This window comes from Stenotrophomonas mori (assembly GCF_023556335.1).
GTDB lineage: Bacteria > Pseudomonadota > Gammaproteobacteria > Xanthomonadales > Xanthomonadaceae > Stenotrophomonas > Stenotrophomonas mori.
In genome coordinates this window covers 1-57671 of the sequence record NZ_JAIKTS010000005.1, presented here as the reverse complement: position 1 = coordinate 57671, position 57671 = coordinate 1, and the positions used below count along the sequence as shown (strand labels likewise).

43 protein-coding genes, 1 rRNA gene and 2 pseudogenes (1 of these 46 running past the window's edge) are annotated in these 57671 nt (G+C 71.4%); 15 read left to right on the top strand and 31 right to left on the bottom strand.

The features are described from left to right. Nucleotides 1-124, top strand: the 3' end of a protein-coding gene (locus K5L01_RS13195; RefSeq protein ID WP_250065063.1) for an NCS2 family permease. It extends 1193 nt beyond the left edge of the window; only the last 124 of its 1317 coding nucleotides appear in the window; the start codon falls outside the window, past its left edge; its stop codon occupies nucleotides 122-124. A 20-nt stretch (nucleotides 125-144) separates the two neighbouring features. Here K5L01_RS13195 and K5L01_RS13190 read toward each other — a convergent pair whose 3' ends face one another. From K5L01_RS13190 to K5L01_RS13090, 21 genes are all read right to left on the bottom strand, one after another. Continuing rightward, complete coding sequence (locus tag K5L01_RS13190; protein WP_250065061.1) at nucleotides 145-1179, bottom strand: fimbrial protein; 1035 nt, start codon at nucleotides 1177-1179, stop codon at nucleotides 145-147. Then, entirely contained in the window at nucleotides 1170-3734 is a 2565-nt protein-coding gene (locus tag K5L01_RS13185; RefSeq protein ID WP_250065059.1) for a fimbria/pilus outer membrane usher protein, read from the bottom strand. The genes K5L01_RS13190 and K5L01_RS13185 overlap by 10 nt, the downstream gene beginning before the upstream one ends. 92 nt (nucleotides 3735-3826) lie before the next feature. Next, nucleotides 3827-4555, bottom strand: coding sequence for a fimbrial biogenesis chaperone (locus K5L01_RS13180; protein ID WP_250065057.1), 729 nt, complete (start codon nucleotides 4553-4555; stop codon nucleotides 3827-3829). Between the two features lie 83 nt (nucleotides 4556-4638). Further along, entirely contained in the window at nucleotides 4639-5178 is a 540-nt protein-coding gene (locus K5L01_RS13175; RefSeq protein WP_250065054.1) for a fimbrial protein, read from the bottom strand. A 479-nt stretch (nucleotides 5179-5657) separates the two neighbouring features. Beyond that, nucleotides 5658-7097: a lipid II flippase MurJ gene (locus K5L01_RS13170; RefSeq protein ID WP_250065053.1), complete on the bottom strand. Its 1440-nt coding sequence runs from the start codon at nucleotides 7095-7097 to the stop codon at nucleotides 5658-5660. A 4-nt stretch (nucleotides 7098-7101) separates the two neighbouring features. Beyond that, a complete protein-coding gene (locus K5L01_RS13165; RefSeq protein WP_250065050.1) occupies nucleotides 7102-7923 on the bottom strand; it encodes an acyltransferase in 822 nt (273 codons plus the stop codon). Then, on the bottom strand, nucleotides 7920-9317 hold the full coding sequence (locus tag K5L01_RS13160) for an O-antigen ligase family protein (RefSeq protein WP_250065048.1): 1398 nt from the start codon (nucleotides 9315-9317) through the stop codon (nucleotides 7920-7922). Before K5L01_RS13160 ends, K5L01_RS13165 begins: the two co-directional genes overlap by 4 nt. Further along, nucleotides 9314-10420 carry a glycosyltransferase family 4 protein gene (locus tag K5L01_RS13155; RefSeq protein WP_250065047.1) on the bottom strand — a complete coding sequence of 369 codons (1107 nt, stop codon included), beginning with the start codon at nucleotides 10418-10420 and terminating at the stop codon, nucleotides 9314-9316. The genes K5L01_RS13160 and K5L01_RS13155 overlap by 4 nt, the downstream gene beginning before the upstream one ends. Further along, nucleotides 10411-11613, bottom strand: a complete 1203-nt coding sequence (locus K5L01_RS13150; protein ID WP_250065045.1) for a glycosyltransferase family 4 protein — start codon at nucleotides 11611-11613, stop codon at nucleotides 10411-10413. The genes K5L01_RS13155 and K5L01_RS13150 overlap by 10 nt, the downstream gene beginning before the upstream one ends. After that, nucleotides 11613-12971: a beta-galactosidase gene (locus tag K5L01_RS13145; RefSeq protein WP_250065043.1), complete on the bottom strand. Its 1359-nt coding sequence runs from the start codon at nucleotides 12969-12971 to the stop codon at nucleotides 11613-11615. The genes K5L01_RS13150 and K5L01_RS13145 overlap by 1 nt, the downstream gene beginning before the upstream one ends. Beyond that, a complete protein-coding gene (locus K5L01_RS13140; RefSeq protein ID WP_250065041.1) occupies nucleotides 12968-14131 on the bottom strand; it encodes a glycosyltransferase in 1164 nt (387 codons plus the stop codon). Before K5L01_RS13140 ends, K5L01_RS13145 begins: the two co-directional genes overlap by 4 nt. Next, a complete protein-coding gene (locus K5L01_RS13135) occupies nucleotides 14132-16114 on the bottom strand; it encodes a GumC domain-containing protein (protein ID WP_250065040.1) in 1983 nt (660 codons plus the stop codon). Further along, a complete protein-coding gene (locus K5L01_RS13130; protein ID WP_250065038.1) occupies nucleotides 16111-16896 on the bottom strand; it encodes a polysaccharide biosynthesis/export family protein in 786 nt (261 codons plus the stop codon). Before K5L01_RS13130 ends, K5L01_RS13135 begins: the two co-directional genes overlap by 4 nt. Next, on the bottom strand, nucleotides 16893-17819 hold the full coding sequence (locus tag K5L01_RS13125) for a glycosyltransferase family 2 protein (RefSeq protein WP_250065036.1): 927 nt from the start codon (nucleotides 17817-17819) through the stop codon (nucleotides 16893-16895). The genes K5L01_RS13130 and K5L01_RS13125 overlap by 4 nt, the downstream gene beginning before the upstream one ends. Next, nucleotides 17819-19258, bottom strand: coding sequence for an undecaprenyl-phosphate glucose phosphotransferase (locus tag K5L01_RS13120; protein ID WP_250065034.1), 1440 nt, complete (start codon nucleotides 19256-19258; stop codon nucleotides 17819-17821). Before K5L01_RS13120 ends, K5L01_RS13125 begins: the two co-directional genes overlap by 1 nt. Before the next feature lie 289 nt (nucleotides 19259-19547). Beyond that, entirely contained in the window at nucleotides 19548-20714 is a 1167-nt protein-coding gene (gene pncB, locus K5L01_RS13115; RefSeq protein WP_250065032.1) for a nicotinate phosphoribosyltransferase, read from the bottom strand. Between the two features lie 54 nt (nucleotides 20715-20768). Then, nucleotides 20769-21599, bottom strand: a complete 831-nt coding sequence (locus tag K5L01_RS13110; protein WP_250065031.1) for a glycosyltransferase family 2 protein — start codon at nucleotides 21597-21599, stop codon at nucleotides 20769-20771. Continuing rightward, on the bottom strand, nucleotides 21596-22450 hold the full coding sequence (locus K5L01_RS13105) for a glycosyltransferase family 2 protein (RefSeq protein WP_250065029.1): 855 nt from the start codon (nucleotides 22448-22450) through the stop codon (nucleotides 21596-21598). Before K5L01_RS13105 ends, K5L01_RS13110 begins: the two co-directional genes overlap by 4 nt. 181 nt (nucleotides 22451-22631) lie before the next feature. Continuing rightward, nucleotides 22632-25349: a fimbria/pilus outer membrane usher protein gene (locus K5L01_RS13100; RefSeq protein ID WP_250065026.1), complete on the bottom strand. Its 2718-nt coding sequence runs from the start codon at nucleotides 25347-25349 to the stop codon at nucleotides 22632-22634. A 124-nt stretch (nucleotides 25350-25473) separates the two neighbouring features. Continuing rightward, nucleotides 25474-26229 (bottom strand): fimbrial biogenesis chaperone, encoded by a 756-nt coding sequence (locus K5L01_RS13095; RefSeq protein WP_250065024.1) that lies wholly within the window; start codon nucleotides 26227-26229, stop codon nucleotides 25474-25476. A gap of 71 nt (nucleotides 26230-26300) precedes the next feature. Continuing rightward, entirely contained in the window at nucleotides 26301-26858 is a 558-nt protein-coding gene (locus K5L01_RS13090) for a fimbrial protein (protein ID WP_250065023.1), read from the bottom strand. Between the two features lie 223 nt (nucleotides 26859-27081). Here K5L01_RS13090 and K5L01_RS13085 point away from each other — a divergent pair, with 223 nt between their 5' ends. The 4 genes from K5L01_RS13085 to K5L01_RS13070 are packed head-to-tail and all read left to right on the top strand — an operon-like array spanning nucleotide 27082 to nucleotide 34966. After that, a complete protein-coding gene (locus K5L01_RS13085; protein ID WP_250065021.1) occupies nucleotides 27082-29883 on the top strand; it encodes an ATP-binding protein in 2802 nt (933 codons plus the stop codon). Nucleotides 29884-29886: 3 nt separating this feature from the next. After that, on the top strand, nucleotides 29887-31080 hold the full coding sequence (locus K5L01_RS13080; RefSeq protein WP_250065019.1) for an EAL domain-containing response regulator: 1194 nt from the start codon (nucleotides 29887-29889) through the stop codon (nucleotides 31078-31080). A gap of 30 nt (nucleotides 31081-31110) precedes the next feature. After that, nucleotides 31111-34269 (top strand): hybrid sensor histidine kinase/response regulator, encoded by a 3159-nt coding sequence (locus K5L01_RS13075; protein ID WP_250065018.1) that lies wholly within the window; start codon nucleotides 31111-31113, stop codon nucleotides 34267-34269. 46 nt (nucleotides 34270-34315) lie between these two features. Beyond that, nucleotides 34316-34966 (top strand): response regulator, encoded by a 651-nt coding sequence (locus tag K5L01_RS13070; RefSeq protein ID WP_250065016.1) that lies wholly within the window; start codon nucleotides 34316-34318, stop codon nucleotides 34964-34966. Nucleotides 34967-34996: 30 nt separating this feature from the next. Here the strand turns inward: K5L01_RS13070 and K5L01_RS13065 are convergent, their stop codons facing one another. The 4 genes from K5L01_RS13065 to xerD form a co-directional block, all read right to left on the bottom strand. Continuing rightward, nucleotides 34997-36163 carry a fimbrial protein gene (locus K5L01_RS13065; RefSeq protein WP_250065014.1) on the bottom strand — a complete coding sequence of 389 codons (1167 nt, stop codon included), beginning with the start codon at nucleotides 36161-36163 and terminating at the stop codon, nucleotides 34997-34999. 239 nt (nucleotides 36164-36402) lie between these two features. Next, a complete protein-coding gene (gene purL, locus K5L01_RS13060) occupies nucleotides 36403-40284 on the bottom strand; it encodes a phosphoribosylformylglycinamidine synthase (RefSeq protein ID WP_250065013.1) in 3882 nt (1293 codons plus the stop codon). 166 nt (nucleotides 40285-40450) lie between these two features. After that, nucleotides 40451-41218 (bottom strand): DsbC family protein, encoded by a 768-nt coding sequence (locus K5L01_RS13055; protein ID WP_250065011.1) that lies wholly within the window; start codon nucleotides 41216-41218, stop codon nucleotides 40451-40453. A gap of 427 nt (nucleotides 41219-41645) precedes the next feature. After that, entirely contained in the window at nucleotides 41646-42632 is a 987-nt protein-coding gene (gene xerD, locus K5L01_RS13050) for a site-specific tyrosine recombinase XerD (RefSeq protein ID WP_250065010.1), read from the bottom strand. A 71-nt stretch (nucleotides 42633-42703) separates the two neighbouring features. Here xerD and K5L01_RS13045 point away from each other — a divergent pair, with 71 nt between their 5' ends. Continuing rightward, the gene (locus tag K5L01_RS13045) at nucleotides 42704-43192 is read left to right on the top strand and encodes an RDD family protein (RefSeq protein ID WP_250065009.1); all 489 of its coding nucleotides are present in this window, start codon (nucleotides 42704-42706) and stop codon (nucleotides 43190-43192) included. On the opposite strand, the gene lptG is transcribed toward K5L01_RS13045, so the two are convergent. Both lptG and lptF read right to left on the bottom strand, forming a co-directional pair. After that, a complete protein-coding gene (lptG, locus tag K5L01_RS13040; RefSeq protein ID WP_250065007.1) occupies nucleotides 43173-44279 on the bottom strand; it encodes an LPS export ABC transporter permease LptG in 1107 nt (368 codons plus the stop codon). The two genes, K5L01_RS13045 and lptG, sit on opposite strands and share 20 nt — an antisense overlap. Next, nucleotides 44276-45358, bottom strand: coding sequence for an LPS export ABC transporter permease LptF (gene lptF / locus K5L01_RS13035; RefSeq protein WP_250065006.1), 1083 nt, complete (start codon nucleotides 45356-45358; stop codon nucleotides 44276-44278). Before lptF ends, lptG begins: the two co-directional genes overlap by 4 nt. 105 nt (nucleotides 45359-45463) lie before the next feature. On the opposite strand from lptF, the gene K5L01_RS13030 reads away from it, so the two are divergent. The 5 genes from K5L01_RS13030 (at nucleotide 45464) to K5L01_RS13010 (ending at nucleotide 51525) form a co-directional block, all read left to right on the top strand. Then, nucleotides 45464-46951 (top strand): leucyl aminopeptidase, encoded by a 1488-nt coding sequence (locus K5L01_RS13030; protein WP_250065005.1) that lies wholly within the window; start codon nucleotides 45464-45466, stop codon nucleotides 46949-46951. A 91-nt stretch (nucleotides 46952-47042) separates the two neighbouring features. Then, a complete protein-coding gene (locus K5L01_RS13025) occupies nucleotides 47043-47465 on the top strand; it encodes a DNA polymerase III subunit chi (protein WP_250065212.1) in 423 nt (140 codons plus the stop codon). Nucleotides 47466-47475: 10 nt separating this feature from the next. Next, nucleotides 47476-47664 (top strand): YqaE/Pmp3 family membrane protein, encoded by a 189-nt coding sequence (locus tag K5L01_RS13020; protein WP_250065003.1) that lies wholly within the window; start codon nucleotides 47476-47478, stop codon nucleotides 47662-47664. A gap of 31 nt (nucleotides 47665-47695) precedes the next feature. Next, nucleotides 47696-50611: a valine--tRNA ligase gene (locus K5L01_RS13015; RefSeq protein ID WP_250065001.1), complete on the top strand. Its 2916-nt coding sequence runs from the start codon at nucleotides 47696-47698 to the stop codon at nucleotides 50609-50611. Nucleotides 50612-50703: 92 nt separating this feature from the next. After that, on the top strand, nucleotides 50704-51525 hold the full coding sequence (locus tag K5L01_RS13010; RefSeq protein ID WP_250065211.1) for an EamA family transporter: 822 nt from the start codon (nucleotides 50704-50706) through the stop codon (nucleotides 51523-51525). A gap of 42 nt (nucleotides 51526-51567) precedes the next feature. On the opposite strand, the gene rimI is transcribed toward K5L01_RS13010, so the two are convergent. The 3 genes from rimI to pssA are packed head-to-tail and all read right to left on the bottom strand — an operon-like array spanning nucleotide 51568 to nucleotide 53311. After that, nucleotides 51568-52065, bottom strand: a complete 498-nt coding sequence (gene rimI / locus K5L01_RS13005; protein WP_425603897.1) for a ribosomal protein S18-alanine N-acetyltransferase — start codon at nucleotides 52063-52065, stop codon at nucleotides 51568-51570. Next, nucleotides 52062-52475 carry an alanine acetyltransferase gene (locus K5L01_RS13000; RefSeq protein ID WP_250065210.1) on the bottom strand — a complete coding sequence of 138 codons (414 nt, stop codon included), beginning with the start codon at nucleotides 52473-52475 and terminating at the stop codon, nucleotides 52062-52064. The genes rimI and K5L01_RS13000 overlap by 4 nt, the downstream gene beginning before the upstream one ends. Nucleotides 52476-52531: 56 nt before the next feature. After that, nucleotides 52532-53311 carry a CDP-diacylglycerol--serine O-phosphatidyltransferase gene (gene pssA / locus K5L01_RS12995; protein ID WP_250064998.1) on the bottom strand — a complete coding sequence of 260 codons (780 nt, stop codon included), beginning with the start codon at nucleotides 53309-53311 and terminating at the stop codon, nucleotides 52532-52534. A gap of 81 nt (nucleotides 53312-53392) precedes the next feature. Here pssA and K5L01_RS12990 point away from each other — a divergent pair, with 81 nt between their 5' ends. The 4 genes and pseudogenes from K5L01_RS12990 to K5L01_RS12975 form a co-directional block, all read left to right on the top strand. Beyond that, complete coding sequence (locus tag K5L01_RS12990) at nucleotides 53393-53773, top strand: DUF4124 domain-containing protein (protein ID WP_250064996.1); 381 nt, start codon at nucleotides 53393-53395, stop codon at nucleotides 53771-53773. A 76-nt stretch (nucleotides 53774-53849) separates the two neighbouring features. Beyond that, the gene (locus K5L01_RS12985; protein ID WP_250064994.1) at nucleotides 53850-55541 is read left to right on the top strand and encodes a proline--tRNA ligase; all 1692 of its coding nucleotides are present in this window, start codon (nucleotides 53850-53852) and stop codon (nucleotides 55539-55541) included. Between the two features lie 302 nt (nucleotides 55542-55843). Continuing rightward, a pseudogene (locus K5L01_RS12980) lies at nucleotides 55844-56215 on the top strand (H-NS histone family protein); the annotation flags it as partial. A 1115-nt stretch (nucleotides 56216-57330) separates the two neighbouring features. Next, nucleotides 57331-57510 (top strand): annotated as a pseudogene (locus K5L01_RS12975) (methylglyoxal synthase); the annotation flags it as partial. A 66-nt stretch (nucleotides 57511-57576) separates the two neighbouring features. On the opposite strand, the gene rrf reads toward K5L01_RS12975, so the two are convergent. Then, a 5S ribosomal RNA gene (rrf, locus tag K5L01_RS12970) occupies nucleotides 57577-57671 on the bottom strand; the annotation flags it as partial.

Below are 57671 nucleotides of genomic sequence, written 5' to 3'. Positions count from 1 at the left end.
CGGCCTGGCGTTCGGCTTCATCGCCCATGCGGTGCTCAAGGCCGGTACCGGCCGCTGGCGCGAGGCGCGCCCGGCGCTCTGGCTGGTCGCCGGGCTGTTCGTGGTCCGCTACGCGCTGGGCTGAACCCGGCGCACGGGGCGCCGTCAGTTGTACTGGATGGTGAACGTGGCCTGCCCGTTGGCGACGCCGGCGCCGACGCTGCCGGCCCGGGTCTGCACGTAGCGCGCGCGCAGCGGCAGGCTCAGGGTGCGGCTGCCCGGCGCGGTGGTGCCGATCTCCAGGGTCTGCCCGAAGCGCACTTCGCGTTCGCCGGTACCGTCGCGCTGGACCATCTGGATGCCGATGCGGGTGGCGCTGTCGGCGGCCGCGCTCAGCGCCAGCACCCCGGGCATGTTCGAACTGTCCTGGTCGGCGTCCAGGCGGATGCCGATCCTGCTCTGGTACTCGGCGACATTGCTGCCCTGGCAGTCCAGGTGGATATCGAAGTCGCGGTCGACCGCGCGCGAGCCGACCCCGGTGAAGGCGGTGTTGGGCACGCTGCCGAAGTCCACCGCGATGTTGCGGCTGCCGGCCTGCACGCTGCAGGTCGGACTGACCACGGTGGTGCCGGAGCCCTTGAAGGTGGAGGTCAGCTCGGGGCGGCCGGGGCCGTCGCCGTCCAGGTAGTAGGTGGTGAAGCGGCCATTGGGCGCGATCACCCCCGAGCCGGTCTGCGCGGCGGTCTTGATCAGCTCCACCCGGAACCGCCCGCCGGTGAGCGACAGGGTGCGGTCGCCGGGCAGTTGCAGGGTATGCGGGTAGTAGCTCTGGATCGTGCCCGAATCGCGGTAGACACGGATGCCCACGCCGGCCACGTCGGTGGCGTAGACATTGCTGAAACCCGGCACCGCGTTCTGCTGCGCGGCGTTGACGAAGCGCCCGCTGGCGTTGCCGCCACTGCGGTCGCAGTAGCCCAGGCTGTTGCGCTGGTTGATCGGCACGACCAGCTCCTTGATCAGCCCGCCGACCGGCAGGTTGGGCAGGATCACCACCTGCCCCATGTCCATCTCCACGTCCTGGGCGACGAAGCCCTGCTGGGTGATGTAGCAGCTGGCGGACGCCGGCGCCGCCAGGGCCGCGCCGCCGAGCACCGCAAGGACGGCCAGGGCCTTGCGGCCAGCGGAAGGGATCATCGGCATGCTGCCTCCAGTGGAATGAAGCCGGTCGTCGACGCGTCCGCGCCGGCCGGAACCTGGTAGTCGACCGTGCAGTACTGCCCGTCACCGGCGCCCCATGTCACCTGCAGGCGCCCCTGTGCCTGTTCGCTGCGCACGTACAGGCGGCCGCCCTGGGCGACCATGCCCACCGGCTGCCCCTGCGCGTCCTTGACCTGCGCGCCGAACGGCACCGTCCGGCCATCGTCGCGGCGCGCCTGGATCAGCAGTGCGCGGCCCTTGCGGGTGTCGAAGCGCAGGTGGCCGATGGCGCCGGCGAACGGTGCGATCGACCGGCTGCTGCTGTCCAGCTCGACGTCGTGGGCCATGCCCCGGGGATCGAGGGTGACGGTGTTGAGGCGGTACGGCGAGACGTACGGCACCACCGCGTAGCCGCGGCCGTCGATCCGCAGGCCCGGCGCATTGGTCACGATCGCGTCGCGCGCGTCCGGCGCCTCCACCAGCACCATGGTGTCGCCCCGCTGCGGGGTGAAGGTGACCCCGCCGGCATGCACCACCAGGCTGCCGTTGGCGCCCACCGAGGCCTGGCGGAAATCGCGCGCATGACTGTAGCTGGCGTTCACCGCGGTATAGCGGCTGCGGTAGTCGGCATTGGCGACCACGCCGGTGCCGCCCTTGCGGGAGTCGGACAGCGCCACGCCATAGCTGACGTTGCCGTCCACGCCGGCCACCCCGGTGATGCCGATGCGGCTGGTGTCGTAGCCACCACGGTCGCGCATGCCGAGGTCGGCGCTGAGCGACAGCGGGCGGGCGCCCCGGCCCAGCGGCATGCTCATCGACAGCAGGTACTGGGTGTCGCTGCGGCCGAACGCGCCCTCTTCGGTGCGCAGCGCCGAGAACCCGTAGTTCATCGCGCGCCAGGCGTTGTTGTACCCCACCTGGTACTGCTTGGAGGTCCCCGCACGGTCGTAGAAGTCGCGCACCGAGCCGGTCACGTACAGGGCCCCCCAGCGGCGGCCCAGCGGCTGGTTGAGGGTCATCTGGAACTGGCTGCGCTGGCGCCCCCGGGTGGTCGGATCGATGCCGCGGTCATCGGCGTCGCGGCCGTACAGCGCATCCTGCAGGCTGTAGAACCCGTCAGTGGAATAGCGGTAGGCGGCCAGGGTCAGGTTGGTCCCGCTCTCGCCGATCATGTTGCTGTAGCTCAGCCGCACGCTGGCGCCGGTGTGGTCGCCGTAGTGGTCGAACACGGTGCGGGCGTGGGTGACGTCCGCGGCGAGCGCGCCGATCGGCGTGGACAGGCCCACGCCGTACAGCAGCGAGGTGTAGCCCTCGCTCAGGGCACTGCCGCCGTACACGGTCAGCCGGTTGCCGATGCCGCGCTGGTAGGTGCCCTGCAGCAACCAGGGTTCATCGCGCAGCAACGTGTCGCGTACCTGGCCGGCGGTCAGCGCATAGCGCGACACGCCTTCGCGCAGCATCTGCGGCACCGAGCCGAACGGCACCTTGAACGTGCGGCGGCGGCCGTCGGCCTCGATCACCTCCACCTCCAGGTCGCCGCCATAGCCGGTCGGGTACAGGTCGTCGATGACGAAACCGCCCGGCGCCACGGTCGCGGAATAGATCAGCTGCTGGTTCTGCCGCACCTCCACCCGCGCGTTGGTCTCGGCGATGCCGCGCACCACCGGCGCATATCCGCGCAGCGAGTCCGGCAGCATGCGGTCGTCGCTGGCCAGGCTGGCGCCGCGGTAGCCCACCGAGTCGAACAGTTCGCCGGCGGTATAGGCCTCGCCCAGGGTGAGCATGCCGCGGATCTTCGGCAGGCCCCGCTGCACATAGGTGGCGGTGCGCTGCCACTGGCGGCCGCGCCCGTCGGACCAGGTGACGTTGGAATCGTGGCGGAACTGCCAGCCGCCCAGGTTCAGGCCGGCGTTGAGGCCCAGGTAGGCGCTGCGGTTGCGGCGGCCGCCGGCGATGCGGCTGTCGCTGTCGATGGCATTGAAGCTGTAGCCGACGAACCCGGCATCGATGCCGCGGTCCCACAGCGACGGATCGACATAGCCGCGCGCCTCGCGGCGCAGGTAGGTCTGCGGAATGCTCAGGTCGTAGCGCAGGTTGGCGCCGTCGTAGGTGCCGTAGGCATGGGCCATGCGCTGCTGCACCGGCAGGCAGTCAGCGGCGGCGCCCGGCGGGGACGGCTCCGCCCGCGGCGGCAGCGCCGCGCTGTCCACGCCGATCTCCTCCAGCAGCGCGGTCGCCAGGCAGGCGTCGACGCGCCCCTGCGCATCGGCCCGGAACGGCAGGTCGCGGCGGCCCTGCCAGGTGCCGTTGACGTAGACGTCCACGCGGTGGGTACCGGCCACCATCGGGTTGCCGTGGCTGAAGGCCGCCAGGTCGAGCTGCCGGGTCTGTCCGGACAGGAACCCGGCGTTGAACCGCGCCTGCTCCGGTGCGCGCGCACCGGCCGCACCGCCCTGCGCCACCAGCGCCTGCTCGCCGAGGTTGGCCGGCGCGGCCAGTGCCCATCCCGGGCAGGCCACGCCGGTCGCCAGCAGGCAGAGCGCCTGGTGGATCGACATTGTCAATCTGTTTCCGATCACACTGACAGTCCTTCAGTTCGCCGCACCGCGGCGGTGGCGGGATGCGCAGGCCCCGGGCCGGCGCCGCGCGTTCAGCCCCCGGTGGCGGCAAGCCGGACCGTGTGCTCCACACGGCCGCCGTAATCGTTGATGGTGATGAAGCGCACCTGCTCGGTGCCCGCCGGCGCGGCGAACTCCAGGCGCTGCGCCGGCGCGACCATCGCGCCCTTGTCCTCCACCGCCAGCTCGCGGCCGCCGGCGGCGGCATGCACCTCGGCCAGCGTCACGTGGTAGCGGCTCGGGTTCTGCACCTGCAGACGGTCGCCGCTGCGGCTCCAGCGCAGCGCCGCCGGCGCGTCGTTGGCCACGCCCTCCAGGCCCCGCGGCCGGTAGAAAAGCTTCAACCGCGAGCGGAACGCGACCTGCAGGTAGTTCTGGTCGTCGCTGGCGGCGGCGTCCGGCGCCGGCGGCACGTCCAGCACGTTCAGCCAGAACAGCGATTCGCGGTCCGCCGGCAGCGGCGCGCCGGTGAAGATCACCCGCAGTGCCTGGCTGCGGCCCGGTTCGATGCGGACGATCGGCGGTGTCAGTACGAACGGGGCATCGCTGGTGTCGGCGGTCTGCTCGGCGTCGCCGGCGTCGATCCAGGCCTGCACCAGCGCGGGCGACTCGCCGACGTTGTCGATCTGCACGGTGACCTCGCGCGCCTGCGCCGGATAGATCACCCGCGTACCGTTGACCACCACGCCGGCCAGCGCGTCCTGGCAGGCAGGCAGTGCGAACGCCGCCAGCAGCAGCGCCCGGGAAAAGAGTGCGTTCATCGGGATACCACGCTCCAGATGGGCGGCCCCTGGCCGCGGAGCGCGGGCCGGCGCGCACGCCGGCCCGCGCGGTGGCAGCGCGATCAGTTGTAGATGATCGTGTACTTGACGCTGCTGGTGACGTCGCCCGGGGTGGCCGCGGCGGTGGCGTAGTACTCGGCGTAGTAGTCCAGATCGGCCGAGCCGTCGTCGCCGACCGTGACCCACTGCGAGTTGCTCTGGGCCAGGTCGGCACCGGCGCCCTTGATCGGCAGGAACTGGTTGTTCGAGCCCAGCAGCTGCAGCTGCACGTTGGTGGCGGCATCGGCCGACGCCTGGTTGAGCAGGCGGCCGGTGTTGAAGTCGACGGTCTGGCCCGGCTCGAAGTAGGTGGCGACCTTGCCGGCACTGCACTGGCTCAGGTTGATCGCGAACGGCGTGCGGCCCGCGACGGCGCCGGCCGTGGCCAGGGCGCTTTGGGACACGGTCGGCAGGTTGACGGCGAAATCCTTGCCGCCGGGCGTGGAGATGGTGCAGGTCTTGTCGGTGACCTTGCCGTTGAAGGTGATGGTGCCGTCGGCGGCACTGGCCACCAGCGGAGCGGCGGCCAGCATCACAGCGGCCATGACGTTGATCTTGTGCATTCGCTTTTTACCTAACCCTACTGAAGCAATGGAGAAGTAGAGGAGGAAGCAAGGAGCACAGCCGGCCTTCAGACCCTTCCTTGCGTCTCACCCGCGTACGGATTCCGGCCATCCGGCCAAAATCCGTGACGAGAGCCTAGAAAAATTGTGATGAAGATCACATAAAGACTATTGACATTTCATTCACAAAGTTATCCAGGCAACCCCGGAAACCGACGGATGCACGTCGCACGGCCCGCCGACGCCGACGCCGGCATCGGCAGGCAGGAACGGTCCCCCGGGACCACGCGCGCGCTGCCGCTGCCGGGATCAAGCCATGGCGGCGCCGGCCACGGGCCACAGGCCGCAAGGCATCCAGGTCCGGGAAACGCCGCCGGCGGAGACGGTGCCGCGGGAAGGCACGGGGCGGCCGCCCACAGGGGCCTGCAGGTCGGTCAGCGGATGGGAATGAAGGCCGCTCTCCGCGCCCCGGTCGGCACTCAGCCGTCGGCGGGTGCCGGCGGGGCGGTGCGCAGCCGGCGTACCGTCCAGGACGCCAGCAGCCCCAGCCAGGCCGCCGCCCAGAGCGAGGCCAGGCCGAGCTGACGCCAGGGGAATCCACCCAGCGCGAACAGCGGCGCGGCGCCGGCCAGCGCCAGCAGTGCCGCCGACGGCAGCCGATAGACCAGCGGATCGCCCAGCAACCGGTAGCGGCGCAGGAACAGCAGCGCGGTCATCAGGCAGCCGGCCAGGGCCGCCCAGGCGATCCCGGCAAGGCCGGTCGCCAGCGGCACCAGCAGCAGTGCGAGCGCATTGACCGCACTGCCGGCCAGCTCGCAGCGCATCGGCAGCACCGTATCGCCACGCGCATAGGCGTAGCGGGCCAGCAGCGCGTTCCACGCGCCGAACACGATCACGCAGGCGAACCACGCCAGCACTCCCGGCAGGGCGCCCTGCGCCATGCCGGCCGGCAGCAGCAGCGCCACCAGCGTGGGCGCCGCGGCGATCATGCCGGCCGCCGCCGGCACGGTCATCGCCGCCGTGGCCAGCAGTCCCACCCGCAGCGCCTGGCGACGCGCGTCTCCGTCGCCCGCCAACCGGGTCATGCGCGCCAGCACCACCTGGTTCAGGCTCATCAGCGCGACCAACGGCAGGTTGACCAGCTTGCGCGCCAGGTTGACCAGGGTGATCGCGCCCTCGCCGAGGAACGACGCGCAGATGCGCTCCAGCAGCGCCAGCCCCTGGCTGGCGCCGGCACTGGCCAGCAACGGTGCCAGGCGGCGGTACAGCAGCGCGATGTCCTGCCGGTGCCAGCGCCAGCGCCAGGGACGCCAGCCACTGCGCCACAGCAGCGGCAGCATCGAGGCCAGCATCAGCCCCGCACCGAGGACGAAGGCCCAGGCCAGCCGCCGCTCATCGGTCGCCCCGCGCTGCAGCAGCAACAGCACCACCGCCGGCAGGTTGTAGAGGAACGAACCCAACCCCGCGACCAGGAAGCGCTCCTGCGCCTGGGCCACCGCCGCGGCCAGGGCGTGCAGCAGCAGCAGGGGCACGGTGGCCGCGAGCACGGCCAGGCTCGCCGACGCATCGTGGCGGGCCGCCTCCGGCAGCCCGGGGCCGATCAACCGCACCCACAGCGGCGCGGCGGCCGCCAGCAGCGCGGCCAACAGCGTTCCCAGCAGCAGCAGGCTGCCGAACTGCGACGCCAACCAGCCCGTGCGCCGCTCCCCGCCCAGCTGCTGGTACAGCGGCAACGCCGCCGACGACAGCAGCCCGGCGGCCAGGGTCATGCGCACCGCCTCGGGCAGGAACAGGCCGACCAGGAAGGCATCGGTGCGCGCGCCGGCGCCCCAGGCATCGACCAGCAGCCATTCGCGGCCGAAGCCGAGCGCCAGCCCGGCGAGGGTCGCCAGCGTCAGCCAGAGCGTGGCGCGGAACATCGGCTCAGTGCAGCAGGGTCAGCAGGTTCTTGCCGCCCACCTTGTAGTTGAGGTCGTGCGGGCGCTCGCCCATCGGCTTGGCGCCGCTGCCGCCGACGATCTTGTAGGGCGCGACCTCCTTGGCGACCACGGTGTTGGCGGTGACCACGCTGCCGCGGCCCAGGTGCGCGCCATGCGCCACCAGCGCACGGCTGGCGATCCACACGTAGTCCTCGATCACGATCGGCGCCGACACCGACCAGAACTCCGGCGCCGCCAGGTCGTGCGTGCCGGCGATGATCAGCACGTGCGAGGCGATGGCGACATGGTCGCCGATGCGCAGCCCGGCACGCGCGTCGATCTGGCAGTGCCAGGCGATGACGCTGTCCTTGCCGATCACCAGGTTGTTGATGCCCAACACCTCGGTGTTGCGCCAGAGGGTGGAGCCCTCGCCGATCCTGGCCCCGCCGATGCGCAGCCAGGTCAGCCGCACCCAGTGGAACGGGACCTTGTTGATGGCGATGTTGTAGACCTGCTCCCAGAGCCGCAGGCAACGGTCCTTCAACGTGGCCCAGTTCTTGCCGTAGCGCGGCACGAACTGCGCGGGGACCTCGTGCTTGAGCGCGCGGTAGAGGCGCCGCCCCAGCGGATCCTGCAGGCTGGCCTCGATGTCCACCGAGCAGACCGAGACCCGCACCCCGTCGCCGCCGGGCTCCTCGAACACGGCCTCGTTGGCCAGCAGCCACTCGTAGGCGGCCAGCAGCGCCGACGTGTCCACGCCCAGCCGCGCGGCATAGTCGCCCAGCCGCGCGCGCAGGTCCGTCGAATGGAAAATACGGTGTCTCATGCCTGCTTCCTCGAAGACGATGACGGCCGGCCCGGTGCATCGGCCGATACCGCGGCGGCGCTCTGCAGCCCCAGGCCCATCACCAGCCAGAACAGGGCGACCAGCACCATGGTGAAACTGTAGTAGTGATCGATCAGGCCGGTGACCAACGCGGCCAGCAGGCCGGTGGTGCAGCCCATCCACAGGCCGTTGCGTGCATCGATGGCCGTGACCTTGCCCTGCGGCCGCACCCGTTTCCACCAGCGCCAGGTCACCACGCCGTACAGCAGCATGCCGAGCAGGCCCAGCTTGTACATGTAGTACAGCCACAGGTTGGAGATGCCGAGCAGGCCACTGCCCGGCACCGGCGGTTCGCTGCGGAAGCCGATGCCCAGCGGATAGCGGGCCACCGCCTCGGGAAAGCGCCTGTACTCGTCCACGCGCACTTCGGTACTGGCGTTGTCGGCGGAGAACATGGTGGCCAGGCGGTCCTGCAGCGGCGGGTAGCTCACCGCCAGCACCACGCCGCCCAGCACCCCGGCCAGCACCATCGCCCGCGCGTAGGGCACGCGCAGCCAGGACAGCCACAGCAGCATCACGCCGATCGCCAGGATGGCGCCGCGCGAACTGCTCAGCAGCAGCGCCGCGGTGCCCAGCACCGCCACCGCCGCGCCGAGCAGGCGCCGCCAGCCGTGCTGGTAAAGCGCATGGAACGCCGCCATCGGCACGAACAGGGCCATCGCGCCGCCGGTCAGGTTGGGATGCACCCACGGCGTGCCCAGGCGCGCGTTCTCGGCGCTGAAGATGTCCAGCAGGGCTTCCGGGTGCGCGTACCGCGCCTTCTCCAGGATCGGGATCATCTCCAGCGCGCTGCGCGACGTGATGAACAGGCCGAGCGAGAGCAGCAGCATGGCCAGGTTGCCCAGCAGCAGCATCACCATCAGCTGCTCGCGCTGCTTCTGCTGCGACAGCATCAACGGCGCCAGCAGCAGCGGCGACAGGTTGGCCAGCCAACGCACCCAGTTCACCGGGCCGTTGCCGTCGGCCACCACCATCACCTGGCCGACCAGGAATGGGAACGCGCTGAACGCCATCAACAGCAGCAGCGAGCGCTCCACCCCGCCCCAGTCCGGGCGCTCCAGCTTCTGGAAGAACAGCTGCAGCGCCACCCCGGCCCAGGTCAGGCCCAGCATCGCCTCGGCCACGGTGAAGCGGATGCCGACCTGCAACGTGCTGTAAGGCATGAACGTGGCCGACAACGCGAACAGCGACAGGCCGACCACCGGCCAGCGCAGCACCACCAGCGCCGCCGGGAAGCCCACCAGCAGCACGAAGAACTTGGACGGCGGCAGGAACAGCAGCAGGCTGCCGAACAACACTCCGCACAGCACCGCGACGGTGGCGCCCAGCCTCACCGCAGCACCTCGTCCAGCAGCTGCAGCACGCGCCGCCGGTAGTGTGCCGGGGCATAGCGCGCCGCGGCGGCCTGCAGCACCGGGCCGCCTTCCTCCGCGCGCCGGCCGGTGGCCGCGGCCCGCAGTGCGTCGCGCAGGGCGCCGGCATCACGCGGGTCGAAACGCAGCGCCTGGTGCGGGGTGATCTCGTCCAGTGCACTGCCGGTGGCCACCGCCACCGGCGTGCCGCAGGCCAGTGCCTCGATCACCGGCAGGCCGAAGCCCTCGGCGGTGGCCGGGTGCCACAGCCGCTCGGCGTCGTGGTACAGCCGCGACAATCCGGCATCGTCCAGGCCGCCGCGCCAGTGCAGGCCCGGCAGTCCGGCCATCGGCGCCGGCACGTCGCCCGGATCGCCCACCAGCACCAGGTCCGGCAGCGGCAGGCCGCCCGCGCGCAGGGCCTGCCAGTGTTCGAGCAGGAAGGGAATGTTCTTGCGGGGCTCGCGGGTGCCCACCACCAGCCAGTAGCGGTCCGGCAGGGCCGGGTCCCGCGGCGCATCCGGCGGGGCCGGCGGAGCCACCGCATTGGGCAGCACGGACAGCTTGCCGGCACTGCGCGGAAACAGCTGCGCGGCCTGCCCCGCGCTGTACTGCGACGGTGTCCAGACCGCATCGGCGGCACGCAGCGCGTGGCCGATCAGGGCCCGGTCCATCGTGCCGTACACCAGGCCATGCAAGCGGCTGGCGTGGCGCCCGGCCAGGGTCAGCTGGAACAGGTCGTGCAGCAGCTGCACCTGGCGCTTGAGCCCGCGCGGACGCGGCCACGGCAGGCCGCTGTTGGCGGTGGCGATGTACAGGTCGATGCCCTGCCCGGCCAGTGCCTTGGGCAGGAAGCCGATCTCGAACGCCAACCGCGCCTGCGGCCGGTGCAGGCCGCCGGCCGGGACGTCCCGCGCCGGGCAGCAGGCGGTCGCGCGGTGCGGATGCTGCAGCGGTGCCATGCTGAAACGCACCAGCTCGCCACGACCGCTGGCCAGCAGGGCCTGCTCCAGCGCCAGCACCTGGCGGGCGATGCCCGAGTACGGCGCGGCGGTCACCGGGCGGTAGTCGATGCCTATGCGCATGCCAGCTCCGCATAGACCGCCTCGAGCTGGTCGGCCGAGCGGCTCCAGTCGTGGTGCCGGCGCACGTAGCCGCGCCCGGCCTCGCCCAGGGCATGGGCCTGGGCAGGATCCTCCAGCAGTTGCCGCAGCCCCGCCACCAGCGCGTCGACCTGCCCGCCACCGGTGTAATGCACGCCCGGCTGCACGGCCAGGCCCGACACTGCCTGCGGCGTGGCCACCAGCGGCAGCCCGGCGGCCATCGCCTCCAGCACCTTCAGCTTGGAGCCGCCGCCATCGCGCAGCGCGGCCAGGAACACGCTGCTCTGCGCCTGCACGCTCTGCAGCCGCGGCACGAAGCCGCGCCACTCGATGCGCGGGTCGGTCCAGCGCTCGGCCCACTGCGTCGGCAATGCGTGCCCGCACAGGCACAGGCGCACGTCCGGCGAATGCTTCCAGAGCGCGGGCATGATCACGTCCAGCATCCACTCCACCGCATCGATGTTGGGCGCGTACTCGAAGTTGCCGATGAACAGCACGCGGCGTTGCCGTGGATCAGGCACCACGTCGGCGAACGCCGCGGTGTCGGTGCCGTTGACCACCACGGCCACCGGTTGCCGGCTGTACGGCGCGAACACCCGCGCATCCTCGCCGGTCAATGCGATCACCTTGTGCGCGGCCGACAGCACCTGCCGTTCCCAGCGCCGGTAGCGCCCGCGGTCGAGCCGCGCCAGGGGCCGCAGCATCGCCGGCAGGCGGCTGTAGGTCACGTCGGCGAGCGTGGATTCCACGTTGTGCTCGCTGACGATGAAGTCGCGCCGGTGGCGGCGCAGCGGGCCGCGGCACGGCTCGTACAGGTAGGAGTGTTCCAGCTGGACCACGTCCCAGGGCTGCTCCAGCAGGCGGTCCAGCGCACGCGCGAACGCCGGTGCGTGGCCGTTGACCGAGGCCAGCAGCGGCACCGGTGACAGCAGCGCCGAGTACAGCGTGCGGAACGATTTCAGCGGGCGGCGCTCCAGCACCACCAGGCGCTCCAGCAGCGGTTCCAGGTGCGCGCGCGCCTCCGGGTCCAGCGCGGTCTTGCTCTGCACCAGCAGGGTGATGCGGTGGCCGCGCGCGGCCAGGCAGCGCAGCAGGTGGTACTGGCGCAGCTTGCCGCCGCTGGTGGTCGGCCACGGCAGGTAGGGCATCACCCAGAGCAGGCGCAGCGGTCGCATCACCACTCCAGGACCGACAGCGTGGTGCCGACCGGCACGGCCAGGCGGCCGGCGTCGGCCTGCAAGGCCTGCTCGCTCCCGTCCAGTACATCGTGCAGCTGTGCGCGTTCCACGCCGCGCAGCTGCACCTGGCCGGGCGTGTCGGCCCAGAAGAACCACAGGCGACGGCCATCCTCGCGTTGCCAGGCGATGCTGACCAGTCCCGGCGGTACCGTGGCCAGCGCCGGCGCCTTGCCCGGCGTGATGCGGGGGCCGGTCACGTGCAGCAGGCGCTGCACGGCGGCATGGACCGGCTTGGGCCGGGCGCGTTCGTCCAGCAGGCCGTAGCGGCGGTCACGCGCGCCGGCACGGCGGTCCAGGTCGCTCAACGCGAACAGGAACACCTTGTCGTAGTCCAGCGCGCTCATCAGCGCCAGCCGGCGGGTGACGTAGTCGGCCTGCCCCTGCACGCCGATGATCGGCTGCTCTTCCCTGGGCCCGTCGTAGCTCGACCAGCCCCACTCGTCGGCCCAGATGTCGCGTGCCCCGGCCGCGCGCAGCGCGGCGTTGCCCTGCTGCGCCCGCAGGATGAAGTCCATCGCCTTCGGGTCGTCGCCCTCCGGGTACAGCGAATACGGGTGGTAGGCGGTGATCACGTCCAGCGAATACAGGCCGCCCTTGGCCAGTTCCTCCACCATCAGGCCACCGCCACGGGTGGGCATCTGGCTGAAATAGCCCATGCCGCCGAGCACGATCCGGCGGCCGGGCGCCGCGGCGCGCAGCGCCTGCACGCTGGTCAGCAGCAGCCGGCCGTAAGCGGCCGGGTCCTCGCGCGGACGCCAGAACGCCGGCAGGTTGGGCTCGTTCCAGACCTGCCAGGCCTCGACCTGCGGGTAGCGCTGGGCCAGCCGCACCAGCGCCGTGGCGTACAGCGCCGGATCCTTGGGCGGGTACTGGTCCGGATGCGGGCTGCCGGCCGGAGCCGAGGTCGCATGCGGCGCCGAGCCCACCAGGTACACCTCGGCCTTCAGGCCACGGCGCTGGATCTCGGCCATCAGCGGATCCAGCACGTCCCAGCGGAACGCGCCCTCGCGCGGTTCGATGGTGTCCCAGTGCAGGTCCACCCGCACCCATTGCAGGCCCAGCGCCTGCAGCTGGTCCATCTGCTGCCGGTAGCGCGCCGGTTCGAACCAGAGGAAGTGCGCGTTCACGCCGAGGAAGTCGCGCCATTCCACCGCGCGCGGCGGCACCAGCTCCATCGCCGGGCGTTCGCCCTTGGCGCAGGCGCCGACCCCGCCGAGCAGGGCCGCCAATGCCACCAGCAGCAGCGCCGCGCGCCGCCACCCGCGTCTGGCGGGACGGGTGAGTGCAAGATTCATCGTCGACCCTCCTGCAACGACGCGAACAGCGCGGCGAACCGCGCGGCGATACGCGGCCATTGCCGCTGCTGCCCCAGGGCCGCGGCACCTGCCGCCCATTCCGCGGCCCGCGCCGGTGCATCAAGCAGCGCGGTGATCCGTTCGGCCAGCGCCGCGCTGTCGCCCTGCGCGAACACGTCGCCGTTGCCGTGCGACACCTCTTCGGCGAAGGCACGCGCATCGGAGGCGATCACGCCGCGGCCGCAGGCATTGGCCCAGGACAGGGCGCCGCTGGTGCCGCGCATGCGCCCGAGCAGGGCCAGCTTCTTCGAATCGCGGTAGGGCAGCAGCATCGCGTGGTGGGCCTGTACGCAGGGCACGATCTGCGCGGCGGGCAGGTCCAGCCGCCACTGGATCCAGTCGCCGATGCCCAGCCGCCGGGCGCGCTCGCGCAGTCCGGCGACATAGTCCCCGCGGCGGCCGAAGGCCAGCTCCGGGGCACTGCCGCCGGCCAGGGTCAGGCGCACCGCGGCGTCCGGCCGTTGCCGGCGCACCCGTGCCAGGGCATCGAGCAGGTCCTCGATGCCCTTGCCCGGATAGAGGAAACCGAAATACAGCAGCTGCAGCGGCACGGTGTCCGGCAATGCCTGCGGCGCGAACACGCCGTTGCCATGCGCGATGAAATGCACCTTGTCCGCGCCCACCTGCAGGCGTTCGGCCAGCACCTGGCCGCCACTGCGGGTCAGCGTGACCAGGGCATCGAGCCGGCGCGCCAGCGCGCGCTCGCGGGCCAGGGTGCGGCGGTCCTGCGACAGCGCCAGCAGCTGCGGCAAGGGCCGCGGCGCGGCGGCCAGCCAGCGCCCGGGCCCGCGCGGCAGACTGGGCGAACGCCAGACCAGCCGCTCCGGGTCGTGCACGGTCGCGCTCAACGGCAGTTGCGGGAAGCGCGCGCGCAGCTGCTCCAGGGCCAGGAATTCCGGGCCGCGGCCGCCGCCCAGTTCGGCATGCACCCCATCGATGCCCTGCCAGAAGCCGGCATCGGCGGTGTCCCATTGCCCCTGCTGCTGCGGCGGCACCACCACCTCCACGCCGGCGGCGCGCACCGCCGTCATCCAGGCCTGCGCATAGTCGGCGATGCCGTTCTGCAACGGCGGCAACGGCGCGAGCAGGGCAAGCCGCACTCAGTACGCCCCGAGCCAGCGGCTGATCGGCGTCCAGTAACGCGGCGGGATCTCGAACACGCGGCGGTTCAGCACCACGCCATCGACATGGCCCAGCGCATCGCGCAGCAGTGCGATCGCATGCTCCACCGCCGGCACCGTGGTGCTGCGGGTCTTCACCACCAGCACGATGCGGTCGCAGCCGCGCAGCTGGATCAACGCGTTCTCGTCGCTGACCGGCGGCGCCTGCACCAGCACCACCTCGCCGGGGGCGGCCGGCAGCTGGCCGTCGCGCACGCTGTAGCCCTGCTGGCGCAGCACGATCGCCAGCCGCGAGGCGATGAAGCTCACCCCCTCGCCGCTGCGGCTGGAGGTGAAGCCCACCGCCAGCCCCTGCGTGGCGATCTGCTCCAGCGGCAGCCGGCAGTAGATGCGGTACAGCGCCGCGCGCAGCGGCTGCGACCCGTCCACGTCGTGCAGGATCTCCGGCAGCGTCGCCAGCAGCGGCACGCCCAGGGTCTTCTCCAGGCGGCCGCCGTCATGGATGCGCTGGTCCATCAGGTACAGCAGGAACACCACCACCAGCGCCACCGCGAACGCCACCGGGACCGCCAGCAGCAGCATCAGCATGCTCTTGGGGAACACCCGCGACGGCGTGAAGCTGGACTGCCCGACCAGCGCCACGTTGCTCAGCCGGGCGCGGTTGAGGTCGCGGATCACCCGCGCGCGCAGCAGGTAGTCCGAATACTGGGCGAAGGTCTTCTCCGCCGAGGACAGCTCCAGGCTCAACCGCGACAGCGACGGTTCGGCCGCCATCACCTCCTCGCGCTCGCGCTGGAGCTGGGTGATCTGGCTGTCGATCTCGGCGATGTTGGCGTCGATCTTGGCGACGTTCAGGCGCGCGTCCTGCATGTCCTGGCGCAGGCGCGTACCCAGCACGTTCGGCGCGAGGTTGCGCGAGCGCACCACGTCGCCGTCCACGCCGCGGATCTCCGCTTCCAGCGCGGCGATGCTCTCGTCCAGCGCGCGCACTGGCGGCGCGCCTTCCTTGAAGTTGCGCAGCAGGTCCAGGCGCTGCTGCTTGAGCCCGTTCAACTTCAGCTTCAAATCCTCGCGCGCCGGATTGAGGCTGATCTCGCGCTCGGTGACCACCTCGCCGGCCACCGCCGGCAGCTGCCGGCCGGCCGAGCCGAGGATGCCCAGCAGCGCTTCGCGCTCGGCCTGCAGCCCGCGACGCTGGCGGTACAGCTTCTGCAGCTGGTCGGTGACGTCCTCGATGCGCTGCTCGACGCTGGTCGCGTCGATCACCCGCAGCTGTTCGCGCAGCTGGCGCTTGAGCGCGACGATGCTGTCGTTGAGCTCGCGGTTCTGCGCCTCGTAGAAATTGAACAGCGCCTCGCCGCCGGCCGCCTGCGCGCGCTCGTCGAAATAGGCGTCCACCCAGGCCCGGGAGATGCCCTGGGCCACGTGCGGGTCGTTCCAGCTGACCCGCATCTCCATCACGTTGGAACCGGGGTCGTGGCTGACCTGCAGCTTCTTGGCCAGCCGCGCGGCCAGGCGATCGGCCAGCGGCGCCTCGTCCATCAAACCGATGCCGACCAGCACGTCGCGCAGGCGCTCCTTGGTCCAGGCGAACGCCTGGCCCATGCGGAACTTGACCAGCGCCCAGGTGCCCTTCGGCGGTACCGAGGACATCGCCAGGTAGGTCTGCGCCACCTTCAGCATCACCGGCGCGCTGGTGGCCAGCTTCTCCTCGTCCAGCAGCGGGTCGCGCTGCGGGCTCTGCTGCACGAAGCCGGTGTCCGGGCCCGGCTGCACCGGCAGCTGCACGCTGGCGCTCTCGGTCGGCTTGACCAGCAGGCGGGCATCGGAGACATAGCGGTTGGGCAGCAGGAAGGCGCCCAGCACCACCACCGCCAGGGTCGCCAGCAGCGCGAGCCGGAACTCCCGGGCGAAGATGAAGAGCAGACGCAGGGCGTCGCGCAGGCTGCGGATCTCGATCACGGGACGCTCCCGTCGGGGGTGTTGATCTTGTAGGAGGGTTCGTTGATCTGGTAGTTCGCCGACGCGCCGAAGCCGCGGAACATCAGCAGCTGGCCGACATACATGTCCACGCGCTGGATGGCGTTGCCGATGCGCGAGCTGGGCACGAACACCAGGTCGCCGCGCTGCAGGCCGACGCTGCGGCTGCCCTGGGTGCCGGCGCCGAGCAGCGAGGCGTAGTCGAAGAAGTACACCTGCTGCACGCCCTGCTCGTCCTGGCGCACCAGCGCCACGTGGCGGCTGTCGGCGGTGGGCAGCACGCCGCCGGTGGCGGTGATGGCTTGGGCGACATTGACCGCCGCGCCCAGCTCGAACACCCCCGGGTTGCGCACCGCGCCGCCGACGTAGACGCGGCTGCCGGGGGCCTCGGCGATGTTCACGGTCACCGCCGGTTCGCGGTAGATCGCATCCAGCCGCCGGGTGACCTCCTCGCCCACGTCCTCCGGGGTGCGGCCGCCGGCCTGGACCGTGCCGATGAACGGATAGGCGATCATCCCGTCCGGGCGCACCCGGTACAGGGTGGCCTCGTCCTTCTCGGCCGGGGTCTGCGCGTCGCGCACGATCCGCAGCACGTCGCCGGGATGGACCCGCAGCACCGGCACCGGCAGCTGCTCGGGGCTGAAGTTGGAGATCTGCCGCTGCTCGATCACCTTGCCCGAAGGCAGCCTGACGACGTTGGGCGTCGCGCACGCCGTGCACAACGCCGCCACCAGCGCCATCACCATCACTCTGCTCGTACTCACTGCTGCCTCCAGTAACCGGGGAACATGCTGACCCTGCGCTTGAGCGCCGATGGCAGCCTGTGTTCCAGATGCCCCAATCGATACCCCACCAGCTTCGCCGCACTGCGCAGCAGCGCGCCCGGCACCTCCCGGAGCCGGCCCTCGCGCCGCAGCGCCGCCAGTTCCGATTTCACGAACCGCCCGCCCTCGCCGCCGGCGCGCCCGAAACGCTCGGCGATCCAGCGCTCGCGCGAATAGAACACGCCGATGTCGAAGTAGCGGCGGAACTCCTCGGCGATGCTGTAGTCGTGCGAATGCCAGGCCTGCGCATCGGCGACGTAGTTCACCGCATAGCCCGCCAGCAGCATGCGCCCGGCCACGTGCGCGTCCTCGCTGCCGATCACGTCCTGCGGGAAGCCGCCCACCGCGTCCAGCGCGTCCCGGCGGTAGGCGCAGAAGGCATCGGAACTGAAACAGGTCTTGATGCCCAGCTCGGCGGCATCGGCCAGGCGCTTGATGCGGCCCTGCGCCGGGTAGTTGAACGCCCGCGCGTGCCGCGCCAGCACCCCGGCGCCCGGATGCGGCAGCTGCCGGCCGTAGGCCACGCCGATGCCGTCCTCGGCATACAGGCCGGCGACCAGGTTGGCCAGCGCGTCCGGCGGCACCGGAACCGCGTCCTGGGTCAGGTAGACCAGCACGTCGGCATCGACCAGGGTGGACGCCCAGCCGCGCGTGCCGCCGTGGTTGAAGGTGGCCGCGTCGATCTCCACCACGCGCGCGCCGAACGCACGCCAGCGCGCCACGCTGCGGTCGCGCGAGGCGCTGTCGATGACCAGGATCTCGTCGGGCTGCAGGCGCTGCGCACGCAGCGCCGGGAGCATGCGCTCCAGGAACGGCTCGCCGTTGCGCACCGGGATCACCAGCGCCACGCGGGGAGCGGCCATCAGTACGCCGCCTTCATCGACAGCACCGCCGGCAGGGTCCGCAGCAGGATGAAGGCGTCCAGGCCCAGCGACCAGTTCTCGATGTAGGCCAGATCGTACTCCACGCGCTTCTGCAGTTTTTCCACGGTATCGGTCTCGCCACGGTAGCCGTGCACCTGGGCCAGCCCCGTGATGCCGGGCTTGACCTTGTGCCGGGCCACGTAGTCGGCCACCGCCTCCTCGAACAGGATGTCGGCGGCCTTGGTCGCGGTAGCGTGCGGGCGCGGCCCGACCAGTGACATGCTCCCGCCCAGCACGTTGAACAGCTGCGGCAGCTCGTCGATGCTGGTGCGGCGGATCAGGCGCCCCACCCGGGTCACCCGCGGGTCGTCGGCCCGGGTCTGGGTCCGCGCGTCCATGTCGCGCTGGTGGTGGTACATGGAGCGGAACTTGTAGACCTCGATCAGTTGCTGGTTGTAGCCGTAGCGGCGCTGCCGGAACAGCACCGGGCCGCGCGAGTCCAGCTTGATCGCCACGGCCACCGCGAGCATCAGCGGCGCCAGCAGCACCAGCGCCAGCCCGGCCAGCACGATGTCCTCGGCGCGCTTGTAGGCCGGCGCCCAGCCCTTGAGCGGCGGCTCGGAGACCACCAGCATCGGCACGTCGGAGATGTTGGCCACCCGCGGCAGCGCGAAGTTGAACGCCTGCATCTCCGGGACCAGGAACACCTGCACCGGCATCTTCCTGAGCAGCTCGACGTAGTGGCGGTTGCGCCCTTCCGCGGCCGCCGGCAGCGCCATCAGCACCTGGTCGACCTCGTTGTTGCGGATCAGCCGTTCGAGCATGGTGAAATTGCCGATCAGCTGCGGCCGCAGGTTCGGGGCGATGCGCTCGGGGCTGCGGTCGTCGATGAAGCCGAGCAGGCCGCAGGCGATCTCGGCGTTCTGCTGCATGTGCCGGGCCAGCCGCCCGCCGTTCTCGGTCGCCCCCACGATCACCGAGCGCCCGACGAAATCGCCCTGCCGCATGCGCCGCTGGAAGAACGCCAGCATCAGCAGGCGCCCGACCACCAGCAGCAGCAGGGTCGTGGCATACCAGAGCATGGCCATCTTCACCGGCAGGTAGGCGATGAGGTGGAACAGGGTGTGCAGCAGCAGCACCAGGCCGAAACCGGCCGACCAGGCCACCACGGTGGCGCGCAGCAGCAGGCGGTTGCTGAACAGCTTGCGCCCGTACAGGCCGAACGCGGCGAACACCAGCAGGGTCAGCACCCCGGCCGACAACGCCAGCAGCAGGTAGGTACGGATCATGCCGGCGTCGCGCACGTCCATCAGCCACAGCACCAGCACCGCCGGGCACACCGCCGCGCAGAAATGGAACACGCGCGCCATCAGACGCGACCAGCGCATCACGGTGGGGCGGGCGTTGGTGAACAACGCATCGGAGAACGGTAAACGCATTGCGACGTCAGGGACCTGGAGCCGGACGGACGATCGGCAGGCGCGCCCGGACACCCCACGCTGCCATGACCCATGCATGGCGGCGGCGGTCTGCACACGGGCACCCCTATTCAGGACAGTCTTCCGGCCGCGCCAAGCCCCACGTGTGGGAGCGCCCGCATCCTGTTCTGGGACGCCTACGATAACGTGACACAACGCACGTTTACAGGGGTTTCCGGTGCGCGCACCCCCTCCGGTTAAGCTGCCGTCACCCGGCGCCGGCCCGGAGCGGGCACCGGCCGCGCCGCTCTCAGAGCTCGAACACCTGCCGCAGGTAGGCCAGGTAGCCGGGGTCGTCGCACATGCCCTTGCCCGGCGAATCGCTGAGCTTGGCCACCGGCTGGCCGTTGCAGCGGACCATCTTGATGACGATGTTCAGCGGCGTCGGCCCCAGGTCGTTGGTCAGGTGGGTACCGACCCCGAACGCGACCTGGCAGCGACCGCGGAAGTAGTCGTACAGGCGCATCACCTTGGCGATGTCCAGGCCGTCGCTGAACACCAGGATCTTGCTGGCCGGGTCGGCGCGGTTGGCCTTGAAGTGGGCCAGCATGCGGTCGCCCCAGGCGAACGGATCGCCCGAATCGTGGCGCACGCCGTCGAACAGCTTGCAGAAGTACATGTCGAAGTCGCGCAGGAAGGCGTCCAGCCCGACCACGTCGGACAACGCGATGCCGAGGTCGCCGCGGTACTCGCGCGCCCACGACTCCAGCGCGGCCACCTGCGAGTCGCGCAGCCGCGGCCCCAGCGCCTGGAACGCCTGCAGGTACTCGTGGGCCATGGTGCCGTGCGGGGTCATGCCGTACAGGCGCGCGAAGTGCACGTTGCTGGTGCCGACGAACTGCGCGCCGAGCGCATCGCGCAGCCGCGGCAGCAGGGTGCCGTGCCACTGCCGCGAATAGCGGCGGCGGGTGCCGTAGTCGGCGATGCGGCAGTCGCCGAAGCCGGGCGTGTCGCGCAGCAGCGCGGTCTTGGCCTGCAGGCGGCGCTCGCCTTCGGCGGGGTCCGGCGTGGTGGTGTTGCGGAACCAGACCTCGTTGATGATCGCCAGCAGCGGCACCTCGAACAGGATCGTGTGCAGCCACGGGCCGGTGATGTCCAGCTCGATCTCGCCCGGCACCGTGCTCGACGGGCGCAGCGCGATGTACTTGCGGTCCAGGTGGAACAGGGCCAGGAAATCCACGAAGTCCGGCTTCACGAAGCGCAGCCCGCGCATGTACGCCAGTTCGTCCGCGCTGAAGCGCAGGCTGCACAGGTGGTCGATCTCGGCGTCGAGCTGGTCGATGTAGCGGGCCAGGTCGATGCCCGGCGTGCGGCACTTGAACCGGTACTGGACGATGGCGCCGGGGTGCTGGTGCAGCACCGCCTGCATCATCGTGAACTTGTAGAGGTCGGTATCGAGCAGCGAGGGGATGATCATGCCGGCATTATGCGCCGGACCCGATGGCGCCCGCCGGCCGTCCCGGGCCCGGGTTCAGCGCAGGACCAGCCGCGGCAGCTGCAGCACCGCGTGCGCCCAGATCGCGCACCACACCGCGGCGCGTACCGCCCGGCCCCGCCGCGGCGCCTCGAACTTGCGGAAATAGCGCCACAGCCCGCGGTGCTTGTGCCATTCGACGAAGAACGGCCGCGACCGGCTGGACACGCCGCGCACATGCAGCACCCTCAGCCCGTTGGCGATGGCCACCGTGGCCCCGGCCGCGCGCGCGCGCCGGCACAGGTCCAGGTCCTCGGCATGCAGGCGGTAGCCGGCATCCCAGCCATCGATGTGCTCGAACAGCGTGCGCGGCATCAGCAGCAGGGCGCCGGACAGCGCCGGCACCGTCTGCAGCGCCTCCGGCCCGGCCTCCAGCGCCAGCCGCATGCCGGCGGAGGGGTTGCGCAGCATCGCCGCGAAATCCGGATCGCGCCGGCGCACCGCGGCATCGGCGCGCCCCTGCTCGTCCACCTGCTCCACGCCGAGCACGCAGGCACCCAGCGGCCGCCCCAGCCCGCGCAGCGCCGCCAGCGTCTCCGGCTCGACCATCAGGTCGGGGTTGACGAACGCCAGCCACGGCGCATCGCTGTCGCGCGCGCCCTGGTTGCAGGCCGTGGCGAAGCCCGGGTTGTCCGGGTTGGCGATGAAGCGCACCCGCGTATCGGCCAGGGCATGGCGCTGGACGATGCCCAGCGAACCGTCGTCCGAGGCGTTGTCCACCACCCGGATCTGGGTCACGTCCCGGGCCGCGCGCAACCGCTGCAGGCAGGCGTCCAGGGTGGCCGCGCTCTGGTAGCTGACGACGACGACGGCGATCGCAACGCTCACGCCGGCGACGCCCCGGCGGTGTCCCCGAACAGGTCCGCCTGCAGCGCCGGCGGCGGCGCCTGCGCGTACAGGTCCTGCAGCCGCTGGCGGTGCGCGTACAGCGGGTCGTCCATGAGGAACCCGGCCAGGCGTGCGGTCCAGCCCGGCCAGCGGCTGGCCAGTACCTCCATGTCGCCGTCGCCGGGCCGCCCTTCGCCGCGGCGCCCGACGAAAGCGTTGTCGCACAGCACGTTGCGCCAGCCCAGGCCGCTCATGCGCAGGCTCAGGTCCACCAGCGCGGCGTACCAGGACGCGTAGCTCTGCGTGTCCAGCCCGCCGGCGCGGTGGCGGGCGCTGCCGCGCAGCAGCACCGCGTGGGTGATCGCCGAGGGCAGTTCCGGGTGCTGCAGGGGCATGCCCGCGCAGGCCCGCGCCAGCCGCGCGGCATCCTGCGGTACCGGATTCAGCTCGCCGGCCCGCGGCCAGGCCACGGTCTCGCCGGCATTGCTCCAGGGGGTCGCGGTGGCGATGGACGCGTCCCGCGCCAGGCAGTCGGCCAGCTGCTGCAGCCAGCCCGGCACCGGCAGTGCGTCCGGCGCCAGCACCGCCACGTCGGCAGCGCCGCAGGCCAACAGCATCTGCTCCAGGTGCGCCGATTCGCCGATCGCCCGCGGCCGCCGCGAATAGTCGGCCTGCAGGCGGGTGCGCGCCAGCCAGGGCTCGATCACCGCCTGCACCCGCGGCCCGCCCTGGGCATCGTCGGCCAGCCACACCGGCGTGCCGGCCGGCGTCGCCGTCTCCAGCGCCGCCAGGCACGCATCCAGCGCCGCGTCGTCCACCCCCACCGGCAACAGGATGACAGGCAGGCTCATGCGCGGACCGGCGCCAGCGCGCTGCCGCGCCGTTCGCCGCGCATGCTCGGGTTGTCGGGGAAACGGGCCTGCATCGCGTTCGCCACGGGTCGGGGCTGCCGGGGTCGGCATCGGCCCGCATGGTAGCGGACCGGCAAGGGCCCGCGCACGCCGCGGCGCTCCGGCCGCGGGCGGCGTCCGGCTACGGCTGCCCGGGCGCGGCGCCGGCGGCACCGCCGGCGTCGCAGCGCAGCGGCAGGCGCTGGTAGTTCTCGGCAACGCCGCGCTCGGGGACCGCGTAGGTGGCGCTGCAGCTGTAGCCGTCCCATTGCACCCGCAGGCGTCCCTGGACCTGCGCCACCGGCAGCATCACCAGCAGCCGGCCGCGCGGATCGGTGATGCCCAGGTGCTCGCCGTCGGCCCCCTCCACGCTCGCCCCGAACGGCATCGGCGCGCCGTCCGGCTGCTGCAGCTCGAACTGCACCCGGCGGCCGGCATCGGCCTTGAAACGGGCCAGCACCACCGCGCCGCGGGTCGGCACCTGCTGCTGCATGGCCGTGTCCACGTCGACATCGCGGTCGGCGCCGGCGGTGTCCAGCCCGACCCAGTTGCTGCGGTAGGGCGTGGCGCTGGGGATCACCGCATAGCCGTTGCGGCCGGTCCTGACGCCGGTGAAGCTGGAGACGCCGACGCCGGCCACCGACGGCTCGACCCGCGCGAGCATGAAGGTCTCGCTCAGCGACTGTCCCAGGTTGACGCCGCCGGCATGGGCGACGACCGAACCGGAGGCGGACACGCTCAGCGAGTCGGTGCGGCCGCCATGGGAATAGGCGGCGCTGACCCGCGCCACCGGGGTCACCGCGCCCAGCGACAGCGAGCCGCTGTTCTGGCCGAGCGCGTCGCGGCCGGCCGAGGCGGCGTAGCTGATCTCCTGGTCGGCCAGCGGCAGGGTGCCGGTCACGCCGGCCTGGACGCTGTTGCCGCCGCCCTGGCGGCCGGCCGAGGCATAGGCCTGCGGCGCACGCGGCTGGCGCCCCAGCGGCAGGCTGACGCTGAGCATCAGCGCGTTGTCGCGGGTGGTCGCCGCGCCGCCGTAGCTGAACAGGTTGCGCGAATGGGTGTAGGACGCGGTGTAGGTCCCGCGGCCGATGCGGTTGCTGTGGCCCAGCGACACGCTGCGCGAGGCGCTGCCGTCCCAGTTGCGGCCCAGCGAACCGCTCAGGTACAGGCTGGCCTCGCCGATGGACTGCGTCAGGTAGGCATCGAGCCGTTGCCGCGTCGCCTGCTCCGCGAGCGGAAAGGCGATGCCGCGCTCGCGCTCCAGCGCATGCCCGCCGAGCGTGCGGTAGCCCGGATCGAGGTCGCGCAGCCAGTTCAGCGACACCCGGGTGCCGGTGCGCTCCAGGAAGCCCGCGTAGCGCAGCTCCACGCGCTCGCCGCCGATCCGGCGGCCGTCCACCCGGCTGCTGGAGTGGAGGCCGTTCAGCGACAGCGCGCCCAGTCGCGTGTTCAGGCCCACGCCCAGCGAGTACGCCTGGAAGTCGTCGGCCGCCTGCAGCCCCGCCGCCAGCGTGGTGTTGGCGCCGACGCCGTACAGCAGCGAGGCATTGGCGAAGGCCGGCGCATTGCGCTGGTGGTCGTGCAGGCGCACCTGGCCGGCCGCGGCGTCGTACTTGATGCGCCCCTGGCGCACCATCAGCGGCGGCGCCGAGAAGGCCTGGCGGCTGACCCGGCGGCTGCCGTCGGCCTCGATCACGGTGATCTCCAGGTCGCCATTGGCGCCGGACGGCGCCAGGTCGCGGATCTCGAACGGACCCGGTGCGACGCTGCTGCTGTGGATCAGGTAGCCGTTCTGGCGGATCTCCAGGGTGGCGTTGGTCTCGGCGGTGCCGCGCACCACCGGCGCGTAGCCCTGCTCGTCGTCCGGGCGCATGCCCTCGTCCGACGCCAGCCGCACGCCGAGGAAACGCACGCTGTCGAACAGCGGCGAATAGGTATAGGTCTGGCCCAGCACCAGCTGGCTCCGCAGCGGCACCAGCTCCCGCTGCAGGTAGGTGTTCTGGCTGCTGAACTCGGTATCGCGGCGGTTGCCGGTGGTCAGGTAGGAGTCGTTGCGCAACCGCCAGGCGCCGAGGTTGAGGCCCATGCGCAGCCCGACGTTGAGGTCGCGCGTGGTGCCCAGGCCGCGCACCTGGTCCTGGCGGCCGTTGAGGCTGTAGTCCAGGAAAGCGGCGTTGACGCCACGGTCCCACAGCGACGGGTCGACCTGCCCGCGCCGCGCCGGCGCCAGGTACAGCTGCGGCACGCCGATCTCCAGCCGCAGCTGGGTGGTGTCGTAGCGCACCGACGCCTGCGGCACGACGTCGGCCAGGCGCAGGCAGGCGGCCTCCGGGTCCGGCAGCGCCGGCAGGCGCGCGGCATCCACGCCCAGCTGCGCCAGCAGCGTGGCGCTGAAACAGGCCTCGGCCTCGCCGCTGCGCGGCTCCTGGGAGAACGCGATGTCGTAGCGGCCGACCCGCGCCTGGTTGACGTAGACGTCCACCCGCTGGGTGCCCTCCACGACACCGCTGGCGCCCAGCAGCGCCTGCAGGTCCATGGCCGAATCCACGCCGTGCAGGAAGGCCATGTTGAAGCCGCCCGCGGCATCGCCGGAGACCGCCGCGACCCGGCGCGGATCGCGCAGGCTGTCGGCGAACAGGCTCTCCACCTCCGCGGCCACGGCGGCGTCCACGCGCTCGGCCACCGCCCGGCGCACGGCCTGCCCGAGCACGCTGTCGGGCTGTTCCGCGGCGAGCGCCGGCAGGCTCCAGCCCAGGCCCGCGCACGGCAGCAGGCAGGCGCACAGCGCGCGCAGCAGGCGCTGCGCATCGCGCGGTCCGTGACGGGTTTTCGCGTTCGCTGTGCGGATGGGCTGGTACATGATCCTGCAACCGTTCGGGGATGGCGATGCGATCGACAGGCCCGTGCAGGCCCGCCCGTGGCACGGGCGCCATGGAAGGAAGAGAAACGTCGTACGGTCCGTGCGCCGCCCGCGGCGGCGCCGGTCAGCGCGCGGCGCTTTCGGCGGTGCCACCGACCTCGGTGGCGCCCGACAGGCGGAGCCGGTAGGCATCCGCACCGCCGTAATCGTTGATCGTCTTGAAGGCCAGCGCGGCATCGGCGGCGATGCCGTCCACCTGCAGCGTCAGCGTCTGTCCCGGCGCCAGCATGCCCGGGCTGGGCAGCTCACGGCCGGCGGCATCGGCCAGCTCGCTGAAGGACACGTGATAGGCGGTCGGGTTGGACAGCGTGAGCAGGGCGCCCTTGGCGTTGCCCTGGGCCGACCAGCGCACCGCGGCCGGTGCATCGGCGGCGATGCCGGACAGGCCGGTCGGGCGGAAGAACACCTTGATCCGCTGGCGCACGGCGATCTGCAGCTGGTTCTCGCCGGGCACCGCCTGCGGCACTTCCTGGACGTTGAGCCACATCACCGATTCGCGCCCGGCGGGCAATGCGTTGTCGCCGCCGGCGTACATCACCCGCAGCAGCTGCTGGCCGTTGGCCGGCATCCGCGCCAGCGGCGGCGTCACCGCGAACGGCAGATCGTCGGCATCGCCGGCCGAATGGGTCTCCAGCCAGGTCTGCACCAGCACCGGGGTGTCGCTGTTGCGCACCACGATGGTCGCTTCCTGGCGCTTTTCCTGCAGGATCATGCGCGTACCGCTGAGCGCGATGGAGGCCTGCGCCTGCCCACCATGGAACATGGCCGTTGCCGCGAGGCAGGCCAGGCAGGCATTCCTGAGTATCCGATGGGTATTCATTAGTTCGCTCCGGGTAGGTACCGCAGAAGCCCCGGCAGGGCGGACCGCACCTGCCGGGACCGCGTCCACGGTCAGTCGTAGGACAGTTCGTAGGCCACGGTGGCGTTGGCCTGGCCAGCGACCACGTCCGCGACGTCCTTGCCCTGCACCAGGGTGTAGTAGGCCTTCATCGGGATCACCACGTTGCCGCCGTTGAACGGCGCTTCCAGCGAGGCGCTGCCGGTGGTGAAGTCGAGCACCTGGTTGTCGTTGACCAGCATGATCTGCACGTTGGACGCGCCACCGGTCACCGCGATGCCCTTGCCCGAACGGGTCTGCGGGGTCAGCTTCAGCGCCACCTTGGTGCCCGACAGGCACTCGACCTTCAGGTCGATGGTCTTCTCGAACGCGGACATGCCGCCGCCGTTGACGGCCGGGTTGGCTTCGGTGCCCAGGGTGTTGGCCGAGACCGTACCCATGTCCACCAGCAGGTTCTTGCCGACGTTGGTCGCACCCGAACCGCTCACCACGCAGCTGTCGTTGTTGATGCTGCCGGTGAAATTGATGTTGCCCTGGGCGCCGACCGCAGCCTGCGAGGTGCCGGCAGCGAACGCGGAGAGAGCGGCAAGGCCGATAAACAGCTTCTTCATGATCAAATCCTCTTCAGTGGATGGAGATGCGGATGCCTGCAGGCGGAGATCCTCATGCGCCGTACCGTCACCGCGAAGTGCCCTTCTTCAAGCACGGGGAAAGTCTAGGAAGGCGCCGTGCGCCGGTGCGTAGGACGATTCCTAAACTGGCGCCGGGAGCGCAGCGGGCGCTTTCGGATTCGTCCTAGCCTTTGCGGCGGGCACGCTTCCTAGCATGCGTGGCATGCACACGGCCCATCCCTCGAAGAAGCTGCAGGCGGAAACGCCCCCGCGCATGCCCGGCATCCTGCTGTGGCTGGCCGCGGCGGCGCTGATCGCGTGTTCGCTGATGGCCGCGTCCGCCTACGTCTATACGGTGCTGACGGTCGGTGTCTCCGAGTACCGGCGCCACCTCAACGACGGCGCCTACAAGGCGCAGCTGTACCTGGACCAGCGCGAAGCGCTGCTGCGCGCCATCGCCGCCACCTCGGTCCGCGGCGACGGGCTGGAGACACACCCCGCGCACGCCGGGCACGACGACCCGCAGCTGCAGCCGCTGTCGCTGCCGGAACCGCAGGGCACCCCGCCGTGGCAGCTGGCGGTGACCCGGCGCATGCTCAGCGGGCTGGCGCTGGCCGACGTACGCCTGATCCACACCACGGTCGCGCCGCTGCGCAGCCACGTGCTCGAGTTCGACGCCGATGGCGCGCCGCATTGGCGGGAACTGCCGGCCGCGCGCATTCCCCCGGCCATCGCCTCGATGCCGCTGCCGGACCACGAACGGCGGCCGATCACCTGGCTGCGCCAGCCCGGCAGCGAGGCCCCGCTGCTGGCGGTGTACGCCCCCATGGACCGGCGCAACGCCGGCAACGGCTGGATCGGCCTGGAACTGGAAGCGCTGCGGCACCGGCTGTGCCTGCCGGACATGCCCGACGTCGGCTACATCCTGCTCGACAGCCAGGGCAGCGTGGTGCTGCGCAGTGCCCAGGCGCCGGCCCACCTGGCCGGCCTTCAGGACGACTATTTCGGCCTGCGCAACACCGGCCGCCTGCCGCACGACATCGCGCTGAGCAAGGGCATCGGCAGCGGCGGCCTGCGCGTCGTCTATTCGGTACCGGTACGCCGCCTGCTGGCCGACGTGCGCGGCACGCTGCTGCGCACGGCGCTGCTGGAACTGGGCTTCATCGTCCTGGTGCTGGTCGCCGCGCAGGCCGCACGGCGCCTGTTCCTGGTGCCGGCGCAGCGCCAGCACCAGGCCCTGCTGGAGAGCGTGGAGCTCAACCGCACGCTGATCGCCACCGCGCCGGTGGGGCTGGCGGTGGTCGACAACGACGACGGCATGGTGCTGCGCGAGAACGCGCTGGCGCGCCGCTGGATGGACCACGACGACCAGTGGCGCGCGCGCCTGGCGCGCCGCGAGAGCGCCCCCGCGCATGCCGACATCGACCTGGACGATGGCCACCATGTGCAGGTCACCGCGGTGCCGCTGGCCTACCGCGGCCTGGACGTCTCGCTGTGCGTGGTCAGCGACGTCACCGCGCGCAAGCAGACCGAGGCCTCGCTGGTCGCGGCACGGCGGATGGCCGAGCGTGCCAGCCAGGCCAAGACCCGCTTCCTGGCCACCATGAGCCATGAGATCCGCACCCCGCTGTACGGCATCACCGGCACCCTCGAGCTGCTGGAGGCGATCGGCGGCGACGAGCGCCAGAAGCACTACCTCGACCTGCTGCACCGCGCCGCCGCGGCGCTGGTGCGCACCGTGGACGACTCGCTGGACCTGTCGCGGATCGAATCCGGGCACATGGAGCTGGAGACGAGCGAGTTCTGCCTGCTGTCGCTGGTCGACGAGACCATCGCCGCCTTCGCCGCGCGTGCCGAGAGCAAGGGCCTGCTGCTGTATGCCGTGGCCGACCTCGCGCCGGGTGGCTCGGTGATCGGCGATCCGCGCCATATCCGCCAGATCCTCGGCAACCTGGTCGGCAATGCGATCAAGTTCACCGACGCCGGCCAGGTGGTGGTGCGGGTCAAGGCGGTCGAGCACGCCGACGGGCGCCCGCGCTTCCGCTTCCATGTCAGCGATACCGGCCCGGGCATCGAGCCGGAGTCGCTCGCGCACCTGTTCGAACCGTACTACCGCGCCGGCAGCACGCTGTCGCGCAACGTCCCCGGCACCGGCCTGGGCCTGGCCATCAGCAACCGTCTGGCCCGGCTGATGGACGGCACGCTGCAGGTGGTCAGCCAGCCGGGAATCGGCACCCGCGTGTCGCTGGAACTGCCGCTGCAGCGCGGCCAGGGCAACGCCGCGCTGCGCGGCCTGTATCCGCCGCTGCTGCGGCGCCCGGTCTACGTCGCCGGGCTGCTGCCGGAAGTGGTGGACAACCTGTGCCGGTGGCTGTCGCACTGGGGCGCCCTGGCGGTCCCCTGCAGCGGGCCGCGGCAGCGGTTGGAACCGGGCTCGGTGCTGCTGCACGCCTGGCCGCCGGCGCGCGAGCTGCCCGCCTGGAACGGCCGCCAGGTGGTGGCGCGGCCAGCCTCCTCCGGCCGCGAGCCGGAGGTGGCCGGCACCGCGTTGTCGGCCCCGGCCCATGCCCTGCTGGGCATCGGCTGGGCGGTGCACCGGGCGCAGCAGGAGCGCTCGGCCGCGGCCGGCGACGCCGCCGCCAGCCTCGGCCCACCGCTGCGGCTGCAGGTGATGGTGGTCGACGACAGCCCCATCAACCAGTCGATCGTGAAGGCGCAGCTGGCGCTGCTCGGCTGCACCGCGACGCTCGCCGACAGCGGGGCCGATGCACTCCGGCACAGCGGCCTGCAGGAGTTCGATGCGGTGCTGACCGACCTGAACATGCCGTCCATGTCCGGCTATGCCCTGGCCCGGACCCTGCGTGCGCAGGGCTACCGCGGGCTGATCCTGGGCACCAGCGCCGATGCGCTGCAGGACACCTGCGGCCGATGGCGTGCGGCGGGCATGGACGCGATGCTGGTCAAGCCGCTGTTCCTCTCCACCCTGCGCGGTTACCTGCAGGCCCTCCAGCGCTCCGAGGCCTAGGCCATGAATCCCGACTACCGCATCCTGACCCTGGACGACCATCCGCTGCAGTGCCTGCACGTGGAAACCGTGCTGCAGGGCATCGGCCTGCACAACGTGCACCATGCCTGCTCCGCGGCGGAGGCGATGCAGCAGCTGCGCCGCCACCGCCACCAGCTGGTGATCATGGACCTGGACATGCCCGACAGCGACGGCGTGCAGTTCCTCGACTGCCTGGCCGGCACGCCCCTGGAACCGTGGCTGGCGATCTGCAGCGCCTGCGACGGCACCATCCTCAAGAGCGTGGAACGCATGGCCCGGGCGCGCGGCCTGCCGGTGATCGGCACGTTTCCCAAGCCGTTCTCCACCCGCCATGCGCTGACGCTGCGGCAGCGGCTGTGCCAGGCACCGCCCCGGGTCCGCCGCGGCACCGGGAGCGCCGCCCCGCACGTGGATGCCGCGAGCCTGCTGCGGGCACTGGACAGCGGGGCCATCCACGGCCGCTTCCAGCCCAAGGTGGACGTGGCCAGCGGGCGCATCGTCGGCGCCGAGGTCCTGGCGCGCTGGCAGCACCCGCAGTCCGGCCTGATCGCGCCGGCGGCCTTCCTGCCGGTGGTCCAGCGCCACCGCCTCGACCGCGAGCTGCTGCTGCGCATGGTCCGCGACGGACTCGAGGCCCACGGCGCGTGGCACGCGCGCGGCCACGTGGTGCCGTTCTCGGTGAACCTTCCGGTACCGCTGCTGGAGATCCCCGACCTCCCCGACCAGCTCGCGGCGATGGTCGCGGACGCCGGGGTGGCGCCCGCCGATGTCGTCTTCGAGCTGCTGGAGGACATGCCCATCCATGCCGTGGACCTGTTCCATCGCGGCGTCAGCCGGCTGCGGCTGAAAGGCTTCGGCCTGTCGCAGGACGACTTCGGCCGCGGCTACAGCTCGATGTACAACCTGGTCTCCACGCCCTTCACCGAGATGAAGATCGACCGCGCCTTCGTCAGCGGCGCCTGGAACGACGAAGCCCGCCATGCGGTGCTCGGCTCAGCCATCGAACTGGGCCGCGAACTGGGCCTGACCGTCACCGCCGAGGGCGTGGAGACCGCCGACGACCTGGCCTGCCTGCGGCGGCTGGGTTGCGACCGCGCGCAGGGCTTCCTGTTCGCGCCGGCGGTGGACGCGGCACACTTCATGCGGCTGCTGGAGGACAAACCGCCTACCATCTGAGGCAGACCGCCGCCCTTGCCGACGTCCCGCATGTCCTCCGTCTCCTTCGCCACCGTCACCCGCCGGCTGCACCGCCAGAACATCGCCACCTTCGGCAGCCTGGTGCTGGCCCTCGGCATGGCCGGCCTGCTGGCGCTGGGCGCGCAGCATGCCGTCGAACAGGTGCGCGCCCGGCTCACCGCCGATTTCACCCGGCGCATGGAGTACCTGCTCGAACAGGAGCAGTTCCTGCAGCAGCTGCACGACCAGAATGCGCGCCAGCAGCAGCTGCCCGACCTGCCGTCCGGCGATGCCCGCCACCGGTTCGATTTCGTCCCCGGCACCGGCGGCGCCCCGGTGCGCCCCGCGCACGCCGCCGTCGGCGCCTACCTAGACCGCCAGTACGCGGCATTCTGGGCGTTCTCCTACTTTCCCGCCGCACCGCTGCTGGTGCTCGACGGTGGCGACGGCAGCGCCCTGCTGGTGCCCGACCGGCAAACCGGTGCCGCGCAGGCGGCGGCGCCGCCCTGGCTGCACGCCGCCAGGGACATCGCCCTGCGCGAAGCGCCGCGGCTGCCGGTGGCCGCCCGGGCCGGCCAGGCCCATGCGCTCACCCCGATGCGCTGGTTCGCGCTGCCGGGAGAGCCGGGAAAGATGCTGGGGCTGGCGCATGCCGGGTTCCGCCGGGGACGGGTGCCGTCGCTCACCGACGACGCGTCCCGGGTGTACATGGCGACCGTATTCAGCAGCGCGCGGCTGCTCACCGGCGGCGAGGACGACGCCCCCCCGGAACACCGTTTCTGGCTGCAGCGCGACGGCCGGCCGCTGCTCGGGGACGGCCCACCGCCGAGCGCGTCACGGGAAGGCTTCAGCCTGGCCCGCCAGGGCCTGGTGCTGACCCTGCACGACCGCAGCGGCACCTGGACCGGGCGCTACCGGGTCGCCTATGGCAGCTTCGTCGCGGCCAACGCCTGGCTGCTGGCCGCCGCGCTCGCGCTGCTGGCGCTGGCCACGCTCGGCAGCGTCGGCTATGTCCGCTGGTACCGCGTGCGCGTGCTGGAACCGGCACGCAGGGCGCAGGACGCCATCGTCGAGAGCGAGGCCTTCAACCGCACCCTGATCCAGACCGCGCCGGTGGCGCTGTGTCTGCTCGACCGCGACCAGGGCGAGGTGGCATTCGCCACCGCGCTGGCACGCGACTGGCTGGGACTGCAGCCCCCGGCACCGTGGCCGGTCCCGCCCACCGCGGTCTGGCAGGCCGTGCGGCAGGCGACCCGCCCCGGCGTGATCGAGCAGATCGACCTGGACGGCGGCCGCAGCCTGCAGCTGGCTTACGCCCCGACCCGCTACCAGGGCCGGGACGTGCTGCTGTGCGCCTTCACCGACATCACCGCGCACGCCGAAGAGCAGCGTGCGCTGGCGCGCGCGCGGGCCGCCGCCGACGAGGCCAGCGCGGCCAAGAGCACCTTCCTGGCGACCATGAGCCATGAGATCCGCACCCCGCTCTATGGCCTGCTGGGCACCCTGGAACTGCTCGCGCTGACCCGCCTGGACGGGCAGCAGGCGCAGCATGTCGCACGGCTGCAGGACGCTTCGCAGCAGCTGCTGCAGCAGATCAGCGACATCCTCGACATCAGCAAGATCGAAGCCGGGCAGATGCGCGTGGAGGTGGCGCCGTTCGACCCGCGCGCGCTGGTCCAGCAGTGCACCGCGGGCTACGCGGCGATGGCCCGCCGCAAGGGCCTGCTGCTGTTCTGCACGGTCGCCCTGGACGTGCCCGACACGGTCGCCGGGGATGCCCTGCGCATCCGCCAGATCCTGTCCAACCTGATCAGCAACGCGCTCAAGTTCACCTCCGCCGGGCACGTCATCGTGCGCCTGCAGTGGCGGCCGGACAGCGACGGCCGCTGCCGGCTGTGCCTGGAGGTCGCCGACAGCGGCAGCGGCATTCCCGCCGACAAGCTCGAACAGGTGTTCGCGCCCTTCAATGCCGTCCACCACAAGCCGCACACCGTGCGCGGCAGCGGCCTGGGCCTGTCCATCTGCCAGCGCCTGTCGCGGTTGATGGACGGCACCCTGGAGGTGGCCAGCGAGGTCGGCCTGGGCAGCCGCTTCACGCTGCAGCTGCCGTTGTCCGAGGCCGCCGCGGCGGCTCCGCGGGAGGCACCGCCGCAGCTGGACGGGCTCCGCCTGGCGCTGCGCACGCCGCACCCGGAACTGTCCCGGCACCTGGCCGCCTGGTTCGAACGCTGGGGCGCGGCGGTCGATGTGCTGGCCGTGGCCACGTCGCTGCCCGCCGCCGACGGACGGCTGCTGGTCGACGTGCAGATGCCGCCCTCCACCGCCGCCTGGCACGGCGTCCACCTGCGCCTGAACCCGCCGCAGGGCGAGGCCAGCCATCCGGAGATCGACGGTGGCAGCGTCGACAGCATCGCCCGTGGCCTGCTGCGGCTGCAGCAACCGCAGGCGCCGGCGGAGCCGCCCGCGGCGGCTCCGCTCCCGGCGCTGGGCCTGGACGTGCTGGTGGCCGAGGACAACCCCATCAACCAGGCCACCCTGCATGACCAGCTGCAGCAGCTCGGCTGCCGGGTGACGCTGGCCGGCGACGGTGCCCAGGCACTGGCGCAATGGAACGCGTGCGCCTGCGACGTGGTCCTGACCGACATCAACATGCCGCGCATGAACGGCTACGAACTGGCCCGGGCGCTGCGCGCCCAGGGCGCAGGCTGCGCGATCATCGGCGTCACCGCCAACGCCATGCGCGACGAGGAGCAACGCTGCCTGGACAGCGGCATGGACGCCTGGCTGGTCAAGCCGATCAGCCTGGAACGGCTGCAGCAGCTGCTGCACCGGTGGGCACCGCCGGCGGACGCTCCGCGACCGAACGGCGGCACGCCCGTTGCCCCGGCGGCGCCGGAGGCGGACACTGGGCAGGCCCCGATTCCGGAAAGGTACCGGCAGGTGTTCCGCACCACCATGCGCGTGGACATCGACCGGTGCCGCGAGGACATCGCCGCCGGCGACGCCGACCGGGTCAGGCAAAAGCTGCACCGCATGCGCGGGGCCCTGGCCACGGTCGGGCAGACGGCCATGGCGCAGGCCCTGGAGGCGGCCGAACAGCGGTTGCTGCACGAAGGCTGGAACGCGGAGCTGGGCGCGGAGCTTCTGGCGCTGTGCCAGGCATTGGACAACCTGGTCGCCGGCACCTGACGCTCTGCGCGGGGAATCGCGGCCGACAGGCAGGAAAGGACGGAACATGCTCAAGCTGCGCATCGTCATCGCCGACGACCACCCGCTGGTCCTGATGGGTATCCGCGAGGTGCTCGAACGCGACCCCAACGTGGTCGTGGAGGCCGCCGCGCACTCGCCGTCCGAGCTGATCCAGCACCTGGACCGGTCGGCGCCGGACGTGGTCATCACCGACTACCACATGCCCGACGATGCGCTGCATGGCGACGGCATCCAGTTCATCGGCCTGCTGCTGCGCCGCTATCCCGGCGTCCGGCTGCTGGTGCTGACCATGCTGTCCAACCCGATGATCGTCGCCTCGCTGTACGACGCCGGGGTCAGCGGCGTGATCCTCAAGCAGCACGACCTGACCGAGGTCAGCCAGGCCCTGCACACCCTGCGCCGCGGCCAGCGCTACTATCCGCCGGGATTCACCAAGGTGCGCCGCGGCGACCGCGAGAACCCGGTGCAGCAGCGCATCGACGCGCTGACACCGCGCGAGTTCGAGGTGCTGCGGCTGTTCGTGCAGGGCCATGCCATCGGCGAGATCGGCGAGCACCTCAACCGCAGCATCAAGACCGTCAGCACCCAGAAGACCTCGGCCATGCGCAAGCTGGGGGTGGAGTCGAACCAGGCGCTGATCGGCTTCTGCACCGAGCACGGACTGTTCCTGAACTGAGGCCGGCGCGCAGCCGCCCGCCCGCCGGGATCAGGGGTAGACCACGGTGACGGTGGCCGCCGCGCTCACCTGCCCCGGCACGACGCTCTCGGGCGGCACGCCCTGCAGGCGCACGTGCTGCACGGTGAACGGCAGGTCGAGGCTCTGGTTGGCGCTCGTCGGGCCGGCCTGCACAGCCACGTTGCTCGGCACCTCGTTGCCGGTCGGCGCCGGGCCGTAGCGCACCGCCGTGGTGGCGTTGCCGGCATACAGGCGCATGCCCACTGCAGCCCGCCCGGTGCTCAGGTAGTCGGTGGTCGACGCGGGCTGCTTGGCATCGGTGAAATAGACATTGAAGCGGGTTCCGGCCTCGCACTGGGCCGCGGTGAGGTGGAAGGTCTTCTCGCCGGCGCTGCCGGCCGTGCGCGGCGCGCCATAGGCGGCGACATCCTCCGGCGCCACCCCGTCCAATGTCACGTTCTGGTTCAGGCTGCTGGCATCGAAGCGGCAGGTCGGCAACACCGGCGCCGGCAGCACCGGCAGGCTCGACTGGCCTTCCAGCAGCTTCAGCGTGTTGTAGATGCCGCCCTGGCAACCAACCGCGGCGGCGCCGTCGATGTGGGTCGCATGCTGCAGCAGCACCTGGTAGTTGTCGCGGTAGACGAAGGCGCCACCGCGGTAAGCGTTGATGTCCAGCACCACCAGCTCGATACGGTAGTTGTTGATGGCCGTATAGTTGGTGAGGCTGGTGGAGCGCGCGGCCAGCAGGCCGATGTTGCCGCCCAGGTTGCTGAAAGGCTGCTGGTTCGGCCACTGCGACAGCGTGTTCATGGACGTGGAGAACTCGGTGGGCAGCCACACCGTGCGCACGCCCAGGCCCGGCATGCCGGTCAGCGGCAACGCACCGTAGCTGTTCGAATCCACGTTGCCGCTGCCACCGATCCCGATCGTATAGGCCCCGACCGAGCGCTGTGTGATCGAAAACAGGGCGAGCCCCTGCAACGAGGCCACGACACTGCCGTTTCTCAAGGTGCTGGCGTTCGAGGCCACGCCCCAGCTGCCCTTCGCCTGCGGCGTGGCGGCCATTGCATAGCAGGTCTGCTGGGCCGAGGCCGGCGCGGTCGCGGCGAGCGCCGCCAGCAGCACCAGCACCAGCGCCGCCAGGCGCGCGCGCAGCGGTTGCCGCGATGCGCGGTGGGTATGCAGAAACAGGGTCATTGGGGCACCTTCCCGGCCAAGCGGCCATCCAGCGCTCGCCGACGGGCCGCCACCGGTGCGGTGCCGGCAGCCGCGGAGCGAGCGGGTAGCCCCTGCGGTCGCAGGGGTACCGGTTTCAGATCGTCGGGAAGAAGTCTAGGAAGCGCGGCCGGCCACCGCCGTAGGACGATTCCTAAAGACGCCGCCGTGCCGCGTCACCCGCGGCCGGCGGCCTGGCCATGCAGGGCGCAGGCCGTGCCTCAGCCGCACCACACCCGCGCGTTGCGGAACATGCGCAGCCACGGCGAATCCTCGCCCCAGGCCGGCGGCGCCCAGCTCAGGTTGAGGCTGCGCGGGGTGCGCTCCGGATGCGGCATCAGGATGGTCGCCCGGCCGTCGGCGGTGGTCAGGCCGGTGATGCCGTCCGGCGACCCGTTCGGGTTGAGCGGATACGTCTCGGCCACGCGCCCGTCGCCATCGACGTAGCGCAGCGCGACCCGCGCCGCGGCCTGGTCCACCGGGCTGGCGAAGGCCGCACGGCCCTCGCCGTGGGCCACCGCCACCGGCAACCGCGAACCGGCCATGCCGCGCAGCAGGATCGACGGCGACTCCACCACCTCCAGCAATGCGGTGCGAGCCTCGAACTGCTCGCTGCGGTTGCGCAGGAACACCGGCCAGTGCTCCGCGCCGGGAATGATGTCCTTGAGCTGGCTCATCATCTGGCAGCCGTTGCACACGCCCAGCGCGAAGGTGTCCGCGCGCGCGAAGAACGCGGCGAACGCCTCGCGCAGGGCCGGACGCTCCAGGACCGACGTGGCCCAGCCGCGGCCGGCGCCGAGCACGTCGCCGTAGCTGAAGCCGCCACAGGCGGCCAGGCCACGGAAATCGGACAACCGCGTGCGGCCTTCGATCAGATCGCTCATGTGCACGTCGTAGGCGTCGAACCCGGCGCGCTCGAAGATGTTGGCCATCTCGATCTGGCCGTTCACGCCCTGCTCGCGCAGGATCGCGACCTTCGGCCGCGCACCGCTGGCGATGAACGGCGCGGCGACATCCTCGGCGGGGTCGAATGCCAGCTTGGGCTTGAGCCCGGGTGCGCTGAAACGGCGCGCGACGGCGTGTTCCTGGTCGGCGGCGTCGGGGTTGTCGCGCAACCGCTGCATCGCGTGCGTCACCGACCACCAGGCATCGAACAGCTCTTCCCAGCGCCATTCGGCCAGGCTGTCGCCGCCCAGCTGCACCCGCACCGTCGGCGCGGTGGTGGGCCGGGCGATGCGCTGTGCGCATTCGGTCAGGGCGTGGCGCTCGACCAGGTCGGCGAACGCGGCACGGTCCTCGCGGGCGATCTGCACGACCGCGCCAAGCTCTTCGTTGAACAGGCTGCGGAACGGATCGTCGCCCCAGGCGTCAAGCACGATGTCCAGCCCCAGGCGCGAAGCGAAGGACATCTCGCACAGGGTGGCGAAAGCGCCGCCGTCGCTGCGGTCGTGGTAGGCCAGCAGCAGGCCGGCCTCGCGTGCATCGCGGATCAGCTCGAAGAAGGCCCGCAGGCGCTGCGGATCGTCCAGGTCCGGCACCTCGCCGGCGAAGGCCGGCAGGGCGCTGTGGTCGGCCTGGGTCTGCGCCAGGATCGACCCGCCCAGGCGCTGCTTGCCGGCGCCCAGGCCGATCAGCCACAGCTCGCTTTCCGCCTCGCGGTCGAGCAGCGGGGTCAGCTGGCCGCGCGCATCGGCGACCGGCGCGAACGCCGAGATCACCAGCGACACCGGCGACACCGACTTCTCGGTTTTGCCCTCGGCCTGCCACTGCGCCTGCATCGACAGCGAGTCCTTGCCCACCGGGATGCTGATGTCCAGCTGCGGGCACAGTTCCATGCCCACCGCCTTGACCGCGTCGTACAGCAGCGCGTCCTCGCCCTCGTGGCCGCAGGCGGCCATCCAGTTCGCCGACAGCTTGATCGTATCCAGCGCGGTCACCGGCGCGGCGCACAGGTTGGTGATGGCTTCGCCCACCGCCATGCGTGCCGATGCGGCGGCATTGAGCAGGGCCAGCGGGGTGCGCTCGCCCAGCGCCATCGCTTCGCCGGCGTAGGTGTCGAAACCGGCCAGGGTGATGGCCACGTCGGCCATCGGCAGCTGCCAGGGGCCGATCATCTGCTCGCGCGCGGTCAGGCCGCCGACGCTGCGGTCGCCGATGGTCACCAGGAAGTTCTTGGCGGCCACGGTGGGATGCGCGAGCACGCGCAGGCCCGCCTCGCGCAGGTCGATGCCGGCGGTCTTCAGCGCCGGCCAGCGGGGCGCCGGCGGGTGCGTGCTTTCGCGGTGCATCTTCGGCGCCTTGCCGAACAGCACGTCCATCGGCAGGTCGATCGGGGCATCGGCCGGGATGTTGCCCGGGGCCGCGCCGTAGGCCACGACCAGGCGCTGCTCGGCGGTGGCGATGCCGACCGCGGCGAACGGGCAGCGCTCGCGCGCGCAGAGGGCGCCGAACTCGGCCAGGCGCGCGGCGGGAATGCCCAGCACGTAGCGTTCCTGCGACTCGTTGCACCACAGTTCCAGCGGCGACAGCGACGGATCGTCGGTGGGCACCTTGCGCAGGTCGATCACCCCGCCGACGCCGGAGTCATGCAGCAGCTCCGGGATCGCGTTAGACAGGCCGCCGGCACCGACGTCATGGAAGAACTTGATCGGGTTGTCGCCGCCCATGGCCACGCACCGGTCGATCACTTCCTGGCAGCGGCGCTCCATCTCCGGGTTGTCGCGCTGCACGCTGGCGAAATCCAGGTCCTCGGCGCTCTCGCCGGAGGCCACCGACGAGGCGGCACCGCCGCCCAGGCCGATCAGCATCGCCGGGCCGCCGAGCACGATGACCACATCACCCTCCTGCAGCGGCAGCTTGTCCACCTGCACGCGGTCGATCGCCCCCAGGCCGCCGGCCAGCATGATCGGCTTGTCGTAGGCGCGGGTGATGCCGTCCTCCGGCAGCTCGAAGCTGCGGAAATAGCCCAGCAGGTTCGGGCGGCCGAACTCGTTGTTGAAGGCCGCCCCGCCCAGCGGGCCGTCGAGCATGATCTCCAGCGCCGGGGCCATGCGCGGGTTCAGCGCGCGCGGCGCTTCCCAGGGCTGTGGCAGCGCCGGGATGCGCAGGTGCGAGACCGAGAAGCCGGTCAGCCCGGCCTTGGGCTTGCCGCCGCGGCCGGTCGCGCCCTCGTCGCGGATCTCGCCGCCGGCGCCGGTCGCCGCGCCCGGGAACGGCGCGATCGCGGTCGGGTGGTTGTGGGTTTCCACCTTGATCTGGAAGGCGCTGGGCACCACCGCTTCGCTGCGGTACCTGCCGCTGGCCGGATCCGGGCGGTAGCGCGCGGCCGGCGCGCCCTCGACCACCGCGGCGTTGTCGCTGTAGGCGCTGAGCGTGTACTGCGGCGTCTGCTGGTGGGTGTGCTTGATCATCCGGAACAGCGAGCGGTCCTGCTCGACGCCGTCGATGGTCCAGCTGGCGTTGAAGATCTTGTGCCGGCAGTGCTCGGAGTTGGCCTGCGCGAACATCATCAACTCGACGTCGGACGGGTCGCGGCCCAGCTCGCCGTAGCGCTGGCGCAGGTAGTCGATCTCGTCCTCGGCCAGGGCCAGGCCCAGGCGCCGGTTGGCCGCCTCCAGGTCGTCCAGGGCGATGCGTTCGAGCTGGCCGCGGGCCAGGTGCGCGAACAGCGCCCGGGCGTCGCCGATGTCCTCCAGCAGCGACTGGGTCATCGGGTCGTGCAGCAGCCTGGCCACCGCGGCCTGCTGCGCCGGATCGGCCGGCCAGCCGCACAGGTCGATGCGGGTACCGCGCTCGACGCGCTGGATCGGCAGGCCGGCGCCGCGCACCAGCTCGGTGGCCTTGCTGGACCAGGGCGACAGCGTGCCCAGCCGCGGCACCACATAGCGCGAGACCGCGCCGGCGTCGCGTCCGGCCGCCTGCGGCTGGCCCTGCAGGATGCGCCCGAGCACGGCCGTGTCGACCGCGCCGGGGTCGGCGGCCTGGGTGAAGTAGACGTGCCAGGCCCCGGTGATGCGCAGGTCGGCGGCGATGGACTGCAGGCGGGATTCAAGCCGTTCGCGGCGGAACGGCGAAAGGGCGGCTGCGCCCTCGAGGACGATCATGTCCGGGAAACCATGGTGGGAATCGGCCCGCCATTGTACTGGAGCCGGCCCCTTGCCGGGTCCGGCGGGCGGTCGCCGCCGCACCTGCCCGGCACCGGCCGGGCACCCGCCCGTGGCCGCCGGGACCGATGCCTGTGGCGTGGCCGGCCGACGCCTCCGGTCCGGGTCAGCGGCCGGCGGCGGCGCCGGGCAGCCGATCCAGCGCCGCCTTGAGCTGCGCCGGGGGCAGGTAGCCGCCCAGCTGGCTGCCGTCGGCGGCGAAGATCGCCGGGGTGCCGTTGACCCCCAGCTGCTGGCCCACGCGGTACTGCATCGCCACCGGGTTGGTGCAGTTGCCCGGCGCCACCGGCCGCCCGGACTTGGCCGCGGTCAGCGCCGCCTTGCGGTCGCTGGCGCACCACACCGAGATCATGTCGGTGTAGTCCTTGCTGCCCAGTCCCATCCGCGGGAATGCCAGGTACTCCACCGCGATCCCCTGGCGGTTCAGCTCGGCGATGTCCTGGTGCAGCTTGCGGCAGTAGCCGCACTCGACGTCGGTGAACACGCTGACCGTGTAGCGCGCATTCGGCGGCGCGAACACGATCCGGTCCGAATGCGGCAGGGTCGCCAGCAGGCCGCGGCGGTGCGTCAGCAGCCCTTCGCTGGTGGCCATCGCGCGCCGCTCGATGTCGTAGGGCTGCGACTGCATCAGGTAGCGGCCGTCGTCGGTGACGTACAGCACCTGGCCGGACACCACCACTTCCCGGAACCCGGGGAACGGCGCCGCGCCGATGTATTCGGGGTTGAAGTCCGGATCCAGCTGCTTGAGCGCATCGCGCACCCGCTTTTCGACGGCCGCATCGCCGGGGCCCGCGGCCGCGGGGGCGGCGCTCTGCTGCGCGCAGGCGGTCAGGCTGATCGCGCCGAGCAGCACGGCGAAGACGATTCGGAGCATGGGGAATCCAGGGAAAAAGGAGGCGGAAAACCGGGCGATTCTCGCATACCCGGTGACCGGGAGCGTCCAGGGGCCCGGGGCGGCAGCGCCAGCCTCCCCGCCCCGGCCACTTCCCGCCGGGGCCTGCGCCCGGGTGCCGCGCCGCTGCGCGGGTCGGCGCAGCAGGGCTGCCATCTCCGCGCGATCCTGCCCGCGGCCGCAGGACCGTGGCACTGCGCGCGTTCGCCGGGCGGGCGGTGCCCGTGGGGCCTCCCGGACACGCTCGGCCCGCGATGCCCGGCGCTGCCGGCCCCGGACTCCGCCGCAAGCCTCCCCGGCTGCGGGCGGGCCCGGGCGTGGCGCGATGGGGCTGCCGACGTCCAGCGTCCCGCCGGACGCGGCCGGGCGTTCACCAGGCCATGCGCCATCGGTGCGCGGGCGGCCCGGCTCACCCCCTGGGGTGATGCCGGCGGTGCAGCTTCTGCAGGTGCTCGCGCGCGACCAGGGTGTAGATCTGGGTGGTGGACAGCGAGCTGTGGCCGAGCAGCATCTGCAGCGCGCGCAGGTCGGCGCCGTGGTTGAGCAGGTGGGTGGCGAAGCTGTGCCGCAGGCCGTGCGGGCTGACCCGCGCCGGGTCGATCCCCGCCACCACCGCGCAGGCCTTCACCAGCGACCAGAACTGCTGGCGGCTCAAGGGCTTGCGCGACGCGCCCAGGAACAGCGGCACCTGCCCGTGGACGGTGGCCTGCACCGCCTTGCCGGCCACCAGCAGCGGACGCGACTGCGCCAGGTAGCGCTCCAGCCAGTGCCGGGATTCCTCGCCCAGCGGCACCAGGCGCTCGCGGCTGCCCTTGCCCGTCACCCGCAGCACGCCCTGGCGCAGGTTCACGGCAGTGGCCGGCAGGTCCACCAGCTCGCTGACGCGCAGGCCGGCGGCATACATCAGTTCGAGCATCGCACGGTCGCGCAGGCCCTCCGGGGTGGTGGTATCCGGCGCGGCCAGCAGGGCCTCGACCTGGCTTTCGGCCAGGGCCTTGGGCAGCGGCCGCGGCAGCTTCGGCGGCGCCAGCAGCGCGGACGGATCGTCGCTGCGCTCGCCGCGCCGCAGGCAATGGCCGAAGAACGCGCGCAGCGCCGACAGCAGCCGCGCGTTGCTGCGCGGCGACCAGCCATGGCGCGTGCGCCAGGCCAGGTAGCCGAACAACCCGGCGCGGTCGGTGGTCGCCAGCCGCGTGCCGTCGCCGGCCTCCGCGGCCAGCCAGCGCGCCAGTCCCTCCAGGTCGCGGCGGTAGCTGTCCAGGGTCGCGCGCGCCAGCCCCTGCTCGGCCCAGAGCGCATCGAGAAAGCGCTGGATGTCGGCGCCGTCGCGTGCGTCCAGCGCGGGCAGCTGCATCACCCGGCGGCGGCGTTCGGCGGCGGTGGAGGGCGGTTCCATCGCCCGCAGGATAGAGCCTGCCGGCGCCGCCGCCCATCCACATCGCCGGCCGCAGCCCGTATGCTCGCCCGATGAGCGCCACCGCCGACACCCCGCTCCGCACCCCGCCGCTGCTGCTGCGGCGCCTGCTGGCCCTGTTCTACGACCTGTGGCCGGTGCTGGCGCTGTGGATGCTGACCGCGGTGCCGTTCACGCTGCTGGACGTGGCGCTGAGCGGCGATGCCCGCCACAACATCGCCCCGTACAGCCCGCTGCAATGGCTGCTGTGGCTGGGCTGCTGGGCGGTCGCCGGGCTGTATGCGACGTTGAGCTGGAAACGCGGCGGGCAGACGCTGGGCATGCGTCCCTGGCGGCTGCACGTGCACGGCGCCGACGGCGCGGCATCGATGGGCGCGCTGTGGGGGCGCTATGCGGTCGGCACGCTGTCGCTGCTGTGCGGCGGCCTGGGATTCTGGTGGGCGCTGCTGGACCGGCAGGGATTGACCCTGCACGACCGCCTGAGCGGCACCCGCCTGGTCCACCGTCCCCGGCCGCCGGGCGTCAGCTCGAGCGGCGCCTGAACAGCCAGCTGGACACCGCCAGCATCACCACCGGCGGCAGCGCGTAGGCCAGGCGGTAGTCGAACTTGAGCGCGCCGGCCATGCGCCCGAAGAACATCTGCAGCAGCAGGAAGCCCAGCGCGAACAGCATGCCCAGGAACAGCCGCTTGCCCATGCCGCCGCTGCGCAGCGAGCCGAAGGCGAAGGGCACCGCGGCCAGGCACAGGGCCAGGACGTTGACCGGGTAGAACCAGCGGCCCCAGTAGGTGTCTTCGTAGTCGCGCGCGTCCAGGCCGTTGCGCCGGCGGTATTCGATGCTGGTGCGCAGCTCGGCGGCGCTCAGGCTGCGCGGCCGCGACAGCCCGGACACCACCACCGCCGCGTCCAGCGCCGAGTCCCAGCGCTCGCTGTCCACGCTCTCGCGCGTGACCGAGCGTTCGCCGAAGCGGTCGTGGCGGACGTTGTGCAGGGTCCAGCCGTCGTCGTCGTGGCGCGCGCTCTGCGCATGCGTCAACTGCGCCAGGCGGCCTTCCTCGTCCAGCGTGTACAGGCGCACCTCGTGCAGCAGCAGGCGCGTGCGCCCGTCGTCCAGCAGCTGCTCCTCGCCGCTCTGCACGTTGAGGAAGGTGTTGCCTTCGCGCGCCCAGAGGCCGAAGTAGCGGGCCATGGCGATGTCGGTGTCGGACTTGGCGCTGGCCTTGAGCGCGTCGGCCTTTTCCTGTGCCCGCGGCGCCAGCGTCTCGCCGTTGACCACCATCAGCACGGTGAGCAGCGACAGCGCGATGGCGACCGAGAAGGCGATGCGCCGGCGCGACAGCCCCAGCGCCCGCAGCGCGGTGAGTTCGGAGGTCGCCGCCAGCTGGCCCAGGCCCATCAGCGCGCCGATCACCGCGGCCATCGGGAACAGGGTGTAGGCGCGGCGCGGCACCGTGTAGGCGGTCCAGGCCAGGGCGTGCCCGAAGGTGTAGCTGCCGGTACCGATGTTGCGCACCTCGCCGGACAGCGACAACAGCGCGTCCAGCCCCAGCAGCACGACCCACACCAGCAGCACCGCGCCGAGCACGGCGCGGCCGACATAGACATCGTGGATGCGCGGGCGCAGGGTCATGCGCCCGTGCTCCGGCGGCGCCCGAGCCGCCCGTCGCGGGCATACAGCCAGCCGGCCAGCAGCAGCAGCGGCAGGCTCAGCCACCACATGCCGGCCACCGCCGGCAGCTTGCCCGCGCTCAGCCACTGGCGGCCGAGGATCATCAGGTTGATGCCGACCACGTACGCCAGGAAGGCCAGCATGATCCGCCCGTAGCGCTGCTGCCGCGGCGCGCTGCGCGACAGCGGCAGGGTCAGCAGCGCGAAGGCCAGCGCCAGCAGCGGCGGGGTGATCCGCCAATGCAGCTGGGCCTGCGCCTCCGGCCGCGGATCGCCCAGCAGGCGCAGTGTCGGCAGCATCTCCGGATCGTCCTTGCCGACCGGCTCGTCGCGGTCGGGCAGGGCCACTTCATTGCTGGCATAGCGCATCAGGCGGTAGTCCAGCGCGCCGTCGGCGGGGCCTTCGACGCGGTAGCCGTCCTCCAGCCGCAGGTAGCGTTCGCGGTCCTCGCCCAGGCGCATCGCGCCCTGCTTGGCGGTGACCACGTCGATGCGCCCGTCCTTCTGCCGCTGCATGAACACCCGCCCCATGGTCCGGCCGTCCTCGCTGAGCGAGGACAGGTACACGATGCCGCCGCCGGACAGCGGCGTGAAACGCCCCGGCTCCAGCCCGGCCAGGGCCACGCTGCGGCTGGCGCGGTCGATCATCGCCTCGCTGGTGCGGTCGGCCCAGGGCCCCAGCCACAGCGAACAGGCGCCGACGATCCCCACCACCGGGGCCACCACCGCCAGGATCGGCCGCAGCAGGCGCCGGGGGCCGACCCCCACCGCGGTCAGCACCGCCATCTCCGAGTCCCGGTAGAGCCGGGCGATGGCCAGCGACAGGCCCAGCAGCAGGGCCAGCGGCAGGATGATCGGCAGGTAGACGATGAACTGCAGGCCCAGCTGCGACAGCAGCAGCCCGGCCGGCATGCGGCCGTCGGCGATGCGCCCCAGGATGTCCACCAGGACCCCGCCCACGCTCACCACCAGCAGGACCGCCAGGGTGGCCAGGAAGCTCTGGATGAAGTCGCTCAGCAGGTAGCGGTCAAGCTTCGCCATGGGGTGGGTGGTTTAGACTCTTGGTTTCGTTCGCGGCGCGCCCGGCCGGTCTGGCGGGACGGGAACCGTCCGCGATTGTACGGATTTGGCAATGGAATCTGATCAATGTCTCTGCAATTCACCCTGAACCACGCCGCCCCGGCCTCCGCCACCGTCGATTGCGTCATCGTCGGCGCCTTTTCCGACAAGTCGCTGGCCCCGGCCGCGCAGGCGCTGGACAGCGCGTCCGGCGGCCGCCTCGCGGCGCTGGTGGAGCGCGGCGACATCGGCGGCAAGCCCGGCAGCACCACCGTACTGCATGACCTGGCCGGCGTGGCCGCTCCGCGCGTGCTGGTGGTGGGCCTGGGCGAACCGGCCAGGTTCGGCGCGGCCCAGTACATCAAGGCGGTCGGCGACGCCGCCCGGGCGCTGCGCAGCGGCGCCACCCGCAGCGCGCTGCTCACCCTGCCCGAGCTGGACGTGAAGGGCCGTGACGCCGCGTGGAACATCCGCCAGGCGGTGATCGCCGCCGACCACGCCTGCTACCGCTACCGCGCCACCCTGGGCCAGAAGAAACCCGATGCCCCGGGCCTGGAAACCCTGGCGGTCAGCGGCGACGACACCGCTGCGCTGGCCCACGGCCAGGCCATTGCCGCCGGCGTGGAATATGCCCGCGAGCTGGGCAACCTGCCGCCGAACCTGTGCACCCCGGCCTACCTGGCGGAAAGCTCGGTCGCGTTCGCCGCCGAACATGACGGTGCGCAGGCCGAGATCCTGGACGAGCAGCAGATGGAGGCCCTGGGCATGGGCTCGCTGCTGGCCGTGGCCCGCGGGTCGGCCAACCGCCCGCGCCTGGTCGTGCTGAAGTGGACCGGCCTGCCGCAGGCCGACGGCGCCGCCGCCAAGCCCTACGTGCTGGTCGGCAAGGGCATCACCTTCGACACCGGCGGCGTCAACCTGAAGACCCAGGGCGGCATCGAGGAGATGAAGTACGACATGTGCGGCGGTGCCAACGTCATCGGCACCTTCGTGGCCGCCGTGAAGGCCAGGCTGCCGTTGAACCTGGTGGTGGTGGTGCCGGCGGTGGAGAACGCCATCGACGGCAACGCCTACCGCCCGTCCGACGTGATCACCTCGATGTCCGGCAAGACCATCGAAGTCGGCAACACCGACGCCGAGGGTCGCCTGATCCTGTGCGACGCGCTGACCTACGCGCAGCGCTTCGAGCCGGCCGCGCTGATCGACGTCGCCACCCTGACCGGCGCCTGCATGGTCGCCCTGGGCCACCAGACCGCCGGCCTGATGAGCAAGCACGACGACCTGGCCGACGAGCTGCTGGCCGCCGGCGAGCACGTGTTCGACCGCGCCTGGCGCCTGCCGCTGTGGGACGAGTACCAGCCGATGCTGGATTCGAGCTTCGCCGACGTCTACAACATCGGCGGCCGCTGGGCCGGTGCGATCACCGCCGGCTGCTTCCTGTCGCGCTTCGCCGAAGGCCAGCGCTGGGCGCACCTGGACATCGCCGGCGTGGCCAGCGACGAAGGCAAGCGCGGCATGGCCACCGGCCGCCCGGTCGGCCTGCTGAGCCAGTGGCTGCTGGACCGCGCCGGCTGAGCCGGCGCCCGGTCCGGGGCGGGGGCCGCCTGCGTCCCCCGCTCCTTCCCCGCCACGCCCCCTTTCCTGACCCGGTTTTCCCGCCTTGAGCATCCGCGCCGATTTCTACCTCATCGCCAAGCCGCGCTTCCTGGCCGAACCCCTGAAGCTGGTGTGCGAGCTCGCCCGCAAGGCCAACGACGGCGGCCTGTACACGCTGGTGCTGGCCCGCGACACGGCCCAGGCCGAGGAGCTGGACGAACTGCTGTGGTCGTTCGACCCGGACGCCTACATCCCGCACCAGATCGTCGGCGAGGATGTCGACGAGGAGGAGGCCATCGTGCTGATCGCCGCGCCGGGCGCCGATGCGCCGGAACGCCCGCTGGTCATCAACCTGCGCGATGAGCCCTGGCTGGGCGGCTGCGAGCGGGTGCTGGAAGTGGTGCCCGCCGACCCGGCGGCCCGCGAGCCGCTGCGCGAGCGCTGGCGCCAGTACAAGGCCGCCGGCTACACCCTCACCAAACACGACATGTAAGGCCCCCGCCATGCGCCTGCTCATCGCCCTGCTGCTGCCCTGGCTGGCCTTCTTCACCATCGGCCGGCCGGTCTCGGGCATCGTCTGCCTGGTCCTGCAGATCACCCTGATCGGCTGGGTGCCGGCCGCCATCTGGGCCGCCTACGCGGTCAGCCAGTACCACACCGACCAGAAGATCAAGCGCGCCTTCGGCCGCTGACGCCCTCCCACGCTGCCACCCGGTTTCCCGCATGACCCAACTCGCCTCCAGCTACGACCCCACGTCCTTCGAAACCGCGCTGTACGACGCGTGGGAAAAGGCCGGCCACTTCAAGCCGTCCGGCAAGGGCGAGCCCTACACCATCCTGCTGCCGCCGCCGAACGTGACCGGCACCCTGCACATGGGCCATGCGTTCCAGCAGACGCTGATGGACGCACTGATCCGCTACCACCGCATGCGCGGCTACGACACCCTGTGGCAGGTCGGCAGCGACCACGCCGGCATCGCCACCGAGATGGTGGTCAGCCGCAACCTGGCACTGGAAGGCAAGGGCGAGACCCGCGACTCGCTGGGCCGTGACGGCTTCATCGCCAAGGTGTGGGAGTGGAAGGCGCATTCGGGCAACGTGATCGAAGGCCAGATGCGCCGCCTCGGCACCTCCGCCGACTGGTCGCGCAGCACCTTCACCATGGACCCGCAGCCCTCGGCGGCGGTGATCGAGGCCTTCGTGCGCTGGCACGAGCAGGGGCTGATCTACCGCGGGCAGCGCCTGGTCAACTGGGATCCGGTGCTGAAGACCGCCATTTCCGACCTGGAAGTGGAAAGCGTGGAGGAGGACGGCTTCCTGTGGTCGATCGCCTACCGCCTGGAGGACGGCCTGAGCTACGAGCACGTCGAGCATGACGCCGACGGCAACGAGACCCTGCGCGAGACCCGCGACTACCTGGTGGTGGCCACCACCCGTCCGGAGACCCTGCTGGGCGACACCGCGGTGATGGTGCACCCGGACGACGGCCGCTACGCCCACCTGGTCGGCAGGCAGGTGGTGCTGCCGCTGACCGGCCGCCGCGTGCCGGTGATCGCCGACGACTACGTGGACAGGGCCTTCGGCACCGGCGTGGTCAAGGTCACGCCCGCGCACGACTTCAACGACTACGCGGTGTGGCAGCGCCACCAGGAGGAGATGGCGTCGCCGATCAACATCTTCACCCCCGACGCGAAGATCCTTTCCACCAGCAGCTGCATCGACCCGCTGAACCAGTCCCCTCCCGGCGGCGACGTGAAGCTTCTTGGTCCCGTGAAGACCGTGGTCGGCCTCCAGAAGTACGCGGGACTCGACCGCTACGAGGCCCGCAAGGTCGTGCTGGCCGAGCTGGAGGACCAGGGCATCCTGGTCGAAACCCGGCCGCACAAGCTGCAGGTGCCGCGCGGCGACCGCACCGGCCAGGTGATCGAGCCCTACCTGACCGACCAGTGGTTCGTGAAGATGGACGCGCTGGCCGAACGCGGCCTGGCGCTGGTCGAAAGCGGCGCGGTCGGCTTCGTGCCGCCGAACTGGATCAATACCTACCGGCACTGGATGGGCAACATCCAGGACTGGTGCATCAGCCGCCAGCTGTGGTGGGGGCACCGTATTCCCGCGTGGTTCGACGACGAGCAGGGCCGCATCTTCGTCGGCCGCAGCGAGGAAGAAGTCCGTGCCACGAACGGGCTTCCCGAGAGCTATCCGCTCCGCCAGGAAAGCGACGTGCTGGAGACCTGGTTCTCCTCGCAGCTGTGGCCGTTCTCCACGCTGGGCTGGCCGGACGAGGCGGCCATGGCCGCGCGCGGCTTCGACCGCTACCTGCCGTCGTCGGTGCTGGTCACCGGCTTCGACATCATCTTCTTCTGGGTGGCGCGCATGATCATGGCCACCGACGACCTGGTCGGGAAGATCCCCTTCAAGGACGTCTACTTCACCGGCCTGATCCGCGACAGCCAGGGCCAGAAGATGTCCAAGTCCAAGGGCAACGTGCTCGACCCGCTGGACATCATCGACGGTATCGCCCTGGACGACCTGGTCGCCAAGCGCACCCGCGGGCTGATGCAGCCACGGGCCGCCGAGAAGATCGAGAAGGCCACCCGCAGGGAATTCCCGGACGGCATCGCCGCCCATGGCGCCGACGCGCTGCGCTTCACCATCGCCGCACTGGCCACCCATGGCCGCGACATCAAGTTCGACATGAGCCGCGCCGAGGGCTACAAGAACTTCTGCAACAAGCTGTGGAACGCCAGCCGCTTCACCCTGATGAACACCGAGGGCGCGCGGTTCGACGGCGCGCCGCAGCCGCGCACCGACGCCGAGCGCTGGATCCTCGCCGGCCTGGCGCGGGTGGCCGAGGAGGCCAGGCAGCACTTCGCCGGCTACCGCTTCGACCTGCTGGCGCAGTGCCTGTACGAATTCGTCTGGAACGAGTTCTGCGACTGGTTCCTGGAACTGACCAAGCCGGCGCTCAACGGCGACGACGCCGACGACGCGGCCAGCACCCGCCACACCCTGCTCTACGTGCTGGAGGCGGTGCTGCGGCTGCTGCACCCGCTGATTCCGTTCGTCACCGAGCAGCTGTGGCAGCAGGTGGCGCCGCGGCTGGGGCTTGCCGGCGACACACTGTGCCTGCGCCCCTACCCGACCGCCGCGGAGTTCGCCGGCGACCATGCCCGGGCCGACGCCGACGTGGAATGGCTCAAGAGCATGGTCAGCGCCCTGCGCCGGGTGCGCAGCGAGCTGAACGTCCCGCCGTCCAAACAGGTGCGCCTGCTGCTGCAGGGCGGGCAGGAGAGCGACCGCGACCGCACCCGGCGCTTCGCTTCGCAGCTGCGCTTCCTGCTGAAGCTGGAAAGCACCGGATGGCTGGACGCCGGGATGCCCGCGCCACCGGCCGCCGCCGCCATCGTCGGCGAGCTCCGGCTGCTGGTGCCGCTGGAAGGCCTGGTCGACCTGGATGCCGAGCGCGCGCGCCTGGACAAGGAGATCGCCCGCGTCGCGGCGGAGAAGGAAAAGAGCGCGACCAAGCTGGCCCGGTTCACCGACAAGGTGCCGGCCGCGGTGGTCGAGCAGGAGCGGGGCCGCCTGGCCGACTGGAACAGCCAGCTCGCCGGTCTGCAGGAGCAGCGCGCCAAACTGTAACCCGTGTGCCGTGCGCCACCGGCTGGGGCGCACGGTGCCGGCGGGCGCCCATGGCCGCGCACCGCCGGTCCGGCATGGCATCCTTTCCGGCGATGCCGCTCTCGCTCTTCTTCCTGGTCCTGGCCGCGGCCGCCCTGCACGCCGGCTGGAACGCCATCGTCAAGCACGGCACGGACGCCCTGCTCGGCACCGCGCTGGTCACCGGCAGTGCCGCGCTGCTGGCGGCCGCCGCGCTGCCCTTCGTGCCCGCGCCGTCCGCCCACAGCTGGCCCTGGCTGGCGCTCTCGACGCTGCTGCAGGTCGCCTATTACACCCTGGTCGCCCGCTGCTACCGGCACGGGGACATGAGCCTGGCCTATCCGCTAATGCGCGGCTGCGCGCCGCTGCTGGTCGCGCTGGCCGCCAGCATGCTGGGCGAACCGCTGCCGGCGACGGCCTGGCTGGGCGTGCTGCTGGTCAGTGCCGGCATCCTGTGCATGGCCCGGGGCGCGCGCGGGCGAGCGTTCGGCCTGCCGCTGCTGACCGCCGCGGTGATCGCCGGCTACACCCTGGTCGACGCGCAGGGCGCACGCCAGTCCGGCAGCGCGCTGGGCTACACCTTGTGGCTGTTCCTGCTGTCCGGCCTCCCGCTGCCGCTGTGGGTGCTGCACTCACGGCGGGACGCGGCGCTGGCGCATGCCCGCCACCACTGGCCGCTGGGCCTGGCCGGTGGTCTGGGCACCACCGCTGCGTACGCGGTGGCGCTGTGGGCCATGACCCGGGCGCCGGTGGCGATGGTCGCGGCACTGCGCGAATCGTCGATCCTGTTCGCCCTGCTGATCTCGGTGGCGCTGCTGCGCGAACGGGTGCCACGCCAGCGCTGGCTGGGCGCCGGCCTGTGCCTCGCCGGGGTGCTTGCGCTGCGCCTGGCCTGAGCGCCGGGCGGCGGCCACCGCGAGGCATCAGCCGCGCCTGGGTTACAGCGGCGGCATCGCCTGCAGGTCGTCGTCCACCAGTTCGGTCGCCATCACCAGGGCATCCTCGCGCCCGTACGTTGCCGGGTAGTAGCGCGGACGGCGGCCGATCTCGTTGAAGCCCTCGCTGTGGTACAGCGCGATGGCCGCGGTGTTGGAGGGGCGCACTTCCAGGAACACCCGCGCCGCGCCGCGCACGCGCGCCTCCTGTACCAGGGCGCGCAGCAACCGCCGCCCATGGCCGTGCGACTGGCGCGCCGGGTCGATGCAGACGTTGAGGACATGCGCTTCGTCGGCGGCCACGCTCAGCATCCCGTAGCCCAGCAGGCCGTCGCGGCCGACCAGCACCTGTCCGCAGTAGCCGGCGCGCAGGCAGTCCTGGAAAATGCCGCGGGTCCAGGGAAAGGGGTAGGCGCGCAGCTCGATCGCCATCACCGCCTCCAGGTCACCCTCGTGCATGGGCCGCAGCACCGCTGCCGGCACCGCCGCCACCGCACTCACTGCCGCTGCTTCCGCCGCAGGGCGCGCAGCTGCGGCCACAGGGCCCGTTTGGCCGCGGGGCTGGCGCGCAGCGCATCCAGCGGCCAGCTGTCCATCAGTTCGCGCGTCCGCGGATCGCTGGGATTGCAGCCGGACGCCCGCAGCAGCGCGATCTGCAGGCGATCGGGCAGGCGCGGTCCACTCCCGCGCCGGGCCGCCGGCAGCGTGGACGCCGCTGCCTGCGCCATCACCTCGGGGGCCGGCGGCGGGCGCCGCGGCGGCACCGCTTCCGGGCGCATTGGCCGGCCGGCGTCCAGCGCCGCGGCTTCCGGGGCGTCCACGACAACGTCCCTGGCCGGCGTACCGCGCGCGGCAGCCAATGGCCACGGCCCCGCCAGCGCCCCGCCTTCCAGGTACACCGCATGCCCCATGGCCTGCAGCCACGCCTGCTGCTGCGGCGACCACGGCGACGGCGCGCCGGCAGCGTTCACGGCGCCTTGCCGGCGGACGACCGCCCGCGCTGCCACAGCCACATGACCGGTCCGGAAACCGCGTACAACAGGCCCACCACGAACAGCGTCCGCGGCAGGTCGACGACCATGATGGCGATGATGATCGGCACCAGGGCCAGCACCACGAAGGGCACGCGCTCCGAACGCGGGCCCTTTTCGCCGCCGCCCTTGAAGCTCCAGAAACGGATCCGGCTGACCATCAGCAGGCCGGCCACGATCGTCACCACCAGGGCCACGTAGCGCAGCTCCTCGCCGCTCCAGCCCAGGCCGCCGTCGGCGAACGCCCAGACGAAGGACATCATCAATCCCGCCGCCGCGGGGCTGGCCAGGCCGACGAACCAGCGCTTGTCCACGGTGCCCACCTGGGTGTTGAAGCGCGCCAGGCGCAGCGCCGCGCAGGCCGCGTACAGGAAGGCCGCCAGCCAGCCGACCCGCCCCATCACGTCGCTGTCGAACTTCAGCGACGACAGCGCCCAGTGGTACATCACCAGCGCCGGCGCCATGCCGAAGCTCACCAGGTCCGCGAGCGAGTCGTACTGCACCCCGAATTCGCTGCTGGTGCCGGTCAGGCGCGCCACGCGCCCGTCCAGCCCGTCCATGACCGCGGCCACGAACACGGCGACGCTGGCGTTGACGAAATCGCCGTTGGAGGCGGCGATGATGGCGTAAAAGCCGGCGAACAGGCCGGCGGTGGTGAACAGGTTCGGCAGCAGGTAGATGCTGCGCGAACGCGGCGGAGGTCTGGTTTCGTCCATGCCCGCAGTTTAATCGACTTGCCAGCCGCGTCACCGGGTGCTGCAATCGATGTCCGCCCAGCCGCCCCTTCCGGAGTCGCCATGCGCGCCCTGCCTGCCCTCTGCTGCCTGCTGCTCCTGGCCGGCACCGTCCCCGCCGCCCTTGCCGGGCCCCTCTACAAATGGAAGGACGCCAATGGCGTGACCCAGTATTCGGAACGCCCGCCCACAGGGCAGGCCTATGAAACCCGGCATATCGCCACCACCGGCGTCCAGGCTCCGGCCGAGGCCGAAACGCCCGCGGACGCGGTCTCGCCGCAGTGCGCCTCGGCGCGGCAGAACCTGGAGCTGCTGGCCGGCGACCGCCCCGTGATGCAGGACACCGACGGCGACGGCAAGCCCGACACGCCGCTGGACGATACCCAGCGCGCCGCGCACCGGCAGCTCGCCGAGGCCGCCGTGGCGGTCCACTGCACGACCTAGGCCGGCAGGCGCATCGCTTGCCGCGGCGGGGCTTCTGGCAGAATAGACGGTCCGCCGTTCCGTGAAGTCTCCCCGCATGCGCCTTTCCCGCTTCCACCTGCACACCACCAAGGAAACCCCGGCCGATGCCGAGCTGGTCAGCCACAAGCTGATGCTGCGTTCGGGCATGGTCCGCAAGCTGGCATCGGGCCTGTACGGCTGGTCGCCACTGGGACTGCGGGTGCTGCGCAAGGTCGAGGCCATCGTCCGCGAGGAGATGAACCGTGCCGGTGCGGTGGAACTGCAGCTGCCGACCATCCAGCCCAAGGAGCTGTGGGAGGAAAGCGGGCGCTGGACGAAGTTCGGCGACCAGCTGCTGAAGATCCGCGACCGCAAGGACCAGGAGTACTGCTACAGCCCGACCGCGGAGGAGGCCATCACCGACTTCGCGCGCCAAGAGCTGTCCAGCTACAAGCAGCTCCCGGTGAACTTCTACCAGATACAGACCAAGTTCCGCGACGAGATCCGTCCGCGTTTCGGGGTGATGCGTTCGCGCGAATTCCTGATGAAGGACGCCTATTCGTTCCACTTGAACGATGCGGACCTGGTGCGCGAATACGAAAACATGAAGGTGGCCTACAGCCGCATCTTCACCCGCCTCGGGCTGGACTTCCGCATGGTCCAGGCCGACTCCGGCGCCATCGGCGGTGATGCGTCGCAGGAGTTCCACGTGATCGCCGACTCCGGCGAGGACGCGCTGGTGTTCTCCACCGGCTCGGACTACGCCGCCAACATGGAGGCCGCGGTCGCCGCCGACCCGGGAGCCCGCCCGGCCCCCGCCGAGGCCCTGCGCAAGGTGGACACGCCGGTCCAGAAGACCTGCGAGGACGTCGCCGCACTGCTGGGCATCTCCCTGCAGCGCACGGTGAAGTCGGTGGCGCTGATGAGCGAGGACGGCTTCGTCCTGGCCCTGGTGCGCGGCGACCACGAGGTCAACGAGATCAAGCTGGCCAAGGTGCCCGGCCTGGCCGGCTTCCGCATGGCCGGCGAAGCGGAGATCGTCGACCACCTGGGCAGCGAACCCGGCTTCCTGGGCCCGGTCCAGCCGCGCAAGGGGATCCGCGTGGTCGCCGACCGCGACGTCGCGGCGATGGCCGACTTCGTGGTCGGCGCGAACGAGAAGGGCGTCCACCTCGCCGGCGTAAACTGGGGACGCGACCTGGAAGAACCGGAAGTGGCCGACATCCGCAATGTCAGGGCCGGCGACCGCGCCCGCGATGGCGGCGAACTGAAGATCGCCCGCGGCATCGAGGTCGGCCACGTGTTCCAGCTGGGCCGCACCTACAGCGCCGCGCTCAAGGCCACCGTACTCGACGAGAACGGCAAGGCCGCGGTGATGGCGATGGGCTGCTACGGCATCGGTGTCTCGCGCATCGTGGCCGCCGCGATCGAGCAGAACCACGACGATGCCGGCATCCTCTGGCCGGTGGCGATGGCTCCCTGGCAGGCGGTGGTCTGCGTGATCAATCCGAAACGCGACGCCGCGGTCAGCGACGCCGCCGACGCGCTGCTCGCCGAATTCCAGGCGGCCGGCATCGACGCCGCCCTGGACGACCGCGGCCTGCGGCCCGGCGCCATGTTCGCCGACATGGAACTGATCGGTATTCCGCACCGCATCGTGGTGTCGGAACGCGGCCTGGCCGCGGGGACGTTCGAATACCGCTCGCGCACCGCCGCCGAAAGCGAGAATCTGGACCGAGCCGCAGTGCTGCGGCGGATCGTCGGCTGATATTGCCGGCCGGTAGCGCAGGGGGCGGCCGGAATACCGGCCCCTCGCGGCTCGGAACCTTCCATTTCCAACTGCCGGGAATGACCCTGCAGGCTGTAAGGGCGGCTTGTTTCAGGGGTATTACCGTGCCCCGCCGCCCTTCCCGATGACCGGTACGACCCGGGGATACCGTGAACGGGGCGTCATGGAATCGCTGCGGTGCAGGTAATATCATTTGCAGGCACCGTGGTATTCCCCGTATCCTTTCCCGCAGGGCCACGGATTGGCGATTTCAAATCCCCATTATCCGGAGTAGTGATTCGATGAGTATCGACCTGTCAGGTTTGTCGGCCAAAGAGCTGGCCTCCCTTATCCGCGACGCGCAGAAGCGCAAGAACGTGGTGGCGAAGCGGCAGCCCATCTCCAAGGTCCGCAGCCAGCTGGTGAAGGCCGCCGAGAAGGCCGGTTACACCATCGAGGAGCTGTTCGGGAGCGGCGCGGCGGTCAAGGCGACGCGCGCACCACGTGCCACCAAGGTACCGGCCAAGAGCGCGACCAAGGGCACCAAGGTGCCGCCGAAGTACCGCGATCCCGCCAATGCGGAGAATATCTGGACCGGGCGTGGCCGGCAGCCGCGCTGGCTGGCCGAGTACACCGCCGGTGGCCGCACGGTCGAGGAATTCCTGATCGAGAAGTGAGCCGGGATTTCTTTCCGCTTCAAGAACGCCGGCCTCCGCCGGCGTTCTTGTTTCCGGGAACAGCGGATTCCAGGGCTCCAGGCAGCGCTGCCCTCGCGCTTTCCTGCGAGGAAGCCGATTCACTCAGAGGGGCAAGAATATATCTCTTCCCCCTGGTTGATTCTGCCTCCCAATTCCCTGGCAGGCCCACAATGATTTCAGGCAGAGGCTAGTACCAGCGCGCAGCCTTTCGCTATCCAGACATCTAAACGGACTTCCGCCCCCCTCCCTCGCTAAGCGATGGGGCCTACACGAGCCGCCAGGCTGCTCACTTGCCGCCCCCTTATAAGCCCCTCCTCCCTCTCCCCGGATTGTCGGGCACTACACCGGCTACCCGACACGGCCGATTGCCCTGGATATTCGCGGATCCGGCTTCTGGACATGCATACGTCAGGGCGTACTTGTCCCTATCCGCGCGAAAGCCGACCTGTTCCCGGTAACCCACACCGGTATTTCCGTGCAGGGCCCAATGGACGTTCAGCCCGCTGCACAGCGGCTTTCGATTGAACGTACGACGGAATATCCCCATCGAATCCGCTTTCTTCGATGGCGATACCGCTCGAAAGGCGGCTCCAAAGGGGTCTGCTGCTCATCGGTCGCCCGTACTTTGACGGCAGATGGCTCAGGGTGAATCGTCGCCTCTTCCTGCGGACGCCTCCGCTTCCCCGGCCAGCCGATTCCACGACGTATCGGGCGCTATGCAGGGCCTACACCACCGTCTGGTCAGGCGGATTTCAGGCCGCCTGGCATGCCTGCCCGTCGCGCTTCTGCACAGGGGAGATTCCCGCGCCGCTGTCACGCCGGCCAGCCCCGCCGCTCCCTCCCCCGCCAACCCGACCCGCCCCGGCTTTCATTGCGCCGCCTTTCGTGAAGAGCGCCGTGGCGTTCCTGAGGTGGATACAGCGGCAGACACCCGCAGCAACGGGCGGCAATCGCTACAGCGACGCTTCCACAGCACGCCACACGGCACACGGAGCACTCAGGCGCCGGCCACCCTGGATTGATACGAAACCCCTGGCCTCACGATCGGCCAAGCCGGTCCCGCGTCTCCCGGCACCAGGATGCCTGGCTGACGTTATCAGCGGACGATTTTTTTCGAGGATCCGCACGTGGCGCGCCAGCACGAGGCGGACATCCAGTTGCTGGAGCGTGCGGTGACGACGATGAGTGCCGGGGCGGTGTGCCTGACGGCGCCAGCGATCGCCGAGCGCTGGGCACAGGCGGCGACGCTGCGGCTGGCGGGCCGGGGATAGGGATCCGGCAGGTTCCGGACAGGAAAAAGCCCCGCTGCATGAGCAGCGGGGCTTTTTGGGTAAAAACCCTGGCGATGACCTACTCTCGCATGGCTTGAGCCACACTACCATCGGCGCAGCTGCGTTTCACTTCCGAGTTCGGGATGGGATCGGGTGGTTCC

Bases quoted from the DNA above. Each gene is read 5' to 3' on its own strand.
- K5L01_RS13190 (WP_250065061.1), bottom strand. From the start codon at position 1,179: ATGCCGATGATCCCTTCCGCTGGCCGCAAGGCCCTGGCCGTCCTTGCG.
- K5L01_RS13185 (WP_250065059.1), bottom strand. From the start codon at position 3,734: ATGTCGATCCACCAGGCGCTCTGCCTGCTGGCGACCGGCGTGGCCTGC.
- K5L01_RS13180 (WP_250065057.1), bottom strand. From the start codon at position 4,555: ATGAACGCACTCTTTTCCCGGGCGCTGCTGCTGGCGGCGTTCGCACTG.
- K5L01_RS13175 (WP_250065054.1), bottom strand. From the start codon at position 5,178: ATGCACAAGATCAACGTCATGGCCGCTGTGATGCTGGCCGCCGCTCCG.
- K5L01_RS13170 (WP_250065053.1), bottom strand. From the start codon at position 7,097: ATGTTCCGCGCCACGCTCTGGCTGACGCTGGCGACCCTCGCCGGGCTG.
- K5L01_RS13165 (WP_250065050.1), bottom strand. From the start codon at position 7,923: ATGAGACACCGTATTTTCCATTCGACGGACCTGCGCGCGCGGCTGGGC.
- K5L01_RS13155 (WP_250065047.1), bottom strand. From the start codon at position 10,420: ATGCGCATAGGCATCGACTACCGCCCGGTGACCGCCGCGCCGTACTCG.
- K5L01_RS13150 (WP_250065045.1), bottom strand. From the start codon at position 11,613: ATGCGACCGCTGCGCCTGCTCTGGGTGATGCCCTACCTGCCGTGGCCG.
- K5L01_RS13145 (WP_250065043.1), bottom strand. From the start codon at position 12,971: ATGAATCTTGCACTCACCCGTCCCGCCAGACGCGGGTGGCGGCGCGCG.
- K5L01_RS13125 (WP_250065036.1), bottom strand. From the start codon at position 17,819: ATGGCCGCTCCCCGCGTGGCGCTGGTGATCCCGGTGCGCAACGGCGAG.
- K5L01_RS13120 (WP_250065034.1), bottom strand. From the start codon at position 19,258: ATGCGTTTACCGTTCTCCGATGCGTTGTTCACCAACGCCCGCCCCACC.
- pncB (WP_250065032.1), bottom strand. From the start codon at position 20,714: ATGATCATCCCCTCGCTGCTCGATACCGACCTCTACAAGTTCACGATG.
- K5L01_RS13105 (WP_250065029.1), bottom strand. From the start codon at position 22,450: ATGAGCCTGCCTGTCATCCTGTTGCCGGTGGGGGTGGACGACGCGGCG.
- K5L01_RS13100 (WP_250065026.1), bottom strand. From the start codon at position 25,349: ATGTACCAGCCCATCCGCACAGCGAACGCGAAAACCCGTCACGGACCG.
- K5L01_RS13095 (WP_250065024.1), bottom strand. From the start codon at position 26,229: ATGAATACCCATCGGATACTCAGGAATGCCTGCCTGGCCTGCCTCGCG.
- K5L01_RS13090 (WP_250065023.1), bottom strand. From the start codon at position 26,858: ATGAAGAAGCTGTTTATCGGCCTTGCCGCTCTCTCCGCGTTCGCTGCC.
- K5L01_RS13085 (WP_250065021.1), top strand. From the start codon at position 27,082: ATGCACACGGCCCATCCCTCGAAGAAGCTGCAGGCGGAAACGCCCCCG.
- K5L01_RS13080 (WP_250065019.1), top strand. From the start codon at position 29,887: ATGAATCCCGACTACCGCATCCTGACCCTGGACGACCATCCGCTGCAG.
- K5L01_RS13075 (WP_250065018.1), top strand. From the start codon at position 31,111: ATGTCCTCCGTCTCCTTCGCCACCGTCACCCGCCGGCTGCACCGCCAG.
- K5L01_RS13070 (WP_250065016.1), top strand. From the start codon at position 34,316: ATGCTCAAGCTGCGCATCGTCATCGCCGACGACCACCCGCTGGTCCTG.
- K5L01_RS13065 (WP_250065014.1), bottom strand. From the start codon at position 36,163: ATGACCCTGTTTCTGCATACCCACCGCGCATCGCGGCAACCGCTGCGC.
- purL (WP_250065013.1), bottom strand. From the start codon at position 40,284: ATGATCGTCCTCGAGGGCGCAGCCGCCCTTTCGCCGTTCCGCCGCGAA.
- K5L01_RS13055 (WP_250065011.1), bottom strand. From the start codon at position 41,218: ATGCTCCGAATCGTCTTCGCCGTGCTGCTCGGCGCGATCAGCCTGACC.
- xerD (WP_250065010.1), bottom strand. From the start codon at position 42,632: ATGGAACCGCCCTCCACCGCCGCCGAACGCCGCCGCCGGGTGATGCAG.
- K5L01_RS13045 (WP_250065009.1), top strand. From the start codon at position 42,704: ATGAGCGCCACCGCCGACACCCCGCTCCGCACCCCGCCGCTGCTGCTG.
- lptG (WP_250065007.1), bottom strand. From the start codon at position 44,279: ATGACCCTGCGCCCGCGCATCCACGATGTCTATGTCGGCCGCGCCGTG.
- lptF (WP_250065006.1), bottom strand. From the start codon at position 45,358: ATGGCGAAGCTTGACCGCTACCTGCTGAGCGACTTCATCCAGAGCTTC.
- K5L01_RS13030 (WP_250065005.1), top strand. From the start codon at position 45,464: ATGTCTCTGCAATTCACCCTGAACCACGCCGCCCCGGCCTCCGCCACC.
- K5L01_RS13020 (WP_250065003.1), top strand. From the start codon at position 47,476: ATGCGCCTGCTCATCGCCCTGCTGCTGCCCTGGCTGGCCTTCTTCACC.
- K5L01_RS13015 (WP_250065001.1), top strand. From the start codon at position 47,696: ATGACCCAACTCGCCTCCAGCTACGACCCCACGTCCTTCGAAACCGCG.
- K5L01_RS13010 (WP_250065211.1), top strand. From the start codon at position 50,704: ATGCCGCTCTCGCTCTTCTTCCTGGTCCTGGCCGCGGCCGCCCTGCAC.
- K5L01_RS13000 (WP_250065210.1), bottom strand. From the start codon at position 52,475: ATGGGGCATGCGGTGTACCTGGAAGGCGGGGCGCTGGCGGGGCCGTGG.
- pssA (WP_250064998.1), bottom strand. From the start codon at position 53,311: ATGGACGAAACCAGACCTCCGCCGCGTTCGCGCAGCATCTACCTGCTG.
- K5L01_RS12990 (WP_250064996.1), top strand. From the start codon at position 53,393: ATGCGCGCCCTGCCTGCCCTCTGCTGCCTGCTGCTCCTGGCCGGCACC.
- K5L01_RS12985 (WP_250064994.1), top strand. From the start codon at position 53,850: ATGCGCCTTTCCCGCTTCCACCTGCACACCACCAAGGAAACCCCGGCC.